Origin of the sequence: Skermanella stibiiresistens SB22 (genome assembly GCF_000576635.1) — a bacterium.
In the GTDB taxonomy this organism is placed as follows: domain Bacteria; phylum Pseudomonadota; class Alphaproteobacteria; order Azospirillales; family Azospirillaceae; genus Skermanella; species Skermanella stibiiresistens.
In genome coordinates this window covers 1-47,865 of sequence record NZ_AVFL01000040.1, presented here as the reverse complement: position 1 = coordinate 47,865, position 47,865 = coordinate 1, and the positions used below count along the sequence as shown (strand labels likewise).

Genomic DNA, 47,865 nt, shown 5'->3' with positions numbered 1-47,865 from the left:
GGCCTCACCGGCGGCGGCGCGGGCGGTTTCGAAATCGGCGCGGGCCGCCGCGGCGGTATCCTCGGCGCCGTCCAGTTCCAGCCGAAGCTCGGCCAGCCGGTTGCGCTGCCGCAGCCGGATCGCCGCCGCCGTGGGAGCGCCCGCCACGACCGACAAGCCGTCCCAGCGCCACGACGCGCCGTCGCGGGTGACCAGGATCTGGCCAGGCGACAGGGTAGGGGCGAGCGCGTCGCCTTCCGCCGCGCTGGCGACGACACCGATGTGGTCCAGGCAGCGGGCGAGCGCCGGAGGGGCCTTGACCTTGGCGGACAGAGGCACGGCGCCGGGTGGCAAGGGTTCCGTCCGCTCCAGCGCCGGATGGGAGCGCCAGTGGACGGCGGCGGCCTCGTCCAGCGGCGCCGTCAAGTCGTCGCCCAACGCCGCGGCGATGGCGACCTCGTAGTCCGGCGCCACGGTCACCGCGTCGATCAGGGGCGGAAACAGGTCGCCGGACCCGGATTCGAGCAGTTCCGCCAGCGCGGTCTCCTCCGCCTTCAGCCGGGCGCGGACGGCATCCGCCGCCTGCTGTGCGTCGCGGCTCCGGCCCATCGTGGCCTCCGCCGCCGCCTTGGTGGTCTCGGCCGCCTCTGCCCGGTCACGGGCGATCTCCAGCGCCTCCTCGGCCGCCGCGACCGCCTCCTCGGCGGCGTCCATGTCGGGGCGGTCGGCCAGTTCGGCCTCCAGCGCCGCGCGCTGGCGCCGCTGCTCCTCCAAGCGGCGGGTGGCGGTCGCCAGCCGTTGCTCCAATTCGGCCGCCTGCCGCTGGAGGGCGCCGCGCCGCGCCTCGTCGGCGGCGGTTCGCTCGGTCAGGGCGGTCAATTCTCGGTCCAGGGCGTCGACCCGTTCGCGCGCCTCGTCCAGCGCCTCGCGGGCGGCCTCCTCGACGGCCACCTCGTCGCCCTGTTCCTCGATCAACCCGTCCCGTTCGTCGGTCAGGCGGGTCAAGGCGGTGCCGGCGTCCTCCGCCAGCGCCCGCTCGCGCGCCAAGTCGGTGGCGACCTGCGCCAGACGGCGCTGGTTGGCCGTCCGCGCCTCGGCGACCCGCCTCTCCTCCGCGTCCAGCGCCTCGCGGGCGATCACCAGCCGTTGCAGGGCTTGGGCGGCGGCCGCCTCGGTCTGGCGCAGCCGGGGCAGACCCTCGGCGTCGGCGGCGCGCTTGGTCGTTTCCGCCGCGACCTCGGCCATGCGGTCGCGGACCAGCACCTCGGCATCGTTGAAGCCAAGGCGCGCCGTCGCCAGCGCCGATTCGGCGGCGACCCAGCGGAGATGCAGCGACACCGCCTCGGTCCGTCGGATCTGCTCGCTGAGGTTCCGGTAACGCGACGCCTGCTTGGCCTGCTTCTTCAAGGTGCCGAGCTGGGCGTCCATCGTGACGATCACGTCGTCCAGCCGCGACAAGTTGGCCTCGGTCGCCTTGAGCCTCAGTTCCGTCTCGTGCCGGCGGGAATGCAAGCCGGTGATGCCGGCCGCATCCTCCAGCAGCACGCGCCGCTCGGTCGGCTTGGCGTTGATGATGGTGCCGATGCGCCCTTGGCTGACCAGGGCCGGCGAGTTGGCGCCGCTGGCGTTGTCGGCGAACAGCAGCTGCACGTCGCGAGCGCGGACGATCTTGCCGTTGATGCGGTAGTCGGAGCCGGAGCCCCGCTCGATTCGACGCTGGATGTCGAGATCGTCGAAGTCGTTGAAGCCGGTCGGCGCGGTGCGGCTGGAATTGTCGACCGACAGCGTGACGTCGGCGATGTTGCGGGCCGGCCGCTTGTCGGTCCCGCCGAAGATGACGTCGTCCATGTCGTCGCCGCGCATCTTCTTGGCGGAGGTCTCGCCCATGACCCAGCGCAGCGCCTCGACCAGATTGGACTTGCCGCAGCCGTTGGGACCGACGATGCCGGTCATGCCCGGCTCGATCACCAGCTCGGTGGGGTCGACGAACGATTTGAAGCCCGAAATGCGGAGCTTGACGAACTGCACGGCGCGGCCGACCCCAATCCTGTCCCGAGTTCAGCGCCGCCGGATCACGAACCCAGCTTGTCGATCACGCGGGCGAATTCGGTGATCGGCTGGGCGCCGACGACCTTCTCGATGGTGTCGCCGCGCATGATCACGAAGGTCGGCGTCGATTGGACTTGGTACTTCTGCTCCGCCTCGAGCCGACGCTCGATCAGCTTGTTGGCCAAAGCCTCGTTGGACATGCAGGACTGGAACTGCTGGTCGCCGACACCGGCCAGCTTGCCGGTCTGGGCCAGCGCCTGGGCCGGATCGCTGGCGCCCGCCCACTTGTTCTGGCTCTTGAACAGCACGTCGAGGAAGCCGAAGTACCGCTCCGGGTTGGAGCAGCGGGCGAGCATGCTGGCCTGGAGCGCCGCCCGGTCGAACGGGAAGTCGCGGAACACCAGCTTGGCCTTGCCGGTGTCGATGTAGTCCTTCTTCAGCTGCGGCAGCGTGTTTGCGTGGAAGCTGGCGCAGTGCGGGCAGGTCAGGGAGGAGTATTCGAGGATCGTGACCGGCGCGTTGGGGTCTCCCAGCACGCGCTCGCTCAGCGGATCGTTCTTCTCGGCCGCCTGGGCGACCTGGGCCTGGGTCGCCTGACCCTGGGCGAGCTGGGCCTGGACGACCTGTGTCGGCTTCGGCGTGGAGTCATGGTCCGGGACCGACCCGGCCCGCGCGGGGGCGATGATCTCGGGTGCCGGTGTTTCCTTGGCGATGACGCCGGTGTTCACGAGGCCGACGCCGGCCCCAACAACGACCACGGCTACCATGGCCAATCCCAGCATATAGCGGCGCAAGATGCCCTCCTGGATGCAAGAGCTAGTGAATATAGAGGTCGCCTACCCGTTCGGGCAAGCGTTGGACGGGTTCGGGGGAGGGTTCCCCCTTCGGATCACGCTTCGGGTCATGGCGCGGTCTTGGCATGGACCGCCCTTCCCAGCCGGATCAGGGCGTCGCGCAGGCCCTCGTCCTCGACGGATTGGGCGGCCCGCTGGATGTTGGTCTCCTCCTCCGCCGTCATCGGGCGCTGGACCTTGGGGCGGCGCGGACCGCCGGGCAGGGGACCCTGGATCAGCTTGATCCGCTCCACCGCCTGATAGCCGAAGAAGGCGTTGATCCGCTCGATCAGCTGCGGTTCGGAATGCTGGACCTCCAGCGCCGCCGAACCGGAAACCTTGAGATGCAGCGTCGCCCCCTCGCGCTGGCCGGGCGGGAAGGCCAGTTTCTGCGGCAGGGTGCTGCGCGCCAGCTCCGGGCCCATGATGGTCGCCCAGTCCGTGATCAGCGTGCCGAACGCCATGCCGCGCTTTCCCAGCGCCTTGCCGGCCACCTTGGGCACGATGCGGGCGAGGGGGCGGGGGGCTGACATGCGCGGATCTCCAAAACATGAGGGGCGGATAAGTGGGGAGCCGAAACGGGTGGCTGATCGGGTGACGGGGACTATTCTCATCGAACCTATTGTTAAAGCACCTGTCGCGGGGCGACAACACACCATGACATCGACCAAAGAACCAAGCCTTTTTCCGGCGGCGCCGGCCCGGACCCTGGAACCGGCCGTCCTCGCCCGCTCCCTGCTGGCCTGGTACGACAGTCACCGCAGGGTCCTGCCGTGGCGGGCACCGGCCGGCCGGACCGCCGATCCCTACCATGTTTGGCTGTCGGAGATCATGCTTCAGCAGACGACGGTGGTCACGGTAGGTCCCTATTTCGAGGCTTTCCTGAAGCGGTGGCCAACCGTCGCCGATCTGGCGGCGGCCGACCTTGACGCCGTCCTCCACGCCTGGGCCGGGCTTGGCTATTACGCGCGGGCGCGCAACCTGCACAAGTGCGCCCAAGCGGTGGCCGGATCGCACGGCGGCCATTTCCCCGATACTGAAGAGGGATTGCGGCAACTTCCGGGCATCGGCGCCTATACCGCCGCGGCGGTCGCGGCCATCGCCTTCGACCGACGCGCCACCGTGCTGGATGGCAATGTCGAGCGCGTCATGGCCCGCCTGTTCGCGGTGGAGGAGCCGCTTCCAGGGTCGAAGGAAAAGCTCCGCGTGCTGGCCGACACGATCACGCCCGACCGCCGGCCCGGCGACTACGCCCAGGCGGTGATGGATCTGGGCGCCACGGTCTGCGTGCCGCGCAAGCCCAGATGCGGCCAGTGCCCCTGGCATGACGGCTGCGCCGCCAGGGCCGCCGGCATCGCCGAGACCCTGCCGCGCAAGACGCCCAAGGCGGACAAGCCGACCCGGCGCGGCATGGCGTTCTGGCTGCTGAACCCGGAAGGCGCCGTGCTGCTGCGCCGCCGGCCGGAGAGCGGGCTGCTCGGCGGTATGATCGAGGTGCCGTCGGGTGATTGGCTCGAACGGCCGGCCCAAAGCCTCGCCGCCGCCGGGATCCAGGCGCCCGCCGCGGCGAAATGGCGTCTGCTGCCGGGACTGGTCCGCCATACCTTCACCCACTTTCACCTGGAACTTCAGGTCGCGGCGGCGCGGGTCGGCGGGGACTCGTGGAAGGCGGCGGAGGGGATCTGGGTCCCGGTCGATCGGCTGTCCGATCACGCCTTGCCGACGGTGATGATGAAGGTCGTCCGGCACGCCTTGGGCGCGTCGGAACCGAGTGGTGGAGTATTCTGAATGATCCGATCCTGGGGATTGGCGGTGGCGGTGGCGATGGTCATGGGCGTGTCGGGTGGCGTCGCGCGGGCGACCGACCAGCCGGTCGACCTGGAGCTTGTCCTGGCGGTCGACGCGTCGGGCAGCATCTCGACCGGCGCCTTGGAGTTCCAGCTGCGGGGCCACGCGGCGGCGTTCCGCAGCCAGCGGGTGGCCGACGCGCTGACCGCCACCGGCAACCGCGCGGTCGCGGTCACCCTGGTGCAATGGGCGGGGCCGAACACGCTGGAGACCGTGGTGCCGTGGACCCGGATCGCCGATGCCGCCGACGCCGTGCGGTTCGCCGACGGCATCGCCAAGCTGGACCGGGCGCAGCGCGACGGCAGCACGGCGATCGGCAGCGCCATCGACCGGGCGGCCGATCTGTTCGACCACAACGGCTTCGAGGCGCCGCGCCAAGTCATCGACATCTGCGGCAACGGCTTCAGCAACAGCGGCGTCGAGGTGTCGGGTGCCCGCGACCGCGCGGTCGCGAAGGGCGTCACGATCAACGCGCTGGCGATCCTGGACGAGTACGACTGGCTGGAGGAGTATTACGAGGAGAGCGTGATCGGCGGTCCCTTCGCCTTCGTCACCACCGCCGAGAACCGCGACAGCTTCGGCGACTCGATCACGCGGAAGCTGGTCAAGGAGATCGCCGGCGATCCCGGCGAGGCGCCGGCGGTGCGGCTGGCGGCGCGCTAGGCCCAAATCCTCTTGGGCATCGCAGCAAATCCGGCGGCGGCGCGTTGGGGCTTGGCAAACCCCTGATCGGATCACCCATGACAGACACCCGGCACATACCCTCCGACGAGCTTGGAACCGAGGAACGCGAGAACGTCGACGAGATCACCGCCCCGCGCACGCTGATCGTCCACGAGGCGGTGCGGAAGGAGGGCGAGGAGGAGTTGAGCCGGCCCGCGTCGTCGCTGATGTGGTCGGGACTGGCGGCGGGCCTGTCGATGGGTTTCTCCATGGTCGGCGACGGGCTGATCCGCGCGGCGCTCCCGGACGAGCCTTGGCGGCCCTTGCTGAGCAGCTTCGGCTACAGCCTGGGCTTCCTGGTCGTCATCCTGGGCCGGCAGCAACTGTTCACCGAGAACACCCTGACGGCGGTGCTGCCGCTGCTGCACCAGAAGAGCTGGGTCCGGATCGGCGACGTGGCGCGGCTCTGGGCAATCGTCTTCGCGGCCAACATCCTGGGCACCCTCCTGTTCGCCTGGACCGTGGAGGGAACCGAGGTGTTCTCGCCGGCGGCCAAGGAGCAATTCACCGAGCTTGGCCGCCACGCCGCCGAACCGGCGGCGCTGACCACCTTCATCAAGGCCATCTTCGCCGGCTGGATGATAGCGCTGCTGGTCTGGCTGCTGCCCCTGGCCGGCTCCGCCAAGCCCTTCGTGATCGTCGGTTTGACCTATTTCGTCAGCCTGGGGCAACTCGCCCACATCATCGCGGGCTCGGTCGAGGTGGCACACGCCGCCTTCGCCGGGGTCGTGCCGTGGAGCGAATACCTGGTGGGCTTCATCCTGCCGACGCTGCTCGGAAATGTCGTGGGTGGCGTCGGGCTGGTGGCGTTGCTGGCCCACGCGCAGGTCAAGGAGGAGGGAACATGACTCAGTCCCCGGCTTCCGCCGCGCCTTCCGACAGCGTGGTCTCCCCGGTCGGCTTCGGCTTGGGGTCGGCGGGTGTCTTGAACGGGGGGATCAAGCCGTCGCGCTGGCGAAGGAGGTTGTGGATCGCCGTCGCGGCCACTGCCGCCTGACCCATCGAGACGGAGATCTGGTTGAGGCCCTCGACCACGTCGCCGGCGGCGTAGAAGCCGGGGATCGAGGTTTGGCAGTGGGCGTCGACGATCACGCGGCCCTGCTCGTTCATCCCGGCGCCAACCTGACCGGCGAGGGTCGATCGGGCGAGGGTGCCGAGCGCCGAGTAGAGCGTGTCGAAGGCGAGTTCGACACCGCCCTTCAGGATCACCTTGGTGATCCGGCCATCCTCCTCGGTCACCCGCTCGACCTGCTCCTCGATGACGCGGATGTCCAGTTCGGCCAGCTTGGCGCGATCCTCGGCCGTCAGGTTCATCGGGGTGCCAAGCGTCAGCAGGGTCAAGTCGGCGGTGTAGCCGCGGATGAACAGGACCTCGCCCAGGGCGTCGCGGCCATGGCCGATCACGGCGACCTTCTTGTCGATCACCTCGAAGGCGTCGCAGATCGGGCAGACGCGGATCAGGCCACGCTGGACGGCGTCGAACAGGTCGGGCAGGCGGGGCTGGTCGTCGATCACCCCCGTGGCCAGGATGACGGTCTTGGCGCGCAGCTCCCGGCCGCTGCCGGTGGTGGCGCGGAAGGTGCCGTCGTCCAGCCGGCGGATGGTCTCCACCGAGCCGGTCCCGATCTCGGCGCCGTACTGGCGGGCTTGGCACCGCATGCGTTCCAGCAATTCGATGCCGTTGACGCCCTCCATGAAGCCGGCGTGGTTGCGCGAGGTCGGAATCCACGAACACCGGCTCTTGGCCTCGTCCACCACCAGGATGTTCCGCCTGAACCGCACCAGATAGATCGCGGCCGTCAATCCGCCGGGGCCGCCGCCGACGATCAGGCAATCGAGCATGCCGCTCATGATGTTCCGCTCCAACGCTGTGGCTGACGCCATAACGGGAACACATGGCCGCTGTTCCAAGGCTATCCCGGTACGCCCCGGATGGTACGTCCGGCGGAGACTCGGTCCCCGCCGGACGCGCCAATCAGGCGGCTCCAGGCCTCAGCTGGCGAGCTTCCGCTTCAGCTCGCGCCGGCGGCGGTGCAGCACCGGCTCGGTGTAGCCGCTGGGCTGCTCGCGGCCCTTCAGGACCAGGTCCAAGGCCGCCTGGAAGGCGACGCTGCCGTCATAGTCCTCCGCCATCGCGCGGTAGTCGGGATCGCCGGCATTCTGCCGATCAACCACCGCGGCCATCCGCCGCATCGTCTCGACCACCTGAGCCTCGGTGCAGATGCCGTGGCGCAGCCAGTTGGCGATGTGCTGGCTGGAGATCCGCAGGGTCGCGCGATCCTCCATCAACCCGACATTGTTGATGTCGGGCACCTTGGAGCAGCCGACGCCCTGGTCGATCCAGCGGACGACGTAGCCCAGGATGCCCTGCGCGTTGTTGTCCAACTCCTGCTGGATCGCGTCGGGCGTCCAGTTCGGCCGGTCGACCAGCGGGATGGTCAGGATGTCGTCCAGCTTGCCGCGTCTCTTGCCCGCCAGCTCCGCCTGACGGGCGGCAACGTCGACCTTGTGGTAGTGCAGCGCGTGGAGGGTCGCGGCGGTCGGCGACGGCACCCAGGCGGTGTTGGCGCCCGCCTTGGGATGGCCGATCTTGGTTGCCAGCATCTCGGCCATGCGGTCGGGCATCGCCCACATGCCCTTGCCGATCTGTGCCTTGCCCTTCAGTCCGGCGGCCAGTCCGGTATCGACGTTGTTGTCCTCGTAGGCCGCGATCCACGGAGCGCCCTTCATGTCGCCCTTGCGCAGGACCGCGCCAGCTTCCATGCAGGTGTGGATCTCGTCGCCGGTGCGGTCGAGGAAGCCCGTGTTGATGAAGGCGACCCGGTGCTTGGCGGCGCGGATGCACTCCTTGAGGTTCACCGTCGTGCGGCGCTCCTCGTCCATGATGCCCATCTTGATCGTGTATTTGGGCAGGCCCAGCGCGTCCTCGACCCGGCCGAACAACTCGTCGGCGAAGGCGACCTCCTCCGGGCCGTGCATCTTGGGCTTGACGATGTAGAGCGAGCCCGTGCGGCTGTTGCGCAGCCCGCCATTGGCGGCGGCGTTGGTGCCCTTGATGTCGTGCATCGCGATCAGCGTGGTGAACAGGGCGTCGAGCATGCCTTCCGGCGCCTCGCTCCCGTCCGACAGCTTGACCGCGTCGATCGTCATCAGGTGGCCGACGTTCCGGACCAGCATCAGGCTGCGGCCGGGCAGGGTCAGCGTGCCGCCATCCGGCTTGGTGTAGACGCGGTCGGGATTGAGCCGGCGCTCGATCGTCTTGCCGCCCTTCTCCAGTTTGGCGCTGAGCTTGCCGTTCATCAGGCCAAGCCAGTTGCGGTAGATGACCACCTTGTCCTCGGCGTCGACGGCGGCGACGGAGTCCTCGCAGTCCATGATCGTGGTCAGGGCCGACTCGGCGACCACGTCGGCGACACCGGCCGGATCGTCCTTGCCGATGAAATGCCCGCGATCGATCCTGATCTCCAGATGCAGCCCATGGTTGGCCAGCAGCACGGCGGTCGGCGCCGCGGCGTCACCCTGGAAGCCGGCGAACTGGGCCGGGTTCTTGAGACCGGTGGTGCGCCCGTCACCCAGCGTCACGACCAGTTGGCCGGCGACCACGGCATATCCAGCCGTGTCGGCGTGCGAGCCTTCGGCCAGTGGTGCCGCCTCGTCCAGCGCCCGCCGCGCGAAGGCGATCACCTTGGCGCCACGATGGGGGTCGTAGCCTGGAGTGGAAGTCCTCTCGTCGTCGGACGGAATGGCGTCGGTGCCGTAGAGGGCGTCGTACAGGCTGCCCCAGCGCGCGTTGGCGGCGTTCAGGGCGTAGCGCGCGTTCATCACCGGAACGACCAGCTGGGGACCGGCTATGGTCGAGATCTCGGCGTCGACATTGGCGGTCTCGATCGAGAAATCCGCGCCCTCGGGCAACAGGTAGCCGATATCGCGCAGGAACGTCTTGTAAGCCTCGAGGTCGGTCGGACGGCCGCGATGCTCGCGGTACCAGATATCGATCTTGGCCTGCAACTCGTCGCGCTTGGCCAGCAGTTCGCGGTTACGAGGCGCCAGATCGTGCAGGATGGCGTCGAGCGCCGCCCACAGCTGGCCGGGTTCGATGCCGGTGCCGGGAAGCGCCTCCGTCTCGATGAACTCGCGAAGCTCGGCGGCGACTTGAAGGCCGCCGATCTGGTTCCATTCGCTCAAAACTCCATCCTCCTGTTGTTCGTTCCATGGTCTTCGCTGGCCCGTGGGCGTGTCCCGGATGGCACGCCGGGAACGGACCGATCCCTGATGCGACTGGTCATACCAATTTTTGTGCACCGCGTCATCGCTGGAGTCGCAATGTGGGTGGCATGGCTGGTGTTCACAACTGTTGGGCCAGCTAGCTGTTGTCTGGAAGGGTTGCGGTTGGGTGTGTCTGCTCCTATTAGATCGCGGTGGCGTCCGTCACCGCCACCGCTGCGGCTTTCCAGATCGAAATCCTGGAGCTGCCAAGCTCATAGTCTTGATGGAGACGCGAAACCATGCGGCATGTGTTTATTTCCAGGGCTGGCTCGATGGTCCGAACCTTCCTGGTGGCGTCCGCGCTGACGCTGACCGCCGCGGCCGGCTCGCCCACGACCGCCGCCGCCGCCGATGCCGGCGGGCTGGTGAGCGCGCTGGCCTCGCAGCTCGGCGTCACCAAGCCGCAGGCGGAAGGCGGGGCGGGCGCGATGCTGAACCTCGCCAAGCAGCGGATGGCGCCGGACCAATTCGGACAGGTCGAGAGCCAGGTTCCCGGCATCGGCGGGTTGATGGGGTCGCGTTCCGGTGGTCAGGGCGGTGGCGGCGGCCTTGCCGACATGGCGGCTGGCGCGCTCGGCGGGTTGGGCGGAGGTTCCGGTGGCGGTGGCGCCGCCGGTGGCTTGGGAGCCTTGGCCCCGCTGGCGGGCTCCTTCTCGTCCCTCGGCCTGTCGCCCGACATGGCCGCCAAGTTCCTGCCGGTCATGCTGCAATACCTGAACTCCAGCGGTGGCGGCGGGGCCGCCGGGTTGCTGAAAGGGGCGCTGGCGGGCTGATAGAATCCGTCCAGTGCCGCGAGGGCGCCTTTTCCCATGCTCGACTTCCTGTCCGCCTATGGCGCCTTCGCCCCCGAACCGATTTCGCCGCCGGAGGTCCCCGGCGCGTTTCGGCGGTTGCTCGACCACCAGGGGTCGATGACGTCTGTCTTGTCGGCTTATTGGGGAACCGGGATCGTCGCGGATGTCACGTGCCATGGCTTGTCCCGGGAGAAGGTGGCGCTGCTCCGGCAAGTCATCCTGAGGACCGAGCCCGATCGCATGCCGGTCGAGATCGCCGAGATCAGGGTCGCGGCCGGTGCGTTCGACGACGCGCTGCTGTCTCGGCTGGCCGGAAGCCCGGTTCCGTTCGGCAGGTCGCTTCAGTTGGTGGGAATTGGGTTCTCGACCGAGCCGGTCGGCTTCTTCAAGCTGTCGGCGTCCAAGGCTCTGGCGGAGGCGGGCGGCGTCGCGGCTGGGGCGGTCATGTTCGGCCGGACGGCCCGATTGCTCGGTCTCGATGGCCGTTTACTGGCCGAAAGCGTCGAGATCCTGCCCAGGGTTCGCGAGGCGGTTCGCGAGGCCGGGATCGGCTGAACCTCAGGCGAGGTTGCCGATCAGCCGGGCGACATCGGCGGCGCGCGTCCGCCACAGGGCCGAGGCGGTGTCCAATTCATCCCGCGGCGAGGCCGCCTGCGCCAGCATGATGGTCTTGGACATGGGGAGCTTGGCCGCCAGGGCCGGCGAGGCCGTGATGATCAAATCGGCGCGCTTGATCAGCTCCGTCTCGAGTTGCCGCAGGGGACATTGCCGATCCACGTCGCCGGCGCTGGAATGACCGCCGAAATTGGTGTCGCAATGGTAGACCACGGCGTGCTCGTCCAACTCGCCGACCGCGTCGATCGCCGTCGGCCTGGATGTCAGCAGAATCGGGCGCCGCAGGTCCAGCGCCGCCATGGCCGTTCGGATCTGGTGACCGAGCAGTTGCTGATTGGCGGCGCGCGCGTTGGGGTCGGCCGGGAACGTCGTGGAGAGTGACAGCGGCGCCAGTATCCTGTCGGGGCGATAAGTGTTGGCCTCGGCCGGGTAAGCCTTCAGGTGCGGGCAGGCGGGGCAGCAGGTCAGCGTCGGGGAGTTCACCCAAACAACCTTGCGTCCCGCGCCCAGGTGGCGGACGAGATGATGGGTGCCGCTCGGTGGCCATCCCCAATTCTCTCCTATGACGACAAGGTCGATACTCATGTCCGAACGCTCCCGATGACGACTAATCTCGCCTAACACCCATTGCATAGACCGTGCCGTTCGCCATAAGACGTGGGTTCGAGGGTTTGTGGCTTTTCCGGCCTTGGTGGATTCGCGATTCGCAAATCAGATTGCCAGCGCATCGCGAAATTCCATCCGATTTGAGCCGCGATCCGCCTGTCCGGAGCTTGGTTGCGTCCGTGATTAAAGTGAGCCATGGTCGAGCCCGTCCGTGGAACCACGGGCGGTCATCCGCGTTCCCGCCCAGCCGGTTCGCCGCGCCAGTCTGGCTCGGGTCCTTACCAGCGTTCCGGTCATCCCGCTCAACACAGGTTTTTCATGTCCTTCGGTCAGATAGCGGCATTCTCCATCGTCCTCGGAATGGTCGCGCTGCTGGTTTGGGATCGCATCCGCTATGACGTCGTGGCGCTGGGCGCTCTGCTGGCGGCGATCGTCTGCGGCATCGTACCGACGGACAAGGCGTTCAGCGGGTTCAGCGACGACATCGTGATCATCGTGGCGTCCGCCCTGGTGGTCAGTGCCGCGGTGGGCAAGTCGGGCGTGGTCGAACTGATGCTCAGCCCATTCGTCAGCCGCATGAAAACGACCAATTCCCAGATCGCCATCCTGGTGTCGATGGTGACGGTGCTGTCGGCCTTCATGAAGAACATCGGCGCCTTGGCGATCTTCATGCCGATCGCCTTTCAGATCTCCAAGCGGACCGGCAAGCCGGCGTCCCGCCTGCTGATGCCGCTATCGTTCGGCTCGCTGCTTGGAGGTGTGGCGACGTTGGTCGGAACCTCACCCAACATCATCGTCTCGCGCATGCGCGAGGACATCGTGGGCGAACCGTTCCGCATGTTCGATTTCGCTCCGGTTGGTGCTGGACTGGCGGTGGCCGGCGTGGTCTTCCTGATGTTCGGCTGGCGCCTGCTGCCGCGCAAGCGCGGGGCCGGCGCCAATGGCGACCAGATGTTCTCGATCGAGGATTACACGACGGAGGCGCGGCTGACGTCCGGCTCGCCGCTGGTCGGCAAAACCGTCTACGACTTGGAGACCATGGCGGAGGCCGACATCACGGTGGTCGGCATCATCCGGGAGCGGTATCGCCGCTATGTGCCGTCGGGCAACTGGACACTGTTCGCCGACGACATCCTGGTCCTGGAGGGCGACGCGGACGCGCTGGAGAAGATCGTCAAGGACGCCAAGCTCGAACTGGTCGGCATGAAGCAGGATCAGAAGATCGCGGTCGCGCGGCGTGGAGAGACCGGCATGGTCGAGGCCGTGATCACCCAGGGATCGCAGATGATCGGCCGGTCGGCGGAGCAGCTGAGCCTGCGCGAGCGGTTCGGCGTCAATTTGGTGGCGGTCAGCCGGCGCGGCCGGCAGTTCAGTCAGCGCCTGCGCCGGGTGCGTTTCCAGCAGGGCGACCTGCTGGTGCTCCAGGGCGGCAAGGACGCCATGCCGGAGACGCTGGCGGCCCTTGGCTGCCTGCCCCTGGCGGAGCGCAATCTCCAGCTGGGCCGCAGGCGTCACGTCTTCCTACCGATCTCGGTGCTGGCGATCGCGATGATCCTGGTGGCGTTGCAATTCGTGACCGTCACGATCGCCTTCTTCGGCGCGGCGGTCATCCTGCTGGCGAGCCGCGTGCTGACGCCGCAGGAGGCGTACGAGGCGATCGACTGGCCGATCCTGATCCTGCTGGGGGCGCTGATCCCGGTCAGCGACGCGCTCCGCACCACCGGCGGCACCGACCTGATCGCGGGATGGCTGTCGGGGGCCGCCGTCCTGCTGCCGCCGGTCGGGGCCTTGGGGCTGATCCTGCTGGTCGCCATGGCGGTGACGCCGTTCCTCAACAACGCGGCCACGGTTCTGGTGATGGCGCCTATCGGCGCCGGCCTCGCGCAGAGGCTGGGCCTGAACCCGGATCCGTTCCTGATGGCGGTGGCGGTGGGGGCGGCCTGCGACTTCCTCACGCCGATCGGTCACCAGTGCAACACGCTGGTGATGGGGCCGGGTGGATATCGCTTCGGTGATTACTGGAGGCTGGGATTGCCGCTGTCGCTGATCGTGGTCGTGTTGGGCACGTTCCTGATCAGCGTGACATGGCCGATGTGACAGGGCGCCGATGTGACAGAGCCGATGTGATCGGCTCCCCTGATTCTGGCAGCACGACGCCCGCGCCGGGAGGGTCGAGGGATCGACGCTCCCGGCCGGGGCGTTGCCGTATCCGGGGTCGGACGCGGCGGGGCCGGAATGACCCCGCTGGGCGGAGGTTGGAGCGGGCGCCACCCGGAAATGGGCGGCGAGGATGAAGGCAGCCAATCCAGTCCCGTTATCACGGAACCTCCCGGCCGCCCTCTGGTCCTTGTCGATCCTTCCTTCCGACCCCTTGGCTTTGGTCAGACCCGCTTGAGGTTGACGGCCGAGGTCTTGCCTTTGCGGGGGTCGTTCTCGAGATCGAAGCTGACGTTGTCACCATCGTTGAGACCGCTCATGCCCGAGCGCTCGACGGCGGAGATGTGGACGAAGACGTCGGGTCCACCCTGATCGGGCTGGATGAAGCCATACCCTTTCGTGGCGTTGAACCACTTGACGGTACCAGTCGGCATTTTTTTGGTCTCCCTGACCGTATTATGAATCATCCCAACCCTGTCCCGCCTCACGGCTCGTTGCAAGCCGCAAATGTCACGAACGGCGCGCGCGACGGTGGTATACCTTCTCGCCAATCTTTTTTGCAGCCCTACCGTGCATCCGTAACCTTCTGTCTCGCCGCTTGTTTGTTGGCCACGATGGATCGTGAAACATCGATCCCCAAATTTATCGAAGAGCCGAGGAAAAATCGCATGACAGGACATCGGCCGTTGAGAGAGGGCGTCTATGATCCCTCCACTGGCTCATCAAATGGTGTTGGCGCGCGGAGGGGTTTGGGCGCCGACACGGTTTCGGTCCAACCGGGCCTCTACCGCAGGATCTCCTGGGGCGCCGTGATCGGCGGAACCCTGATGGTGGTGGCGGTCCAGCTCCTGCTCAGCATGCTGGGCTTGGGACTGGGGTTGACCACGATCGATCCCGCGCAGGGACCGGGCGGTTCCCCCGAGGCCAGCACGATGGGCACCACGGCCGTCGTCTGGTGGGCGGTGACCTACTTGGTGGCGCTGATCATCGGCGGTTACGTCGCCGCCCGTCTGGCTGGCGCCTTCGAGAAGACCGACGGCGTACTGCATGGCCTGCTGACTTGGGCCCTGGCCCTGGTGGTCAGCTTCTGGCTTCTGACCTCCGCCATCGGCGGCATCATCGGCGGCGCCTTCAATGTCGTTGGCAACGCTGTTTCGGGGATCACCAGCACGGTGGCCGACGCGGTTCCCCAGGTCGCCAACGCCAGCGGCCTGTCGCCCGACCAGATCCAGCAGCGCGTCCAGGATCTGATGCGTCCGGCCGACCAGACCGGTCAAAGCCCCGAGGCGGCGCAAAGTGAACTCGCGTCGCTGGCTCCCCGCGTCATCCAGGGTGGACCGGAAGGTGAGCAGGCGCAGCAGCGCGCGATCCAGATCGTCAGCCAGCAGGCCGGCATCAGCGAGGACGAGGCCCGCGCCCGGGTCGACCAGCTTCGCCAGCAGGCGGAGCAGACCGCCCAGCAGGCGGAGGCCACCGCCCGCCAAGCGGCGGACACGGCGGCCAGCGCCTTGACCTCCGCGTCGCTATGGGGCTTCGGTGCCCTGTTGCTCGGCGCCATCGCCTCGGCCATCGGCGGCGCCTCCGGCACCCGCCGCCGCGAGGAACTGAACGCCATCTAATGGCGTCCGACTGATCGAGCTTCGGGAGCCGACCGGACCATCCGGCGGCTCCCTTTTTTTATGGTTTGTTTGTATTAATACTTTGGCGTCATGATTGGGCATCCACCAGCTCGGAGGTCCGCGTCATGCCGTCAACCTTTTGGATGCTCGTCTGTCTGTATCTCATCGTCGCGGCGGTTTCTGTGATGGAAACTGGCTTCGTGATGCACGAGGACAGCCCATTGGCCCCCGTGGTGGTGTGCCTCGTGGCGCTCCTCCATGGTCTGGGATGGCCGTTCCGAATGGCTCTGGATGCCCGGCGACCCTGATTCGATGTGGTTAACCGGTTAGTTAGTTAACTCATAATTAATGATGGCGGGCCACCTTGGGCGCACCTGGCGCTTGAATTTGGGTGGGCGATGGACGCGATTGATGCGATGGAGTGGCAGGATGCCACGACCTGGAAACCACAGCGGAAACTATCCCAGTACCTGTACGTTTTCGTGGCACCTTCCGAGGCGGCGGGATTGGGTCTGTTCACCTCGCGACCCGTCAGCGCCGGCTCGGTCGTCCTGAGCGTCACCGATCCGGATTACTTGGCGAGGGCGATGAGCCGCGAGGGCATCATCGCGGCTGGTTTCACCCACGCGGACATCTTCCAGGTCGGAGCCGACCTGTTCATCCCGCCCTATGGCGGTCCCGACGACTTCACCAACCACAGCTGCGAGCCCAATTGCGGCTTGCGGGTCAGGCCTGACGGCTTCTCGATGATCGCCCTGTACGACATCGAGGCGAACGAGGAACTGACCTACGACTACTCGACCCACCAGGAACATCCCGACGAGGACATGGAGTGCGCCTGCGGTACGGCGGGCTGCCGGCGCATGGTCCGGAGCTTCTCGACCCTGCCGCCAGCGCTGCGGAACCGCTATCTGGCCCTGGGTATCGTCGGCGATTTCGCGGCCGACGCCGTCCGGCGGGACGCCGCGGGGCACCCCGCGATGGATGCCATGGCGCTGCCGTTCTAGCCCGCGCGGCGGGGATCGGGAATGGTCACGGCGCCAGCGCCCCTGCCGCTCCTGCTGAGGCGGTATCTCAGCCTACCGCCCTGCGTGGTCGAACTGGCCATGCTGGGCGCGCTGGCGTCCGGTGGCATCCTGATCCTGACGACGAGCAGTGCCGCCCTCTTCCTCGCCAAGGAGGGCAGCGACTCGATGCCGGTGTTCTACATCATGCTCGCGGCGGTCTCCATCCCGCTGGCGTCCGGCGTATCGGCGGTGCTGTCGCGCTGGCTGACGCTCCAGGTCTCCGCCGGGCTGTGCGTCGCCTCGGCCCTGCTGGGCGCGGTGTTGTGGGCCATGGTGGCCGCCGATGTCCCCGGCGCCAACCATGCCGCCTATGTCGCGGCCTATAGCCTGGAAATCCTCTACGACACCCTGTTCTGGCTGCTCGCCTCGGAATACCTGACGACGCTCGACATGAAGCGCCACGCCGCGCAACTCGCCATGGCGTTCGGCGCTGGTGGCGTCGGCGGCGGCCTGCTGACGTCGATGCTGTCGCAGTACATCGCGACCCAGACGCTGCTCCTGGTCTCGGCCGCGCTGTTCGGCCTCGCGTTCCTGCAATGCCTCAGGATCGGCCGGCGGCTCAGCCGCATCGGCGAGGGCGAGGATGAGGACGATGAGGAGGGCGGGGTGCTCGACGCCTTGCGCGGGCTGGCCGGCACCATCCGCTCGTTCCCGCTGGTCGGCGCCATCTGCGCCGGCATCCTGCTGATGTCGGCGCTGTTCTGCCTTCAGGACTACCTGGCGATGACGGTTTATTCCGAGGCTTATCCCAACGAGGACGAGCTGGCCGGGTTCCTGGCGATCGTCTATTCGGCCCAGCAGGCGGCGGAGCTGGTCATCCTGGCGCTATTCGGCCGGATGGTGCTGGAGCGGGGAAGCCCGCTGCTGCGCAACATGATCTTTCCCATGACCAGCCTGCTCAGTTTGCTGGGCCTGTTGATGGCTTGGGGACTGCCGGCGGCCGTCCTGATGCACATGAACGCCAATGCCGTCTCCAACGCGATCTTCGAACCGGTCAAGACGCTGAACTACGCGGCGATTCCCTACCGTGTCCTGGCGCAGGTCCGCATGCTGGTGGAGGGTGCGATCTACCCCGCTGGCATCGCGCTGTCCGGCGTCGGGCTGCTGTGGTTGCAGGGTTGGGCCGAACCGCGCACCGTGCTGCTGGTGACCATCGCCATCGCGGCGCTGTTCGCCTGCGTCTCCGCGATGGTCGGGCTCAGGTTCCTGCCCAGCCTGCTGATGAGCTTGAGGCGCCGCGCCATCGTCACCTCCAACGGCGGACGCCGGGAGGGTATCCCACGTTTCTCGCGCGCCGACATCGTGGCGCTGCACGCCCATGCCGATCCCCAAGTCCGCCGCCACGCGGTCGACTTGGCGGTCAAGTTCGCGCCGGACCTCGTCCCCGCCTGGGCGGAGGCCGGCTCGGCCGACCCGGCTTCCGCGTCCGATGGGCCCTCCATGGGCGCCATCGTCGCGATCGATCCGGTGCGCGACCTGCGGGCGCTGGCGCGGGGGTTGGAGCAGGGTTCGGCGGAAGCCCGGCAGAACGCGGCGGAGGCCCTGGGCCGATGTGGCGACACCGCCATACCGGAGATAGCCCCGAGGCTGGCCTCCCCCCGGCCGGAGGTCGCCAACGCCGCCGTGCTGGCGTTGGGCGCCATCGGGACGCGGCGCGCCCAGCGCGTCCTGCTGGATCACCTCAAACCGCTCTACCGGCAGGCTCACCACAATCTCCATGGGCTGGCGGCGGTGCGCGGCGTCCTCATCGGTTCGAACAACTTGGTCGACGTCATGGCCGCCGCCATCCGAGCCAGCAATCACCGCATCATCTGGCGCGTGCTGCTGGTCAAGGCCGCCTTGGGCAACCAGCGCGACATCAGGCTGCTCTACAGCCTCGCCCATTCCTCCGACCAACGGGTCCGCGCCGACGCGATCGAGGCGCTGTCCAGCCTGCCGACCGGCCGCTTCATCCGGCCGGTGCTGGCGCTGCTGGAGGCGGCCTCGAACGATGTCCCGCCGGTCGGCGGTCCGCCGCCCGTGGCGCGGGACGCCGATCACACCGTGGGCGAACAATTGGCCGGCGCGCTGCTGAAGGCGGCCTCCGGAGATCGCTGGACCCGGCTGCTCGCCGCCCGCCTGCTCGACGAAACCGAAACGGCGTCCACCGCCGGAGACCACGCCATGCTCGACCTGATCCTATTCCTGAAGTCGCTTCCGCTGTTCCAGGCCCTGACACTGGAGGAGGTGGCGTTCCTGGCGGAACGGGCCGACACCACGACACCCGCCGCCGGAGCGACATTGTTCGAGGCGGGCGACCCTGTCCGCTACTTCTCGGTGATCCGCGCCGGAACGGCCGAGCTGAGCATCGACGGCGTCGCCGTCGATCGGGTCGGCGCCGGGTCCGCCTTCGGCGAGACCGCCTTCCTGGAGGACGCGCGCCACGCGCTGGGCGGGGTGGCTTTGACCGACATGGTCGTCCTGCGGTTCCACCGGGCGCTGATCGCCGACTTGGTGGCGGAGCATCCGATGGTCTTGCCGCAGGTGCTGGCGGACTGGCAGCGTCGTCTGGCCCGCCTCTACGGCCGGCTTGCCGAACAGACGGCGGGCCGCAAGACCCGGACGGGGCCTGTCCCGTTCCTGCTTCCCTTAAGCGACGGTGCCGCCGTCAATGGGCTGGGGAGTGCCGACGAATGCGCTTGATCCACCGTGTCGTCATCATCCTGTCGGCCGCCGCCCTCGCGATGCTGGTCGGCAACGCGCTGATCCTGCACCTGCTGGTCGGGAAGGAGTTCCGGTCGATCGAAAGTTCGCTCGCCGCGCGCAACGCCGACCGCGCGGTCGACGCCGTGTCGAACAATCTGGGCCATCTGCGGGCCTCGGCGATGGATTGGGCGACCTGGGACAGCAGCTACGCCTTCATGCGGGGCGAGCGGGTCGAGGAGTTCATCAGCGAGAACCTGATGCTCCAGAGTTTCCAGGGCATCAAGGTCAACCTGATGTACTTCGTCCGGTTCGACGGAACGGTCGTCTGGGGCGAGGCCCGCGACCTCGCGTCGGGCGAGAGGATAACGCTACCGGAACTGCCGACGGACCGGCTGGACGCCGGTCGGATGGACCTGCTGGCACCCAAGGAGGACGGCGCCGACGAGGTGCCCGCCGGCCTGCTGATGACCTCCAACGGGCCGATGTTGGTGGTCGGCGCGCCGATCCATCGCGCCGATGGCACCGGGAGCGCGGCGGGCTTCCTGCTGCTCGGACGCTTCCTCGACAACGGCTTGGTCGATAGTCTCGGACGGCAGGTCCACGCCCGGTTCACGCTGGCCCCAATCGCGGCCACCCCCGTCTCCGGCGCGTGGATCACCGGTGCCGCGGCCGCCGTTCCAGCCGAGACGGTCGGGTCGGTGGCGGACGCTTTTCCCGAGCCGACCGGGGAGCTGGCCTCGCTGGCGCCGGACCAAGCGGACCCGCGTCGGATGGTGAGTGTCGAGGACGATCACCTGACGGTCAGGACCATCCTGAACGACATCGGAGGCGAGCCGGCCCTGGTGCTCGAAACCAGCTACGCCCGCGGCATCAGCAAGGCCGGCAACGGCATGGTCAACTACGTGATCGCGCTGATGGCCGCCGTGCTGGCCGCGGCCGGGCTGGCGATCCTGGTCATGCTGAACCGCAACGTCGTCAAGCCGGTGGCGCGCCTGATGGAGCGGGTGCTGGAGGCGCGTGGGTGCCCAGCCCAGCCGCCGGCATCCTCCGTGGCGGCGGGCGCTCCCGACGAGATCGCCATCCTGGGCGCCGAGTTCGAGCGGACGCTGGAGCAGCTGGACGAGACGCGGAAGCGGCTGGTCGAGCAGAGCTTCTATACCGGCATGGCCGAGCTGGTTGGCGGCATGACCCACAACGTCAGGAACGCGCTGACCCCGATCTCGATCAAGCTGTGGCACATCGGGCGGGCGCTCGACATGGCGCATCTCGACAAGATGGCGATCGCCGTCGGACGGGTCGAGGCGGCGACCGCCGACCGTCAGGACTGCGCGTTGGCGGTCACGTATCTGAAGGCCTGCATGGAGCGCCTGCGGAGCAGCCACTCGACCATCGAGGCCGATATCGGCGTGATCGGCAATCAGGCGACCCAGATCGAGCAGATCTTCTACGACCATGAGCGGTTCAGCCGGGCCGAGCGCCAGGTCGAGACGATCGATCTCTCCCGCGTGATCGACGAGGCGTCGAAACTGTTGCAGAATAGCGAGAGGATCCGGATCGTGGTGAGGCCCGAGGTCGGGAGGCTGCCCGCCGCGCGCGGTCACCATGTCGTCCTGAGCCAAGTGTTCGGCAACCTGATCGTAAACGCCGAGGAGGCGATCCTGGCGGGCGGAAACGAGGGCGGAACGATCACGATCGGTGGCGAGGTGGTCCGCAGTGACGGTGCCGAGATGGTGGAGCTGCACGTGTCGGACGATGGCCAGGGCATACCCGAGGACAAGTTGGACAGGATCTTCGAGCGGGGCTACAGCACGCGCCGGGCGCATAGCGGCGGGATTGGGCTGCATTGGTGCGCCAACAGCCTCGCCGGCATGGGCGGCGGCATCTGGGCGGTAAGCGACGGCGTCGGACGGGGAGCCCGTATGGTGGTCCGCTTGCCGATCAAGAAACGGGTCTTCCATTTCGACAGTCTGAAGGAAAGCGCATGACGACGACCGAGCCTTTCCGGGTCCTGGTGGCGGACGACGAGCCCATGCTGCTGGACAGCTACCGCTATGTCATCGACGACTTGGCGCCCCGGCGCGACCGCATGACCGAGCTGGAGGAGCAGCTGTTCGGGCAAGCCGACGATCCGCCCGCGCCGGAGGTGGAACTGGTCTGCGTCCGCCAGGGCGACCCGGCGGTGGCCCTGGTCAAGGAGGGGCTTCGGACGGGGCGTCCGTTCGGCGCCGCCTTCCTCGACGTGCGGATGCCGCCCGGCATTTCCGGACTGGAGGCCGCGAAGCGGATCCGGGCGCTGGACGGGCTGATCAACATCGTCATCGTCAGCGGCTTCACCGGCGTCGACGCGCGCGAGATCACCCGCGACGTGCCGCCGGCCGACCGCCTGTTCTTCCTGGCCAAGCCGTTCCAGGCGCGCGAGCTCCAGCAATATGTCCTGTCCTTCTCCGCCCGGCGCGAAAGCGACAGGAAGCTGCAGCAAGCGGAAGCGGCGCGGCAAGGCTATCTGCACCAATACTGTGGCTGATGGATATCGCGGCGTATCGGGTTAACCGCTCGGCAATGCCTTGGACGTAGTTTGGCGGGGCAATCAGGCCCTTCCATCCGGGACACCAACTCCATGCGCCGCTCCGTGCTCACCGCGTTCCTGTCGGCAGCCGCCTTGCCGCTCACTCTCGGCGCCTGTCAGATGATGCCGGGCGCGCCACGGGTCGTGGAGGCTCCGCCACCGGCCGCCCCGGCAGCACCTCGGCTTGAGACCGTGGCGGGGGCTTGGGTGGCGGCGAAGGCGGCCAACCTGCGGGCGGGACCGGGGACGGATTTTCCGGTCGTGGGCGGTGTCAGGCCGGGTGATCGGCTCGATGTCCTGGGACGCGCGCCCGGCACCGAATGGTTCGCCGTGCGGCAGGGCAATGCCAGCGCCTTCATCCACACCCGATTGGTTCACCAGAGCGACGGCCCGGCGCCCGTGACCCAGCGGACGGTCGTGGCGGTTCCCGCGCCGGTCCCGGAGTTCCCTCCCAAGCTCGCGCCGGCTCCGGTGGTTCGGGCGGAAGCGGCCCCGGTGATGGCTCCAATGGTGGCCCCGTTGGCGGCTCCGGTGGCCGTGCCGACCGCCGTGGCATCCACGTCGGCGGTCCCCTTGGCCGCCCCGTCGGCAGCCATGCCGGTGTTCACTCCCGTCGCGACCGCCCAAGGCCGCTGGGTCGCGACCGGCGATCCTGTTCCCCTCAGGCCGAGCGCCCGCTGACGGAGCGGAGGACCGGCGCCCGCCGGGGCGCCGGAAGGCTGACGGTGACGGTGGTGCCGCGGTTCGGCTCGCTCGTCAGGTCGAGTTCGCCGCCGTGCAATTCGGCCAGCAGCTTGGCCAGAGGCAGGCCCAGCCCGGTTCCCTGGTGACGGCGGGCCATGGAATCGTCCAGTTGCCGGAACGGTTCGAGCGCCACCTTGATATCCTCCTGCCTCATGCCGATCCCGGTGTCCTGGACGCGGATCTCGACGCGACCGGATACCGGCTCGCCAAGCACGATGTCGACCCGCCCGCCGGTCGGGGTGAACTTGACGGCGTTGGACACGAGGTTGAGGATCACTTGGCGGACCCGCACCTTGTCGGCGGTGATCTCGACCGGGTCGCGGGGCAGCGTCGCCCGCAGGGTGACGTCGGCGGCGACCGCCTCGCTTTCCATCAGGGCGACGCAAGTGTTGATCAGGGCTCGGACATCGACCGTCTCGGTGTGCAATTCCATGCGGCCGGCCTCGACCTTGGACAGGTCCAGCACATCGGCGATGACCTCGAGCAGGTGAGAGCCGGACGAGTTAATCGCCGCCGCGTATTCCTTCTGCTTCGGCGTCAGCGGGCCGAAGAACTCGCGCAGCAGCATGTCGGAGAAGCCGATGATGGCGTTGAGCGGCGTCCTCAGCTCATGGCTCATGTTGGCCAGGAAGTGGCTCTTGACCTGGCTTGCGGCCTCCGCCTCGGAGCGGGCGTCGATGGCGCGCTGTTCGGCCATGCGCCGGGCGGTGATGTCGGTGTGGGTCCCGACCATGCGCGCGGCTCCCCCGGCGGGATTGTGGCTCACGACCTTGCCCCGCGCCAGGATCCATAGCCAAGCCCCGTTCTTGGCGCGCAGCCGGTGTTCGACCTCGTAGATGGGGTTGCTTCCGGCGCGGCAGTCCGCCAGCGCCTTGACCGCCCTCGGCAGGTCGTCCGGGTGGACCAGCTTTTCCCAGGACTCGATCCGAGGCTCGATCTCGTCGGGCTCGTAGCCGAGCATGGTCACCCAGCGGTCGCTGTAATGGGCGTCGCCGCTTTCGACATTCCAATCCCACAACCCATCGCGCGCGGCGTCCATCGCGAGCGCCAAGCGCTCCTCGCTGGCGGACATCCGCTCGGCGAATCGCCGGGCTTGTCGCAGCACCACCGCCAGCAGCAGCCCCATGGTCAGTCCCACGATCATCAGGGGCGGCAGGAACCGATTGAGGAAGTCCCTTCCCGGGGTTGGCGGCTTCCAGCTGACATTGCCGAGCACGGTGCCCAGTGGAGCCTCCAGCGGCGCCGTCAGCGAGCCTGGGGCCATGACGCCGGGCGGCAGGATCGCCAAGTCGTGGACGTGCGACATCTGGCTCACACGTTCCAGGAAGGTGTCGTCCATCTTGCGGAGGATGACCAGGGTGCCGAGCGGAGGCGCCTCCTCGAAGCTGTCGGCAGTCTCCGGCGTGAAGCGTGAAGCCGCGGCGATGTGGATGCCATCGGCGAATTCGACCAATCCCGTCGCGACGACCGGCTCGTCCATCGGCGATGCCATGGCGTCCTGGACGAGCTTGTGGAGATTGGGATTGGTGGCGCCGTCGCCGGCCCGGTCGGCGTCCCCCTCGACCCGGCCATAGATCTCCGCGCCGTCCCGGTCGAACACGAACACGGCGGCGGCGTCGTGCTGGTCGATCAGGTAGCCACCGAAGTCATGGTCGGCGTAGGTGGCGTCGAAGTTGATGAACAGGCGGGTGATCGGCTCATCCCACCACGTGTAGTCCTTGGCGAGCACGGCGAGGGCGGCTTTGGCTTCGGTCAGCGTATGCTCGACCATTCGGCCCGAGTCGGTCGCCGCCTGTTTGTCCTGCCAGCGCGCGGAAACCACCGCCAATCCGAAGATGGTCGCCGAGCCGACGATGAACATCACGACAACGGGGATCACCAGACGACGCACAAGGGGCGATCCCGGAAGCACTGTCATTCACCAACCTCCGAAGAGCAACATTGCCCTCTTAGGCGGTATTATTAATTATTTTCAACCAATATCAACAGTCTAATGGTGCGGCATATCCGCGAAAGGTAATACCGCGAAGGTTAAGGTTTCGCCGCCGAGCCAAATGACGGGCGATGGGGAAGTCAGGCTATTCGCGTGTTACGCCATCACGCTGATGTTGGGAGATTAAACTTCGCAAATCACTTGATCACATCTGTTGTCATTTTTGAGACTCATGATGACCCTGGGCATGGGAAGCGTCGAGATAGTCACTCAGCGGAAATCATCCAAAATCGGAGAGGTGGGGGGCTGCCGCCGCGCGAGGTCCTAGTGGCCACCTCGATCGGGGGCCGCCCTGGGGAGATCCGGCGACGGCATGGGGTGGATGGACGGTCAGGCCCAGGGTACCCGATTTTCGCGTGCCCTGGGCCTGACCGATCGATGGGGTCGACCTCGTCCGCGGTCAGGCCGCTTGGATGCCGGCGAGGAAGCGCTCCACCTCACCGCGCAGCATCTCGGCCTGCCGCGCCAATTCGCTGGCGGCTCCCAGCACCTGACTGGCGGCGGCGCCGGTCTGTTGGGACACCTCCGTGACATGGGAGACGTTGGCCGAGACCTCGCGTGTTCCCGCGGCGGCCTCGGTGACACTACGGGATATCTCCGCCGTGGCCGCGCTCTGCTCCTCGACCGCGGCCGCGATCGTGGTGGAACTGTCGTTGATCTCGCCGATCGTCACGCCGATCCCCTGGATCGCGTCGACCGCTCCGGTGGTGGCGGCCTGCATCGCCGCTATCTGGGCCGAGATCTCGCCGGTCGCACTGCTCGTGCGGGTCGCCAGGCTCTTGACTTCCGACGCCACGACCGCGAAGCCCTTGCCGGCCTCGCCGGCCCGGGCCGCCTCGATCGTGGCGTTGAGCGCCAGCAAGTTGGTCTGTCCGGCGATATCGGCGATCAGGTCGACGACGTCATTGATCTTCTGCGCCGCCTGCGCCAGCCCCAAGACGGTCGGTTTGGTCGCCGCCGCTTGCTCGACGGCCTGATTGGCGATGCCGGTCGACCGCGTGACTTGGCGGGCGATCTCCTGGAGCGATCCCGTCATCTCCTCGGCCGCCGCGGCGACGGTCTGGACATTGGCCGAGGTCCGCTCGGCCGCCGACGCAGACGCCGTCGCCTGTCTGTCGGTTTCCTCCGCGATCGCCGCCATGCTCTGGGCCGTGCCATCGAGTTGGGTCGCGGCCGACGAGACCGTGCGCAGGATCATCGACACCGAATTGTCGAAGTCGCCAACAAGCTTCATGACCGCGGCCGTCCGGGCCTCCTTTTTCGCCTGCTCCACCCGCTGTTCGGCGGTGAGCCGGTCGGTGGTGATGGCGTTCTGTTTGAAGACGTCCACAGCGCTCGCCATGGCGCCGATCTCGTCGAGGCGTCCGACGCCGGGGATCTCGACCGTCCTGTCACCGCTGGCCAGCCGCCCCATCGCGTCCGTCATCCCGGTGATCGGACGGGAGATCGCCCGGCCGATCATCCAGGCGAGGGCGGCGCCAAGCAAGAAGCCCGCGACCGAAAGACCAAGGATCAGATCCTCGGTGAACTCGATGAATCCGTTCGTCTCGGTTTCGACACGGTGCTCCTCCTCGATCGCGCCGTCGCGGATCTGGGCGGCGTTGGCCGATAGTTCGTTGCCGGCCTGGAACATGGGGCCGGTGATCTCGTGATCGATCCTTTCACTCAGGTCCGCCGCCCGCTCGAACGCCTCGCGGTAAGCCTCGGCCAAATTCCTCGTCTCGATCGCCGCCTTCTCGTAGGTTTTGCCGGCACTGGCCGCGGCCAGCGCCTGGAGTGTGCGGCCGAGGGCGGTGAATCTCCGCTCGGCCGCCTCGGCCGCGGCTTGATCATGGCGCGCCAGCATCTTGTTGGCGGCCAGCCGGCCCTGAAGCAGCGTCTCGAGGGCCGCGCCAGCCAGGATGGAGGCATTGCCGTCGCCATCCCTCACCGCCAGCAGCCTGATCTCTTCGAGGTCCCTCACCGCCGCCGATCCCTTGGGATCGAGGACATCGCCGATCAGCTTTTCCCCCTCAGTCTTCCACGTGACGATGGTGTCGAAGTCATCGGCGTAGGTATCGAAGAGCTTCCTGCTGGCCGTCAGCCGGGCTTTCTGGTCCTCCCGCCGAACCACGACCCCGGCTTGCTGGAAATCCGCGCGCAGTTGAACGATCACGGCGCGTGCCTTCTCGGCGCTCTCATGGTGTCCGGTGAAAGCGTACTCCCGCACGTGGCGGCGGAGATCGATCATGTCGCGGTCGATCACGCGGGCGGCATCGACGACCTCGACGCTGCGCGCGTAGGCGTCGAACTCGTGGCTGATCCTGTTGAGCGAGACGCAGCTCTGCGCCGACAGTCCGGTCAGGACGACCAGCACCATGCCTGAAGCGATGCCGATCTTGGTGCGGATCCTGGTGTTGTCGAACGCCATGCCGAGGCGGAATCTGGAGGTGTTGGGAGACATGGTGCCATTCCTGGTGGCGGATTGGTTCAGAACGACTTGAGGAGGAAGCGGCGATTGCGGCCTTGGATGGGGCGCGCGTTGTTCGGGAACAAGGCCGCGAATTTGGCGATCTGCGCCTTTGACGCCTCGATGGGCGCGCCGAGGATGGTCCAGGTGACGCCCTCCGAACACGGTGGCGTGGTCAGCGATCCAGCGTAGCGGAAGTAGGCTCGGTGGTCCGGCAACAGGGTCGCGGGATCGATGTCGTTGGCGAGTTTCGCTTCCTCACCCGCCGTCACCGGCAAGACGTCCCACACCGGATCCAGCGCGGCGTTCGCGGCTCCCGGATTGATCAGGACGCCAACCACCGCCAGCGCACCCGAAGCCGCCTTGTGGACGAAATGGCACTCCATCTGGAAAGCCTTGCCTGACAGCAGGTGTTCCGACGGATGATGGAAGTGGAACTGGAGCAGTTCGTGACGGACGCCGGAGATGACGCTGTGGCTGCCCCGCGCGCAGTTGACTTGGATGGTATGGCCGTTGTTGACGACGGTCGCCGGGATGGGAGCGAACGCGATGTCGATGCTGCCCATCTCGGCCCTGACGGCGCCGTCGATATCGATCGGTGTCTGTTCGAGACCGAGGGAGCAGGAACGGAACTCCGGGGTCAAAACTCCCCAATGCTCCGGACCCTCGGCACCCTCGTAGGCCCAGTGCGGCGTCGCACCGGCGGCGCCGTGGTGCGGCTCGCCGGCGACGGCCTTGGCGACACCCACGCAGATCGGGCAGGCGGCGACCCCGCCGATGGCCAGATGACGCAGGATGGAGCGACGATTGTGGTGGTTGCTTCGCGGCATGGTTCGGTCTCGGGTCAGGGGGTCGGTTTCAAGCGTTCCCTGACTTGAGCAAGATCAATGCCAGCTAAACCAAAGTATGAATTCCAAAGCTTTCGCTCACGAATGGCGTCAAAGGTATTCGTGATCGTTTCTGTGCTATGGTCTTGAGTATGCCGTACGGTGGAGTCATATAATGATTTATTAGTTAAAGGTCATTATTTATTGTTACCTAAAGGGAAAAAACTTGAACCCATCATGCGCAGATTCGCGTTTTGCATCGCAAATCACTAATAGGGCGCGGTTCGATCCACGAAGTCTTTTGGACGAACCATATTCGTGTTTCGTGTGTTGAGTAATGTTTTGTATACGAAAGAAGTGGTTTGTATCCAGACAACTCATGGATGAAAAATTCTTCCGAGCACCGACCCGCCCTTGGTTCTGGCTCCCTGTTAGCCATAAGCTCCGGTTGCGGGACGCACCTTAATCCGCGTCGGCCGTTTCCCGCGCCAGGGTGGGGCGGTACAGGCTCTGCGGCGTCATCGGGATGACCGAGCGCTGGGGCAGGCTGGGGCGGATGACCTCGGCCGTGGGAGGGGTGGTGGCGGACAGGCGGGCCGCCAGCTCGGTCAGCTCGGGCGCCGGGGTCACTTCCGCCGGGATCAGGAACAGGCCAAGGCGCCGGGCCGCCAGACCGGCGGCGCGGCGGCTCGACCAGCTGGTCAGGAGCGGGCTGAGCACGAGGCCCGCGATGATCGGCGACATCCACCAGAACAGCACCGGGCCGACCAGCGACGCGGCGGCGGCCATCAGCAGTCCCAGGACGACATGGCCGGCGTGGCGCTGGGACGACTCCGCCAGACCGACGCTCCGGTCGCCGCGCGGCTGACCGTTCCAGGGGACGATCCGACCGGCCAGGGTGGTGACGACGAACTGGCTGTACCAAGCCATCAGCACGGGGGCCTGGAGCGTCGAGAACACCTGTTCGAGCAAGGCGCTGGCCAACAGGCGGATGCCGCCGCCAAAACCGGCGCGGGCCTGGCGGTCGGCCAGGACGGCGGCGATGCCCAGGATCTTCGGCAGGAACAGCAGGACCAGGGTCAGCGCGAACATCGCCGCGGCGGCGGCGCCTGGATTGAACAGGCCGGAGGTCAGCAGGCCATAGCCTGCCTGCCCGCCCCCCGTTTCCCGGCCCAGGATCAGTTGACCCGCCGACAGGATCAGGAAGGCGAACCAGACCGGCGCCGAGATGTAGCACATGATGCCCATCAGCAGGTGCAGGCGGCCTGGCCAGCGAACCCCATGGGCCGGCAGGAATCGCATGTGCTGGAGATTGCCCTGGCACCAGCGACGGTCGCGGCCGGCGTAGTCGATCGTGTTGGCGGGAAGTTCCTCCCAGGTGCCGCCCAGGAGGGGGAGCACCCAGGTTTGGTAGGGGCCGCGCCGCATCAGGCAGGCCTCGACGACATCGTGGCACAGGATCTCGCCCCCCAGCGGCGCCTTGCCCGGCAGCACCGGCAGGTCGCAGTGGGCCATGAACGCCGTGATCCGGACGATCGCGTTGTGGCCCCAATAGTTCGCGTCCTCCTGCTGCCAGAAGTTGAGCCCTAGGACCGACAGCGGCGTGTACAGGTTGGCGGCGAACTGATGGATTCGGGCGAACAGCGTTTCCCGGTTGACCGGATGGGACACCGTCTGGATCAGGCCGATCCTGGAATTGTCCTCCATCAGCCGGATCAGACGGCGGATATTGGCGCCGTCCATCAGGCTGTCGGCGTCGAGCACCACCATGAAATCATAGACATGGCCCCAGTTGACGCAGAAGTCCGCCAGATTGCCGGCCTTGCGTCCACCGTTGTCCGACCGCCGGCGATAGTAGACCAAAGGTTTCGCGGCGTCGCCGGCGAACTCAGCCAGCAGCGCGTCGTAGGCCCGCTCCTCCGCGCGCCAGATCTCCTCGTCACGGCTGTCGCTCAGCACGAACAGGTCGATGCGCTCGACCTCGCCGCTCCGTTCCAGCGAGCGGGCGATCACCGCGACCGCCGCGAACACGGCCGCGACATCCTCGTTGTGGATCGGCAGCACCACGGCCGTGCGGGACTTCGGTGGCACAGCGATGTCGACCGCCGCGGCGGCGCGTTCGAGCGGCGGAAAGGCCCGGCGGCCCAGGCAATGAAGGACGAAGCCCAGGACCACTTGCCAGCCGTTCAGCGCCAGCCAGCCCAGGTTGAGGGTGAACAGGACGACCAGCAGCCAGTCGAGCCCGTCGCGCGGACCTCCCATCGCCTCCGCCGCCAGCACGCCCGCGAGCGCGGTCAGGAGAAACGCCGGGCCGAGAAACAGTGCCCGGCGCACGGCGAGAGGCACGCGCGGGGAGGTCTCGGCGGGGGACTCGAACGTCATGGAACAGGTGGCCTTCCGGGAAGTTATCGGTGGGCGGTGTGATCGCCCGGTGGGGCGATGGGATCGCCGTTCTTTGTGCCGACAGGGCTGATACGATGAACCGCCAAGCCGACGATTTTATTCTGCCGAACCTTTTATTTACAAGGCGGAGTTTTCTATCCGCCTCCGCCCGATTGGGTGGGGGCTTGGTCGCCGCCGGTATGGTGGCCGATCATGGCACCGCCAAGGCGGCGGACGGCTTCGACTTCGAGCGGGTGCGTCGCGACGCTATCGAGCGGGCCGCGAGACCCCACGCGGCGCCGGACGAGGCGATGCCGGCCGTCCTGCGCGACATGGATTATGACCAGTACCGCGCGATCCGTTTCCGTCGCGCCAGCGCGTTGTGGGCAGGCGAGGGCGGCTTCACCGCGCAATTCTTCCATCGAGGCTTCCTGTACCGCCGGCGGGTCCGCGTCAACAACGTAGAGAACGGCGTGGTGACGCCGGTGGCCTATCATCCCGGCATGTTCGACCTTGGCGGACTGGAGGTCCCCGACCTGCCGGACCTGGGGTTCGCCGGCTTCCGGCTGCACCATCCCGCCGGCGGGGGCTCGACGGGCGACGAGTTCGCGGTGTTCCTGGGCGCCTCGTATTTCCGCCTGATCTCGCGCGGGCAGGAATACGGCGTGTCCGGGCGTGGCGTGACGGTCGACACCGCCGGGAGCGAGCCGGAGGAGTTTCCCGACTTCACGGAGTTCTGGATAGAGCGGCCGGCGCCCGGGGACGAGGGGATCACCGTGCTCGCGGCTCTTGACGGGCCAAGCCTGACCGGCGCGTTCCGCTTCCGGCTGCGGCCCGGCGACACGACACGGGTCGAGGTCGATGCGTCTCTGTTCCTCCGGCGTCCGATCGCGCGGCTCGGCGTGGCGCCGCTGACCAGCATGTTCCTGCATGGCGAGAACGGGCCCCGCGGCTTCGACGACTTCCGGCCAGAGATGCACGACAGCGACGGCTTGCTGACGCGGGACGCCGGCGACGACTGGAGTTGGCGGCCCCTGGTCAATGGCCGCGTGGCGGCGCTGGCGACCGATTACGCCATGGCCGCGCCCGGAGGCTTCGGATTGATGCAGCGTGACCGCGACTTCGCCAGCTATCAGGACGTCCAGGCCCTGCACGAGCGGCGGCCCAGCGTGTGGACCGAACCGCGCGGCGATTGGGGGAGCGGTTCCGTCGAACTGTACGAGTTTCCGTCGCTGGAGGAGTACAACGACAACATCGTGGCCTATTGGGTGCCGGAGCGTCCTACGGTGCCGGGGCAGCCGTTGGATTTCGGCTATCGGCTGACGATCCTCGACGATGGCGCCGAATTGCATCCGCTGGGCCGGGTGGTGGCGACCCGCATCGGTTCGGCGGAACGGTTGCGGCCGACGGTGCCGCCGTCGCCGGAGCGCCGGTTCCTTGTGGTCGATTTCGAGGGCGGCGGGTTGCCCGATCATGCCGACGGAATCCGGGCCGAGGTCGCGGCGACGGCCGGTGCCGTCGTCGAACCGGTGGTCGAGCGTGTGCCCCAGACCGGTGGATGGCGCCTGTACCTCGAATACCGGCCGGTGCCCGAGGGCGTGGCGGAGTTGTCGGCGCGTCTGATGCTGGGCGATCGGGTCATGACCGAGACATGGCGCTACTCCTGGTGATGTCCAATCGCTCGGTGAGCCTAGGGGCGGCCAGCCGTTCGGCCGCCTGGGCCAGGCAGGCGGCGATCCGGCGAGGTACATCCGGGCTGGTGCAGACATAGGTCGGGCTTGGATGAGGCATGGCGAGGGAGGGGACCCGCCGCTCCTCCAGCAGCGGCATCGCCGCCTCCGCCTTGCGGCCGGCGGTCACCGCCAGCTCCAGCCGCGGCAGCAGGTCGAGAAATGCCGGTAGGTGGCGCAAGCCGTGGGCGACATCGAGCCTGGATGGATTGCGGTTGGGCATGCCGGGCACCTGGATCGTCCAGGGCACGATGTTCCAGATCACGGTTTCCAAACGGGGAATTCCCGCTTGCTCCAAGAAACGGAACAGGTTGGCCGCCGTGCCCGTCGGGTTGTCGCGGGAGACGAAGCCGGTGCCGAGCATCCTCGGCCCAGGGGTTTCCAGAAGGATCAGCATCCGCGCTTCGGCCCCGCCGTCGAGCGGATCGGCCAGTGGAACGGCGCTGCCGACCCGCTCGGCCAGATCTCGGGCGTACAGGACCAGTGGCGCCACGTGGGCGCCATCGATCAAGCCGCGGCGGCGTGTCACTTCAACGGGATCGCGCAGCGATTTCAGCGTGGGGATCAAGCTGGACAATTGTCGTTATTATTTTAGTTGTTTCCGACATGGAGCAGTAATGGATTTCAAACAGCTCTCATTCCACAAAATAAAGCTCTTATCGATCTGAACGACTGGGTAATCCCTATGAATAGGAGTTCTCGCCGATTGGCGAGTGTCCCGGTTGGATCCGCCTTCCATCCTCCGTACCCACAGTTACGAGTTTCCCCGTCGGCGCATTCAACGCCCGACGATATTCCGGAGGATTCATGAGCGAGTTGCCCGCGCGCCGCCTTGGCGTCGCAATAGTCGGTTTGGGTGGAGCCGTCGCGACGACGGTCGCGGCTGGACTGGAGATGATCCGTCGCGGTGCCGTCGATCTGTCGGGTCTGCCGCTGGCCGACGCCACCACCGCCGGGCTGGCGGACTACAAGAACATCAAGTTGGCGGGCTGGGACCTGTATCCGGACGATCTCGCCTCCGCCGTCAGACAGCATGGCGTCCTGGCGCCCGCGGAACTCGATCTGGTGCGGACCGAACTGGAATCCGTGCGGCCGTGGCCGGCGATCGGCAACATCAAATTCTGCCGCAACGTCGCGGGCCGCGAAGGGGCGAACCTGACCTCGATGCGGGACCAGATCGACAGCCTGAAGGACGATCTAAGGCGCTTCAAGGACGAGGGCGGCCTGGACAGTCTGGTCGTCGTCCACCTCGCCTCGACCGAGCGGCTGGTGGACGTGACGTTGCCGCAGTTCGCGACGCCGGAAGCGTTCGAGATGGCGCTCGACGCCGACGATGCCGAGATCGGCCCGGCGATGCTCTACGCCTACGCCGCGATCACCAGCGGCATTCCTTACGGCAACTTCACGCCCAGCGTCTCGTCCGACATTCCGGCCTTGAAGGAGCTGGCGCGGCGGCGCGGCGTGCCGATCGCCGGCAAGGACGGCAAGACGGGGCAGACCCTGGTCAAGACCGTGATCGCCCCGGCTCTGCGGGGGCGCGCGCTCAAGGTCGATGGCTGGTACTCGACCAACATCCTGGGCAACCGGGACGGGCTGGCGCTCGACGATCCGGATTCGCTCGCGTCGAAGCTCGACACCAAGGGATCGGTGCTCGACAGCATCCTTGGGTACAAGGTCGAGAACCACAAGGTCTTCATCCACTATTACCCGCCGCGCGGCGACGACAAGGAGGCCTGGGACAACATCGACTTCACCGGGTTCCTCGGTCACCGGATGCAGATGAAGATCAACTTCCTATGCAAGGATTCGATCCTGGCGGCGCCGCTGGTGATCGAGATCGCGCGCTGCCTGGATCTCGCGCGGCAGCGCGGGCAGGGCGGCGTGCTGGAGGAATTGGGCGTTTTCTTCAAGGCGCCGCTGATGACCAATGGAGCCGAGCCCGAGCACGCTTGGCCGGAGCAGGAGCGCCGGTTCCGCGCTTGGCTAGAGAATGGGGCGGCGGGCGGCTCGAAGGCGTCGGACAGCGTCGGCGACCGTGCCGGGCAGTCCCTGAAGGCGGCCGCGGCGAGCCTCGCCGATGTCGGTTGACGGCTCCCTGATCCCGCTGCTGCGGGAGGTCAACGACCTGAAGCGGGTCCGCGCGGCCAGCTTCGACGGGACCTTGGCCGCCCGTGGCTTCAAACGGGCCTGGGCGCGCCTGGTGGCGGGGGATTCCCCCACCACCGTGGCGCTCCGGGAAACGGCGTTGGCGGTGGCCGCCGCCCGGCTGGGCGGCATCGACCGTGCCATGCTGGTGCGGTCCGGGCTTGACGACGAGGCCGCGACCGACGTGCTCCGCGCCGGTTTCGACGCCGTCGCGGGGTGTTTGGATCCGATGCTGACGGCTGGCCTGCGGGGCCATCTCGCGGAGTACGATGCCGCCGCCGCCCAGCCCCCGGCCTTCGCCGACGACCTGGAGCGCCAGCCCCGGGCGGGCGCCACCCGGCCGGGATATCCCCGGCTGATGCTGGAGCCGCCGGAAAGCCACGCCGACCACTGCTTCATCACGGCGGTGTCGGCGGTACTGGTCAGCCCGGCCTATGGCGCCGATCCGACCTTCCCGTTCCTGGCGGGGCTTTGCCATCACTTCCACAACGCCATCCTGCCCGACAGCGGTTTCGCGGGGGAGGTGCTGCTGGGCGATCATTTGGAACCGATCATGCGCAAGCTGACGGCCGAGGTGACCGCCACCCTGCCGGATCATCTGGTGACGGCGTGCGGTCACGCGCGGGCCTTGCTGCCCGACGCCGCGTCGCCGGAAGCCAAGGCCTTCCACACGGCCGATGTGATCGATCGGGTCCTGCAGATGGATCATTACGCGCGGGCCGCCAGCTTCGAACTGCGCCACGCGCTGGAGGAGATGGAACTGGTCCACGAGGGACCCCTGCTGGAGTTCCAGTCCGGCGTGTTGCGCGCGGTGGGACTGACGCGGTGACGACGGTTTTCCCCGTGGCGGGTTTGACTTTGACGAGCCCGACGACCGGGCTTGTCCTGGCGCCCGATGGGCCGGGTTCCCTGACCGATGGGGAGGAGCGGTGGCCGGTCGTGGCCGGGATACCGTTCCTCCGCACCGGGCGGGACGAGTTGCGACTCGCCGCCCTGGACGCCGTCGATCGCGGTGACGAGCCGCTGGCCTTGGCGTTGCTGCTGCGCGATCAGGACGATTGGGCGCGCATCGCCCCGCCGTCGCTCGCCCAAGCCGCCGCCCTGGTCGGCTCAATCGACCGGCTGACCCTGCGCGACGCCATGGCGGCGCTGAATTTCGGGCCGGTCGCGCACTACTTCGCCCACCGCTGGTCGGCGCCCACCTTCCTGTCCGCCCTCGGATTGCTGGAAAGCCACTGGACCGATCCGCCGCTGGTGCTGGAGATCGCCTGCGGCATCGGCCAGATCCTGCGCGACCTGGATAGGCGCGGAACGGCGGTGGCCGGCATCGATGTCGTATTCGCCAAGCTCTGGCTGGCGAGGACTTTCCTGCTGCCCGACGCTCCCTTGGTCTGCGCCGATGTCACGGCGGGCATCCCCATCGCGTTGCCGGAGGGGACGACGATCCTCTGCCACGACGCCTTCTACTTCATGCCGGAACAGGAGCGCATCGCCTTGAGCCTGATGGAGGCCGTGGGCGCCGCCGGATCGATCCTGATCGGGCACGCCCACAACATCCGGTTCGAGCATGGCATCGCCGGGCGGCCCCGCACGCCCGAGGAATACGCGGCGCTGTTTCCCGGCTGCCGCCTCCATGACGACGCGGAACTCGCCGCCGGCGCGGCGCCATCGCGGACGGCGGACGAACTGGCGGTGGTCGAGGCGGTCTCGCTGGTCTGGAGCGGGAGCCGGACGGTGCCGATCGACCTGCGGACGCCGAAACCCGGCACGCCGCTCCGCCCCAATCCCCTGCTGGAGCGACTGGGCGATCGCCTGCGCCCGGCTTGGCCGACGCCCGCCTTCGCGCGGGAATACGCGGCGGCCACATATCTCGACGCGCCGGTGCCGCCCGGTGGGCTGGACGAGGCGGTCGCGGGAACCGCCGCCGTCGACGATCTGGCGCGCCGTCGCATCCTGCTCGACCTGCCGGAGCGATGGTGATGATCGACAGGACCTTGGGCTGGGCGGTGGTCGGGTGCGGCTGGGTCGCGCGCGACCACGTGATCCCCGCGATCCACGAAGCCCGCAATGGCCGGATCGTCGCCCTGTGCGACCGGGATCCCTCGGGTCTGGGTGACCTGGGAACGTCCGATTTGGCGGCCGTCCTGGCCGATCCCGCCGTGGAGGCGGTCTATGTCGCGACTCCGAACGACCAGCATTCACCGGTGGTCTCGGCCTGCGCGGCGGCGGGCAAGCATGTGTTGTGCGAGAAGCCCATGGCGACCAAGTCGGAGGACGCGGCGGTCATGGTCGCGGCCTGCGCCGATGCCGGCGTCACGCTGGGCATCGCCTTCGACCAGCGGTTCCATGGCGCGCACACGCACCTCCGCGCGCTGGTGGCTGGAGGCTTCTTGGGGACCGTGACCCAAGCCCGCATCTTCTACGCCTGCTGGCTGCCACCGGATTGGGCGGCGGACAATTGGCGGGTGGATCCGAAGCGGGCGGGTGGCGGCGCGCTGTGGGATTTGGCGCCTCACGGCATCGACCTGCTGGAGGTCTTGCTCGGCAGTCCCTGGACCGACCTTCACGCGTTGGTCCAGCGCCGTGTCCACGACTATCCGGTGGATGACGGCGCCGTCCTGACCGGGCGGTTCCAGGATGGCGCGTTGGGCACCATCCAGGTCGGCTACAACTGTCCCGACGCCTTACCGCGCCGGACGCTGGAGCTGGTCGGGACCAAGGCCATGGTGATCGCCACCGACACCATGGGCCAGACGCCCGGCGGTACCCTGACACTGATCGACGCCGTCACCGGATCCCGGACTGATCTGTCCGTCCCGGACATCGAGCGAAGCCCCTTCCTCAATCAGATCGAGGCGTTCGGCGACGCCATCCTGGCGGGCCAGCCCTTTCCCTATCCCGCCGAGCGCGACCTGCGCCTGTTCACCTTGATGGAGCGATCATGCCGCTGATCCAGTATGCCTGTTCCCACTGCGGGTTCTGGCAACCCTGGTTTGCCGGGCAAAGCCCAATCGCCTGCCCCGTCTGCATGGATGTCCGGAACGCCCTGCCGCCCGACGGCTGGGATTTCCGCACGGTCGAGGATCTGTCCGGCACGGTGACGACCCGCTGGGCCGAGGCGATGCCGGGTGTCATCGGATTTTCCTGCCAACCGGCATTCGGCCTCGGCTCGACCGGTTGGCTGCTGCTGCGCGACGAGGGCAATATCGCGTTCGAGGGAGCCCCGTTCTACACGCCGGAGGCCTTGGACGAGATCGAGCGTCTGGGCGGCATCCACACCCTGGCGTCCTCCCACCCCCATGGCTTCGGCGCCTTGTGGCAATTGGCGGAGCGGTTCGAGCCGACGGTGGTGATCCACCGTGATGGCCTGCGTTTCACCAAGGCTTTCCGCGTGTCGTGGCCGGCGGACGACATCCACACGCTGGCGCCGGGCCTTACCATGATCGCGACGCAGGGGCATTACGAAGGCCATGCCGTGCTCCACGACGCCCGCGCCAAGGCGCTGTACTGCGGCGACTGCCTGAAGGTGGATCTGGACGAGCGCGGCGGGCCGGTAGCGCTGAGCTGCCACAAGGGCTTCCACTATCAGATCCCGCTGAGCCACGACGAGATCCGCCGCTACCGCGCGGTCTTCGCGGAGCTGGATTTCGACCACGTCCTGACCCCGTTCGAACACGCCGAGGGCATCACGCGGGCCCACGCGCTGGGTCTGTTCGACCGTCTGCTGGCGGGGCCGCCCAGTACCCACCCGATTCCGCTGGAGGTCCTGGCATGAGCTTGACATCCATCATCGACGCCTACACCGCAAATCTGCCGCCGGGCGAGTTGGAGCATTTTCCGGTGGAAGGGCTGGACCGCGTCGGGGTGCCCGTCGTGTTCGCCTGCCATCGCCAGGAGAACGGCACCCAGTACGACAGCTTCGGTTATGGCGCCACGGCGGAACAGGCGCTGGTCGGCGTGCTGGGTGAGCTGACCGAGAATGTCCAGGCCGACACCGTCCTGCGCGGACTGGAGCGGGTCCGCGGCAGCCACCGCGAGCTGGTCGCGGCGCGGGGAGCGGGCGCTGTTTGCGATCCCCTGACCCTGTGCCTGCCGGCAGGGTCCGACTACACCCCGGACAAGCCGCTGACCTGGGTCGCCGCCCGGCGCTTTCCCTCCGGCGAGCCGGTGCTGGTGCCCTACGAGTTCGCCGCCTGCTACCGCTCGCAGTTGGACGGGGTCGAGCCGCTGACGACGCCGATCACCAACGGACTGGGGGCCGGCGATAGCTTCGAGCGCGCCTTGGTCCATGGCTTGCTCGAACTGCTCCAGCGCGATGGCAACTGCGTCGGTTTCCGGGCGATGGACCAGGGCAGGGTGATCGACCTGACCGGTGTGGCCGATCCGGATACCAGGGGCCTGCTGTCGCGGCTGGACGCGCTCGGCATCGACGTGATCGCCAAGCTGGCGGCGACCGACTTCGGCTTGGTCAACCTGTACGTCGTCGGATCCGATCGGAACGGCCGCTCGACGGTGCCAATCATGCAGACCGCGTGTGGCGAGGCTTGCGACCTCGACCGCGAGCGGGCTCTGAACAAGGCGCTGCTGGAGTTCTGCTCCAGCCGGTCGCGGAAGGCGATGTCCCACGGGCCGCTGGATCTGGTGGCGCGGATCGCGCCCGATGGATACCTCGACCGTTACCGCGCCCGCCACGATCCATCGGCGGAGGAACCGCGCGCCGTAAAGGCCATGGCCGCCTGGTGCGACATGCCGGCCGCCGAGTTGCGGGGCCTGCTGTCCGACAGCGTGCTGTCGCGCCGCTCGACCGTGCCTTTCACCGACCTGCCGACATCGCCCAGCGACACGCCGGCGGAGCGGCTGGACCGGATCGCCGGCACGCTGGGACAAGCCGGCTTCGATATCCTGTACCTGGACCTGTCGCCGCCGGGCGGCGGCGTCTCGGCGGTCAAGGCGATCGTTCCGGGACTGGAATGCGAGACCATGAGCTATCACCGGGTCGGCGAGCGCGGCATCCGGCGCCTGATGGAACGCGATAGCCCGCTGGTTGGCATCGGGACGCCTCCCGAGGGTGCCCAGCCGGTGCCGCTGACGGCGGCGGCGGTCGAGCGTCTGGGCGGGCCGGCTTGGCTCGACACCGCCGCGGTCGACCGCATTGTCGGACGGCTCTACCCGCTCTACCGCGAGCCGGAAAGCCACGCGGTCCGCTTCGCGCTCGAAGGCGCCGATTCCTGAACCGATCCCTGAAAAGCAATAAAGCCAAGAGGCCCGGGAATGCCCCTGCGTTTCGCCTATAACACCAATGGCGCCGCCAACCACCGCCTGGACGACGCCCTCGCCCTGATCGCCGACAGCGGTTACGACGGCGTGGCCTTGACGCTGGACCACCAGCATTTCGACCCCTTCGCGCCCGACCTGGAGGGCAGGGCCGAGGCTCTGGCCCGCCGGCTGCGCGAGCTTGGCCTGGGTCTCGTGATCGAGACGGGGGCGCGCTACCTGCTCAACCCCCGCGTCAAGCACGAGCCCACGCTGCTGAACCCGACGGCGGAAGGGCGCGCGCGGCGCGTCGATTTCCTCAACCGCTGCGTCCGCATCGCGGCGATCTGTCAGGCGGAGGCGGTCTCCTTCTGGGCCGGCGTGCCCCAGCCTGGTGTCGACCACGGGGATGCCTGGAAGTGGCTGGTCGAGGGCGTCGCCGCCGTCGCCGAAACCGCGGCGGCGGAGGGCGTCACGGCGGCGCTGGAACCGGAGCCCGGCATGCTGGTCGAGACGGTCGACGACTACCTGAGGCTCAAGGCCGAGGTGGCGGAACGGACGGGGGCGCCTCTGGCCTTGGCGCTGGACACCGGCCACTGCCTCGTGACGGGGGAGCGCGATCCCGCCGCCGCCGTGGGCGAGTTCGCGGCGCATCTCGGCACCGTCGCGGTCGAGGACATGCGCCGGGGAGTCCACGAGCATCTTCCCTTCGGCCAAGGCGACATGGATATCCCGGCGATCCTGCGGGCGCTGGACGCGATCGGCTTCGACCGGCTGGTCTGCGTCGAGCTGTCGCGGGAGTCCCACCGCGCCCACCTCGCCATCCCCGAGAGCATCGACTGGCTGAAGGCCCGGATGCCCGCGACAACGACTGATTCCACCCGGCGGAGTGCCTGACCCATGCGTGTCTGTTTCATCAGCCGGCGCTTCTTTCCCGCCATCTCCGGCATGAGCGTCTATGCCGCCAACCTGCTGCGCGAGTTGGTGGCGGGCGGACACGATGTCGTGATGATCTCGCAATACCGCGACGATCCGGCGGGATCCGCCGTCTATGGCGGCGGTCCTCCCCCAGCGGTGCCGGGAGTGAAGGTGATCGGCTTGGCATCGCTGGGCGAGCAGGAGGTCGGCCACGGCAGGCCGGCCGATTTCGAGGCCGACATCGAGGCCATGGTCGGAGCGGCGCTAGCCGAGCACGAAGCCAATCCGTTCGACCTCGTCCACGCCCAATACGGCTATCCCTGTGGGCTGGCGGCCCTGGAGGTCAGCAGGCGTTTGGGCATCCCCAACGTGGTGTCGATCCAGGGAGGCGACGGTCATTGGGTCGGCACCTGCTGCGCCACCCACAAGCAGGCCATGTTGGCGGTCCTGAACCACGCCGGGGCACTGATCATTGGCAGCAAGAGCTTCGCCGAGGAGGTCCGCGACCATCACGGCACCAGTCTGGACCGCTTCGTCATCGTGCCGGGCGCCACCGACACCGAACGCTTCCATCCGCGCGCCGATCGCGACATCGCCGCCTTGGGCGCCGAGCCGACGCTGCTCTACCATGGCAGGGTCGATCGCCGGAAAGGCGTGATGGAACTGATCGACGCGTTCAACCAACTGCGCGTGACCTGGCCGGACCTTCGGCTGATCGTGTCGGGCATCGGCCCCGATGTCGCCGCCGTGCGCGAGCGGGTCGCCGAACTGGCCTTGGGCGACGCCGTCGAGATGACGGGTCACGCCGATTACTTCGCCGCCGCCGAGGTCTATCGCCGCGGCGACATCTTCGTGTCGCCGACATACTCGGAGGGCTTCTCCAACACCATCTTGGAAGCCATGTCGAGTGGGCTGCCGATCGTCTCCACCAACGCGGTGGGCGTGGTCGATTGCCTGACCGACGGGTCGAACGCCCTGCTGGTCGAGCCCCGCGATGTCGAGGGCCTGGCCGCCGCCATCGCCCGCATGCTGGACGACGAGGCCCTGCGTCGGCGGCTGGCCCATCAGGCGCTGGAGGAGGTCCGAAGCCTGTACAGCTGGCACGCGATCGGCCGCCGCATCCAGGAGATCTACGGAGAGGTCGCGGGAACGCGGCCGGACACCGGTTGGACCGGGCTGTACGATCCGGCCGAGGTCACCTGCGGGACGGCGGACCCGAGCTGCCGTTTCCGGTCGGCGCCGCACCTGCTGTGAGTCCCGCCGTGACCAACCGCACCGCCTTGTTCATTTCGCCGCATCTCGATGACGTGGCGTTCTCCTGCGCCGGGACGCTGGCCGTGCTGAAGGCCGCGGGATGGAAAACCGTGCTCGCAACGGTCTTCACCCAATCCGTCGCCCATCCCGAGGGGTTCGCGCTGGCCTGCCAGACCGACAAGGGGCTGGAGCCGGATGTCGATTACATGGCATTGCGCCGGGAGGAGGATGCCGGGTTCGGGCGGGTGGTGGGCGTCGATGGGATCCACTGGCTCGACCTGCCGGAAGCGCCACACCGCGGCTATGACTCGGCTGGGGCGCTGTTTTCCGGCGTAAGTCCGGCCGACGGGATCTGGACCGAGGTGGCGGCGCGGATCGGCGCTTTGGCCGATGCCGTGAATCCTCGGCTGGTGTTCGCCTGCCAAGCGCTGGGCGGCCATGTCGATCACCGACAGACCGTCCGCGCGGTGCTGGAGTTGAAACGGCCCACCCTTTGGTATCGTGACCTTCCCTATGCGATCCGGGCACCGGAGGAGGCGCCGCCCGTCGGTCTGCCGGGAGGGTTGATGCCGCTGGCGGTTCCCATCACCGGGCATCTGGATGTCAAGATCGCGGGAGCGTGCCGGTACACCTCCCAACTGGCGTTTCAATTCGGCGGTGTCGAACGGGTCGGTCCGGCGCTGACGGATTTCGCCGCCGGCGAGGCGGCGAGGGCTGGGATGACGGGGTATGCCGAGCGCTTCCTGGTGAAACCCGGCGGGGTTGCCCGGCCCTGGTGAGGCGGCGGCGTGACGGAACCGAACGGCACCGGTTGGTGTTGGGGTGTCATTTCCGGAGCCCCACACCGTTCCATGCGAATACTGCTGCTCGAAAGCGACGTGATCCTGGCCGAAGCCCTTGTCGAGGCCCTGCGAGGGGCGGGATACGACCCGATCGGACCCGTCAGCGAAGTCGATGACGCCATCGCGCTGGCCGAACAATTCCGCCCCGACTTGGCGTTGATCAACATCGATCTTCCCGCGGGACGGGGACTGGGCGTGGTGGTCGCGCGCACCATCGCGCGGAATTGGAACATCAAGTCGCTCTTCACCGCCGGTGACAAGGAGATCGCCCGGCGCAACCGCGATGTGGCGTTCGGCTATCTCGCCAGCCCCGCGACGATCGCCGAGTTGGTGGAGTGCATCGAGGCGATCAAGCTGATTCGCAAGGGTGAGTTCCCCCTGCGGATCCCGAAGCGGCTGTCGCCGTTCCCGTAGTGGGCGCCTTCACGCGCAGGAAATGCTGCGATGCAGCAAAAAGCGTCGCTTTGTCGCACTTCCTAAGAGCCATCATCGGGTTATCGTGTATGTTGCAATGCAGCATGACGCGGAGAATTCGATGATCGTCACTCTCTCGATGGTGTTCTGCCTGATCAACGATCCGACCCAGTGCCGGACGGTGACCCCGATGATTTCAAGCGATCAGTATCTTACGATGTCGAATTGTCCGATCGCGGGTCAGACCGAGGGCGCGCGCTGGGTCGACGAGCACCCGCTCTATCAGATGAAGCGGGTGCGCTGCCATGTCGGCAACAAACCCCCGGAGCGGGACGTCTGATCTCTGGCTCCGCGGCCGCCCTCATGGGAGAGGGTGGCCGGTCGGGGTGGATCAGGTGGTGACGGTGATGGAGATCGCCGCCGTGGTGCCGGAATTGATGCCGCCGGACTTAAGCAGATTGAGGCTGATATTCGTCGTCATCCCCGGCGTGCCACCGTCATAGGATGTCTGGATCACCGACGCCGACTTGCCTTCCGTGGTCATCGCCATGAAGCGTTTGGGGTCGATCGCGATGTTGTCCGCCGTGGTGCTCGAACTATCCGCCGCCGTAAATGCCCGCACCGAGTAATTGTTGGTGCCGTCGCCATTGTCGGTGATGTCGAAGAAGTCGGACATCTTCAGTCCGCGCGTTCCGAAGCCGAACAATTCCGACTCGTTGTTGATGAACCCGTCCGAGTTGCTGTCGTAGCCAAGCATGGTCTGCGAGTTGAAGCCGCCAAACTTGTCGGCCGCCGACTTGTAGGCGTCATAAGCCCGAGCCTGGAAGGCGTCCAGATACTTCTGCTTGGTCTCCTGATCGTCAATCCACGTGGGATCTTCCGCCGTGGGGTAAGCGCCCTGCTTCAATTCCAGGAAGACAGCGGAATCCATCGTGTCGAAATTGACCAGCGAGCCGAACTTGGCTCCGTTCTCGCTGGTGAGGTTGGCGGCGCTGATCGAGATATCGGCGTTGAGCTTTCCAGTGTCGTACTTGTAGTCGATGGCTTCGCCCAGCGTCGTGAACTTTTGTTCCTTGACCGCAGTCGGGTCAGCCGCGAACTTGGCAGCCGCCTCCGCCTGCCGGTCGGACGACAGCGAGTCCCAAATGCGTTTGCGTTCGTCGCTTCCCAGCTTCAGGTTGGAAAGATAACCTGTAGGCATTCCGGCAGCGGTCGCCGTGGTCGTGGACATCGGCCCCCTCCATTCCTATGCGTTCTGCATCGGAGCTTTGCAAATGGCGTGCCTCTGGTTCTCGATGCACCGTTATAGTGTACCTCAACCGGTTATTATCCGCAATAGAGTCTAGGGTAAGGGGTCGAGAGGCAAAACGTGCCGGGTGGGGCTGGTAATTCCTGCCGGCCCGGCACGATCCGCCCGCGGCTCACATTTCAGCGTCGGCGGTGCCGGTGCAACCCGGCGGCATGACATAGAGGGTGCCATCTGGGCGCCGAACGATGTAGCAGGGAACGTCGTCGAACGCGACGACCTGGGCGCCAGCATTGATATTCTCGGTGGCCGGCATGGCATGGCCGTCGGACTGGGCGATCGGCGACCCCGCATCGGGAGACAAGGAGTCAGCGTTCACGTTTGGTGATGACAGGAACGTCGCGGCGAAAAAACCAGCCGCCGCGAGCTTCAGGCACAACTTGTTCATGGGGATAGCTCCTAGTTGAATGGAAGAACCCATGAATGTGACCATTTCTGGCGTGGAACCCACAAGCTGTCCTGACGGTAGATTCATGCCGTCTTTTTCAAGTTCCCGTGATCATGGCCCGCCTGATAGTTTTGCCCGCGCTGGCGATACTCGCGGCCGCTTGGTCTTTCCGCTGGAGACTATCGCTGGAACTCCATGAATAGATAGCTGTCTTCCCCTTGGCCTTGCAAGGAATTGGTAAACCAACGCCAAGGGGAAGCACGGGATCAGGAGCAGCCGGGCGGCATGTAGTAGAGGGTGCCATCCGGGCCTCTGATCAAGTAGCAATTCGAGCCTTGATAAGCCAGGATCGAAAAGTTCCCAAGGCCACGAATATTGTTGACCGCGCGAGGCGGCGGACCGGGCCTCAGACGTTCTTTCTTCGACTCGGGAAACGCGGCGCCAACCAAATTCCCGTTGGTGTCGAAGAAGAGGCCCAGGGAGGCATTGGGTATTCCGCCCCTGGCCAATTCCCCTCTCAATGCATCGGAGAGTTCAGTTGACGGTAATTCCGCAGAGGTGGTTGGCGTGGATTTTCCGTCACCAGTTGTCGTTTGCGCTGAAGTGGGGCTGCTTATCAGTAGCCAGACTGAAAAAAGACCTACCAGACCGAGTGCTGCACGTGCGCCAAGCATTGACTTGCTCCTTTGCTATGGGTAGGTCAAGCGGATGTTAGAAACTTAAGGAAATCCGCCCTAGGATCGTTCGGGCAGGTATGAAGCGGGGACGCGTGGTCGTGTTGGTTATAGCATCAAGATCCTGATAGTGAAAATCCTCATCGAAGATGTTTAGCACCTCCAAGCTAATTGAGCCCCTGCGGGCGGGCAGTCGATATCCCAACGCTGTATCCACTGTAACGAAACTATCCCGTGTCTCATCGAAAACGGGGTCCAGTCGCTCTTCGACTTGCTGATGCACCAAATTGGTGCTGAGCGACGCGAAAAGGCCATTCCCCATGAAATAGCGTACTTGTAGTGGAACCGTCAGGGTCCGCAGTCTCGCGATGTCGCTAAATTGATTGAAGTTTTCAATATCTTGCCATTCGAACTCCGCGGAGATGGCCCAATTGTGATTGGCGGACCAGTAAAGGTAAGATCGGACTTCATCCTCTTGACGCTCTGAGGTCCTCAGTCGTGGAGGATCACGCTGCAAGACGGCTGGCACATCGACGTCGCGGCGGACGTATTCAGCACCCCCATAGAGATGGCCAAAACCGCCACTCGCGAGGTTGGCATCCACTCCAATTCCCTTGACCCAGCCAGAGCTTTGGTTGAGATCATCAGTGAATTGATCGAAGCCGGCGATTTGGGTTGGTTCCAGTGTTTGATCAATAATCAAAAGCCGTTTGAAATTGCGAAATGCGGCGGCTCTAAGTCGCACATTCGAATTCACTCTCCACTGAGCACCAAATTTTGGATTTAGTTCATGGAAATCAAAAACGCCGTTGTCAAATCGGTCACCGCTGAGCCCGACCGTAAAGATGACGTCGCGCAGAGGCATCAGGTTGACATAACCATATGTATTGGCTTGCCGATTGACGAAACGCTCAGTGGCGGAAAAACTCGAATCAAATGTGAGGCCTTCGAATTCCGTCTGATTTCTCTGGCGGATCTCTGAAAATCCGGCTCCAGTAACTAGATTGAAAAAACTTCCTCGGTATATGCCCTGAAGTTGTGTGTCGACCCCGCTCTGCTTGATCTTGTTATCAAAGATGTAATCATCCGTGGGCTGAAATAGGGATGCCTCACGGTTGCTCGCGACCACCGAAGCCAATAAGTCGACTTCAGGGCTCGGTGAATAGCGCAAACCGACACGCGCGGTGTCCTGGTCGATGGTGTTGCGATTTCGCCGCGAGAAATTATCCGGGTCGAAGTTCTGGGTAAGATCGCCCTGATCCGTCCGCCTCGATCTGAGTTCCGCTTGCACGCTCAGCGTATCCGTCAGCGCCGCTTGCCCGAACAGCGTATAGATGTCGTGCTCGACATCGTTGTTCTCGCGATAGCCGTCGCTCTCGTAGTGGAACTGTCCGGCGCTGAAGGCCGCGCGTCCGACGATGCCGGACAGCGTCACCTCGTCGGAGCGCGTCCCGAGATTGCCGATCACGCCGGTGGCGTTCAGGCGGATCTGATCGCGTTCGAACAGCGCGCCATATTCGTTGAAGCCGGCTTCGGCGGGGAACGCGCCGGGCAGGATGTGCAGGTTGGTCGCGGTCAGGCTGGGCTGAACCGGGTCGATCGTGATCGGCTGGAGCAACTGGGACCGCAGCAGCGCGCTCGACCGGGAGATTTCCCGGCGTGGCATCGACATGTAGATGTCGGACAGGAAGCGTTCCGCCGAGGCGCTGGCGGGATCGAGGCTCAGCGCGGTGGCGGCTTCCGGCAGGGCGAGCGCTTGGAAGCCCAGGTCGTTGTAGATCCGGCCAAGCCCGGCGCCGCGCGTCGCCATGTCCTCGTCCAGCGACAGCCGCGACCGGAACGGCGCCCTGTTGTCGTTCAGCTCGATCGAGCGCTGGATCTCCGCCAGCGCCTCGACCGGTTGGTTGGCGGCCCGAAGCCGCAGTCCCTCGAGGAAGACGGGGGTCGGGTCCAGCGGATCGAGCTGCTGGGCGATGTCGTACTGGCCACGCGCGCGGTCGTCCCGCCGCTCCTCGTCATAGGCTCGGCCCAGATATCCCCGCACCAGCGCGTTTTCCGTGTCCAGACCGGCCGCGATCTCCAACTCGTTGCGGCCCTCCGCCAGGCGCCCTTGGCGGATCAGCGCCAGACCCAGGCCAAGGCGTGGCTGCGGGTCGGCCGGGTCGAGCCGGATCGCCCGGTCGAACACGGCTTGCGCTTCCGATGGCCGCTGGCGGACCAAGGCCGCGAAACCCAGCGTCGTCTGCGCCCGGCCGAGATCGGGAGCCAGTTCCGCCGCGGCGCGCGCGGCCTGTTCCGCGTCGGCCCTGAGGCCCAGGGTCAGCAGGACCTCCGCCAGCCGGGCGCGCGCCAGCGCGTCGCGGGGCTGCGCCGCGACGGCTTCCTCCATCGTCGCGCGCGCAGCCTCCAGTTGGAGGTCGGCCTGCTGCGCGTAGGACAGGGCGATCCGGGCGGGAGCGGAACGGGGCGCCAGTTCCACGGCGCGGTGGCCATCGGCCAGCGCCCGCTCCGTCTCGTTGCGGGCGACCAGGGTCACGGCGCGCAGCGCCAGCGCGTCCGCGTCGTCGGGAGAACGGGCGAGCATGGCGTCGACACCGGCGCGCGCCTCGTCGACCCGGCCCACTCCGAGCAACAGGGACTGGCGGACCAAGGCAATGCGGTTGTCGGTCTGGCCAGCGGCGCCGGCCCGCTCCGCGATGGCGCGGTCGAGCCGCGCGATCGCCCCGGCGACGTCGCCAC

At 66.9% G+C, this 47,865-nt stretch carries 40 protein-coding genes; 24 read left to right on the top strand and 16 right to left on the bottom strand.

Features of this window, described 5'->3' with window-relative positions; translation table 11 throughout:
• The 3 genes from N825_RS31390 to N825_RS31380 all read right to left on the bottom strand — a co-directional run.
• Positions 1–2,007 (bottom strand): chromosome segregation SMC family protein (locus tag N825_RS31390; RefSeq protein ID WP_037460449.1); only part of this gene is annotated, 2,007 nt, incomplete at its 3' end.
• A 44-nt stretch (positions 2,008–2,051) separates the two neighbouring features.
• Positions 2,052–2,822, bottom strand: coding sequence for a DsbA family protein (locus N825_RS31385; RefSeq protein WP_245613287.1), 771 nt, complete (start codon positions 2,820–2,822; stop codon positions 2,052–2,054).
• A gap of 107 nt (positions 2,823–2,929) precedes the next feature.
• Positions 2,930–3,394 carry a DUF721 domain-containing protein gene (locus tag N825_RS31380; RefSeq protein WP_037460447.1) on the bottom strand — a complete coding sequence of 155 codons (465 nt, stop codon included), beginning with the start codon at positions 3,392–3,394 and terminating at the stop codon, positions 2,930–2,932.
• Positions 3,395–3,518: 124 nt separating this feature from the next.
• Here N825_RS31380 and mutY point away from each other — a divergent pair, with 124 nt between their 5' ends.
• The 3 genes from mutY to N825_RS31365 all read left to right on the top strand — a co-directional run bounded on the left by mutY (position 3,519) and on the right by N825_RS31365 (position 6,280).
• Complete coding sequence (mutY, locus tag N825_RS31375) at positions 3,519–4,649, top strand: A/G-specific adenine glycosylase (protein WP_037460445.1); 1,131 nt, start codon at positions 3,519–3,521, stop codon at positions 4,647–4,649.
• Positions 4,650–5,372 carry a DUF1194 domain-containing protein gene (locus N825_RS31370; RefSeq protein ID WP_051513716.1) on the top strand — a complete coding sequence of 241 codons (723 nt, stop codon included), beginning with the start codon at positions 4,650–4,652 and terminating at the stop codon, positions 5,370–5,372.
• A 77-nt stretch (positions 5,373–5,449) separates the two neighbouring features.
• Positions 5,450–6,280, top strand: a complete 831-nt coding sequence (locus N825_RS31365; protein WP_037460443.1) for a formate/nitrite transporter family protein — start codon at positions 5,450–5,452, stop codon at positions 6,278–6,280.
• Between the two features lies 1 nt (position 6,281).
• Here the strand turns inward: N825_RS31365 and N825_RS31360 are convergent, their stop codons facing one another.
• Positions 6,282–7,283 carry an NAD(P)/FAD-dependent oxidoreductase gene (locus tag N825_RS31360; RefSeq protein ID WP_157619662.1) on the bottom strand — a complete coding sequence of 334 codons (1,002 nt, stop codon included), beginning with the start codon at positions 7,281–7,283 and terminating at the stop codon, positions 6,282–6,284.
• A gap of 141 nt (positions 7,284–7,424) precedes the next feature.
• The gene (locus tag N825_RS31355; protein ID WP_037460442.1) at positions 7,425–9,617 is read right to left on the bottom strand and encodes a malate synthase G; all 2,193 of its coding nucleotides are present in this window, start codon (positions 9,615–9,617) and stop codon (positions 7,425–7,427) included.
• 320 nt (positions 9,618–9,937) lie between these two features.
• On the opposite strand from N825_RS31355, the gene N825_RS31350 reads away from it, so the two are divergent.
• Both N825_RS31350 and N825_RS31345 read left to right on the top strand, forming a co-directional pair.
• Positions 9,938–10,471 (top strand): DUF2780 domain-containing protein, encoded by a 534-nt coding sequence (locus N825_RS31350; protein WP_198038983.1) that lies wholly within the window; start codon positions 9,938–9,940, stop codon positions 10,469–10,471.
• Between the two features lie 36 nt (positions 10,472–10,507).
• A complete protein-coding gene (locus tag N825_RS31345; protein ID WP_037460441.1) occupies positions 10,508–11,047 on the top strand; it encodes a hypothetical protein in 540 nt (179 codons plus the stop codon).
• 3 nt (positions 11,048–11,050) lie between these two features.
• On the opposite strand, the gene N825_RS31340 is transcribed toward N825_RS31345, so the two are convergent.
• Positions 11,051–11,692 carry a glycosyltransferase family protein gene (locus N825_RS31340; protein ID WP_051513711.1) on the bottom strand — a complete coding sequence of 214 codons (642 nt, stop codon included), beginning with the start codon at positions 11,690–11,692 and terminating at the stop codon, positions 11,051–11,053.
• 339 nt (positions 11,693–12,031) lie between these two features.
• Between N825_RS31340 and N825_RS31335 the strand changes: the two genes are divergently transcribed.
• A complete protein-coding gene (locus tag N825_RS31335; RefSeq protein ID WP_037460440.1) occupies positions 12,032–13,810 on the top strand; it encodes an SLC13 family permease in 1,779 nt (592 codons plus the stop codon).
• A 284-nt stretch (positions 13,811–14,094) separates the two neighbouring features.
• Here N825_RS31335 and N825_RS31330 read toward each other — a convergent pair whose 3' ends face one another.
• Positions 14,095–14,304 carry a cold-shock protein gene (locus N825_RS31330; RefSeq protein ID WP_037460439.1) on the bottom strand — a complete coding sequence of 70 codons (210 nt, stop codon included), beginning with the start codon at positions 14,302–14,304 and terminating at the stop codon, positions 14,095–14,097.
• A 315-nt stretch (positions 14,305–14,619) separates the two neighbouring features.
• Between N825_RS31330 and N825_RS31325 the strand changes: the two genes are divergently transcribed.
• From N825_RS31325 to N825_RS31295, 6 genes are all read left to right on the top strand, one after another.
• A complete protein-coding gene (locus tag N825_RS31325) occupies positions 14,620–15,489 on the top strand; it encodes a hypothetical protein (protein ID WP_051513708.1) in 870 nt (289 codons plus the stop codon).
• A 398-nt stretch (positions 15,490–15,887) separates the two neighbouring features.
• Positions 15,888–16,496: an SET domain-containing protein gene (locus tag N825_RS37270; RefSeq protein WP_051513705.1), complete on the top strand. Its 609-nt coding sequence runs from the start codon at positions 15,888–15,890 to the stop codon at positions 16,494–16,496.
• 21 nt (positions 16,497–16,517) lie between these two features.
• Entirely contained in the window at positions 16,518–19,238 is a 2,721-nt protein-coding gene (locus N825_RS31310) for a HEAT repeat domain-containing protein (RefSeq protein WP_037460437.1), read from the top strand.
• Positions 19,229–21,226 carry a sensor histidine kinase gene (locus N825_RS31305; protein ID WP_037460435.1) on the top strand — a complete coding sequence of 666 codons (1,998 nt, stop codon included), beginning with the start codon at positions 19,229–19,231 and terminating at the stop codon, positions 21,224–21,226. Before N825_RS31310 ends, N825_RS31305 begins: the two co-directional genes overlap by 10 nt.
• Positions 21,223–21,765: a response regulator gene (locus tag N825_RS31300; RefSeq protein ID WP_037460433.1), complete on the top strand. Its 543-nt coding sequence runs from the start codon at positions 21,223–21,225 to the stop codon at positions 21,763–21,765. The genes N825_RS31305 and N825_RS31300 overlap by 4 nt, the downstream gene beginning before the upstream one ends.
• A gap of 93 nt (positions 21,766–21,858) precedes the next feature.
• Complete coding sequence (locus N825_RS31295; protein WP_037460431.1) at positions 21,859–22,488, top strand: SH3 domain-containing protein; 630 nt, start codon at positions 21,859–21,861, stop codon at positions 22,486–22,488.
• Here the strand turns inward: N825_RS31295 and N825_RS37265 are convergent.
• The 4 genes from N825_RS37265 to mdoH all read right to left on the bottom strand — a co-directional run bounded on the left by N825_RS37265 (position 22,469) and on the right by mdoH (position 30,229).
• On the bottom strand, positions 22,469–24,469 hold the full coding sequence (locus tag N825_RS37265) for an ATP-binding protein (protein WP_084165224.1): 2,001 nt from the start codon (positions 24,467–24,469) through the stop codon (positions 22,469–22,471). The two genes, N825_RS31295 and N825_RS37265, sit on opposite strands and share 20 nt — an antisense overlap.
• 475 nt (positions 24,470–24,944) lie before the next feature.
• The gene (locus N825_RS31285; protein WP_037460430.1) at positions 24,945–26,987 is read right to left on the bottom strand and encodes a methyl-accepting chemotaxis protein; all 2,043 of its coding nucleotides are present in this window, start codon (positions 26,985–26,987) and stop codon (positions 24,945–24,947) included.
• A 26-nt stretch (positions 26,988–27,013) separates the two neighbouring features.
• Positions 27,014–27,823, bottom strand: a complete 810-nt coding sequence (locus N825_RS31280) for a carbonic anhydrase (protein WP_037460428.1) — start codon at positions 27,821–27,823, stop codon at positions 27,014–27,016.
• Positions 27,824–28,282: 459 nt separating this feature from the next.
• A complete protein-coding gene (gene mdoH / locus N825_RS31275) occupies positions 28,283–30,229 on the bottom strand; it encodes a glucans biosynthesis glucosyltransferase MdoH (RefSeq protein ID WP_281174389.1) in 1,947 nt (648 codons plus the stop codon).
• Between the two features lie 158 nt (positions 30,230–30,387).
• On the opposite strand from mdoH, the gene N825_RS31270 reads away from it, so the two are divergent.
• A complete protein-coding gene (locus N825_RS31270) occupies positions 30,388–31,872 on the top strand; it encodes an OpgD/OpgG family glucan biosynthesis protein (protein WP_198038982.1) in 1,485 nt (494 codons plus the stop codon).
• On the opposite strand, the gene N825_RS31265 is transcribed toward N825_RS31270, so the two are convergent.
• Positions 31,841–32,509 (bottom strand): uracil-DNA glycosylase, encoded by a 669-nt coding sequence (locus tag N825_RS31265; protein ID WP_063833965.1) that lies wholly within the window; start codon positions 32,507–32,509, stop codon positions 31,841–31,843. The genes N825_RS31270 and N825_RS31265 overlap by 32 nt on opposite strands.
• Before the next feature lie 230 nt (positions 32,510–32,739).
• Between N825_RS31265 and N825_RS31260 the strand changes: the two genes are divergently transcribed.
• The 11 genes from N825_RS31260 (at position 32,740) to N825_RS31210 (ending at position 43,098) form a co-directional block, all read left to right on the top strand.
• Positions 32,740–34,020 (top strand): inositol-3-phosphate synthase, encoded by a 1,281-nt coding sequence (locus N825_RS31260; protein ID WP_051513693.1) that lies wholly within the window; start codon positions 32,740–32,742, stop codon positions 34,018–34,020.
• Positions 34,010–34,906, top strand: coding sequence for an HD domain-containing protein (locus N825_RS31255; protein WP_037460426.1), 897 nt, complete (start codon positions 34,010–34,012; stop codon positions 34,904–34,906). The genes N825_RS31260 and N825_RS31255 overlap by 11 nt, the downstream gene beginning before the upstream one ends.
• Positions 34,903–36,057, top strand: a complete 1,155-nt coding sequence (locus tag N825_RS31250; protein ID WP_051513691.1) for a class I SAM-dependent methyltransferase — start codon at positions 34,903–34,905, stop codon at positions 36,055–36,057. The genes N825_RS31255 and N825_RS31250 overlap by 4 nt, the downstream gene beginning before the upstream one ends.
• Positions 36,057–37,028, top strand: coding sequence for a Gfo/Idh/MocA family protein (locus N825_RS31245; protein WP_198038981.1), 972 nt, complete (start codon positions 36,057–36,059; stop codon positions 37,026–37,028). Before N825_RS31250 ends, N825_RS31245 begins: the two co-directional genes overlap by 1 nt.
• A complete protein-coding gene (locus N825_RS31240) occupies positions 37,019–37,852 on the top strand; it encodes an MBL fold metallo-hydrolase (RefSeq protein WP_037460422.1) in 834 nt (277 codons plus the stop codon). Before N825_RS31245 ends, N825_RS31240 begins: the two co-directional genes overlap by 10 nt.
• Positions 37,849–39,309 (top strand): YcaO-like family protein, encoded by a 1,461-nt coding sequence (locus tag N825_RS31235; RefSeq protein WP_037460420.1) that lies wholly within the window; start codon positions 37,849–37,851, stop codon positions 39,307–39,309. The genes N825_RS31240 and N825_RS31235 overlap by 4 nt, the downstream gene beginning before the upstream one ends.
• 39 nt (positions 39,310–39,348) lie before the next feature.
• Positions 39,349–40,227: a sugar phosphate isomerase/epimerase family protein gene (locus N825_RS31230; RefSeq protein WP_037460418.1), complete on the top strand. Its 879-nt coding sequence runs from the start codon at positions 39,349–39,351 to the stop codon at positions 40,225–40,227.
• A 3-nt stretch (positions 40,228–40,230) separates the two neighbouring features.
• Positions 40,231–41,502, top strand: coding sequence for a glycosyltransferase family 4 protein (locus N825_RS31225; RefSeq protein ID WP_037460417.1), 1,272 nt, complete (start codon positions 40,231–40,233; stop codon positions 41,500–41,502).
• An 8-nt stretch (positions 41,503–41,510) separates the two neighbouring features.
• On the top strand, positions 41,511–42,281 hold the full coding sequence (locus tag N825_RS31220) for a PIG-L deacetylase family protein (RefSeq protein WP_037460451.1): 771 nt from the start codon (positions 41,511–41,513) through the stop codon (positions 42,279–42,281).
• Between the two features lie 72 nt (positions 42,282–42,353).
• Positions 42,354–42,758: a response regulator gene (locus N825_RS31215; protein WP_037460416.1), complete on the top strand. Its 405-nt coding sequence runs from the start codon at positions 42,354–42,356 to the stop codon at positions 42,756–42,758.
• Between the two features lie 121 nt (positions 42,759–42,879).
• Entirely contained in the window at positions 42,880–43,098 is a 219-nt protein-coding gene (locus N825_RS31210; protein ID WP_245613286.1) for a hypothetical protein, read from the top strand.
• Positions 43,099–43,149: 51 nt separating this feature from the next.
• Here N825_RS31210 and N825_RS31205 read toward each other — a convergent pair whose 3' ends face one another.
• The 4 genes from N825_RS31205 to N825_RS31195 form a co-directional block, all read right to left on the bottom strand.
• A complete protein-coding gene (locus N825_RS31205) occupies positions 43,150–43,989 on the bottom strand; it encodes a hypothetical protein (RefSeq protein WP_037460414.1) in 840 nt (279 codons plus the stop codon).
• Positions 43,990–44,179: 190 nt separating this feature from the next.
• A complete protein-coding gene (locus tag N825_RS31200; protein ID WP_037460413.1) occupies positions 44,180–44,452 on the bottom strand; it encodes a hypothetical protein in 273 nt (90 codons plus the stop codon).
• 266 nt (positions 44,453–44,718) lie between these two features.
• Positions 44,719–45,126: a hypothetical protein gene (locus N825_RS39330; protein ID WP_157619661.1), complete on the bottom strand. Its 408-nt coding sequence runs from the start codon at positions 45,124–45,126 to the stop codon at positions 44,719–44,721.
• A gap of 37 nt (positions 45,127–45,163) precedes the next feature.
• Positions 45,164–47,865 (bottom strand): tetratricopeptide repeat protein (locus N825_RS31195; protein WP_051513689.1); only part of this gene is annotated, 2,702 nt, incomplete at its 5' end.

Coding starts and splice junctions, on each gene's coding strand:
- N825_RS31225 (WP_037460417.1), top strand. CDS start 40,231: ATGCGTGTCTGTTTCATCAGCCGGCGCTTCTTTCCCGCCATCTCCGGC.
- N825_RS31300 (WP_037460433.1), top strand. CDS start 21,223: ATGACGACGACCGAGCCTTTCCGGGTCCTGGTGGCGGACGACGAGCCC.
- N825_RS31240 (WP_037460422.1), top strand. CDS start 37,019: ATGCCGCTGATCCAGTATGCCTGTTCCCACTGCGGGTTCTGGCAACCC.
- N825_RS31380 (WP_037460447.1), bottom strand. CDS start 3,394: ATGTCAGCCCCCCGCCCCCTCGCCCGCATCGTGCCCAAGGTGGCCGGC.
- N825_RS37270 (WP_051513705.1), top strand. CDS start 15,888: ATGGACGCGATTGATGCGATGGAGTGGCAGGATGCCACGACCTGGAAA.
- N825_RS31350 (WP_198038983.1), top strand. CDS start 9,938: ATGCGGCATGTGTTTATTTCCAGGGCTGGCTCGATGGTCCGAACCTTC.
- N825_RS31310 (WP_037460437.1), top strand. CDS start 16,518: ATGGTCACGGCGCCAGCGCCCCTGCCGCTCCTGCTGAGGCGGTATCTC.
- N825_RS31345 (WP_037460441.1), top strand. CDS start 10,508: ATGCTCGACTTCCTGTCCGCCTATGGCGCCTTCGCCCCCGAACCGATT.
- N825_RS31335 (WP_037460440.1), top strand. CDS start 12,032: ATGTCCTTCGGTCAGATAGCGGCATTCTCCATCGTCCTCGGAATGGTC.
- N825_RS31200 (WP_037460413.1), bottom strand. CDS start 44,452: ATGAACAAGTTGTGCCTGAAGCTCGCGGCGGCTGGTTTTTTCGCCGCG.
- N825_RS31230 (WP_037460418.1), top strand. CDS start 39,349: ATGCCCCTGCGTTTCGCCTATAACACCAATGGCGCCGCCAACCACCGC.
- mutY (WP_037460445.1), top strand. CDS start 3,519: ATGACATCGACCAAAGAACCAAGCCTTTTTCCGGCGGCGCCGGCCCGG.
- N825_RS31245 (WP_198038981.1), top strand. CDS start 36,057: ATGATCGACAGGACCTTGGGCTGGGCGGTGGTCGGGTGCGGCTGGGTC.
- N825_RS31295 (WP_037460431.1), top strand. CDS start 21,859: ATGCGCCGCTCCGTGCTCACCGCGTTCCTGTCGGCAGCCGCCTTGCCG.
- N825_RS31370 (WP_051513716.1), top strand. CDS start 4,650: ATGATCCGATCCTGGGGATTGGCGGTGGCGGTGGCGATGGTCATGGGC.
- N825_RS31365 (WP_037460443.1), top strand. CDS start 5,450: ATGACAGACACCCGGCACATACCCTCCGACGAGCTTGGAACCGAGGAA.
- N825_RS31260 (WP_051513693.1), top strand. CDS start 32,740: ATGAGCGAGTTGCCCGCGCGCCGCCTTGGCGTCGCAATAGTCGGTTTG.
- N825_RS31215 (WP_037460416.1), top strand. CDS start 42,354: ATGCGAATACTGCTGCTCGAAAGCGACGTGATCCTGGCCGAAGCCCTT.
- N825_RS31255 (WP_037460426.1), top strand. CDS start 34,010: ATGTCGGTTGACGGCTCCCTGATCCCGCTGCTGCGGGAGGTCAACGAC.
- N825_RS31340 (WP_051513711.1), bottom strand. CDS start 11,692: ATGAGTATCGACCTTGTCGTCATAGGAGAGAATTGGGGATGGCCACCG.
- N825_RS39330 (WP_157619661.1), bottom strand. CDS start 45,126: ATGCTTGGCGCACGTGCAGCACTCGGTCTGGTAGGTCTTTTTTCAGTC.
- N825_RS31205 (WP_037460414.1), bottom strand. CDS start 43,989: ATGTCCACGACCACGGCGACCGCTGCCGGAATGCCTACAGGTTATCTT.
- N825_RS31210 (WP_245613286.1), top strand. CDS start 42,880: ATGATCGTCACTCTCTCGATGGTGTTCTGCCTGATCAACGATCCGACC.
- N825_RS31285 (WP_037460430.1), bottom strand. CDS start 26,987: ATGTCTCCCAACACCTCCAGATTCCGCCTCGGCATGGCGTTCGACAAC.
- N825_RS31305 (WP_037460435.1), top strand. CDS start 19,229: ATGCGCTTGATCCACCGTGTCGTCATCATCCTGTCGGCCGCCGCCCTC.
- N825_RS31360 (WP_157619662.1), bottom strand. CDS start 7,283: ATGAGCGGCATGCTCGATTGCCTGATCGTCGGCGGCGGCCCCGGCGGA.
- N825_RS31235 (WP_037460420.1), top strand. CDS start 37,849: ATGAGCTTGACATCCATCATCGACGCCTACACCGCAAATCTGCCGCCG.
- N825_RS37265 (WP_084165224.1), bottom strand. CDS start 24,469: ATGACAGTGCTTCCGGGATCGCCCCTTGTGCGTCGTCTGGTGATCCCC.
- N825_RS31280 (WP_037460428.1), bottom strand. CDS start 27,823: ATGCCGCGAAGCAACCACCACAATCGTCGCTCCATCCTGCGTCATCTG.
- N825_RS31330 (WP_037460439.1), bottom strand. CDS start 14,304: ATGCCGACTGGTACCGTCAAGTGGTTCAACGCCACGAAAGGGTATGGC.